The organism is Achromobacter mucicolens (genome assembly GCF_029866465.1).
Lineage (GTDB): Bacteria > Pseudomonadota > Gammaproteobacteria > Burkholderiales > Burkholderiaceae_B > Achromobacter > Achromobacter mucicolens.
This window is the reverse complement of sequence record NZ_CP123364.1, coordinates 2042185-2099855: the sequence shown is the minus strand read 5'-3', so window position 1 is coordinate 2099855 and position 57671 is coordinate 2042185. Positions and strand designations below refer to the sequence as shown.

Here is a 57671-nt window from a genome sequence, read left to right as displayed (position 1 = left end):
GACTTCTTCGCCACCAACGGCCGCATCCGCGAGGACGGCCGCATGGTCCACGACATGTACCTGTTCGAGGTGAAAAAGCCGTCGGAGTCCAAGCGGCCGTGGGACTACTACAAGCTGGTGGCCACGCTGCCCGGCGACCAGGCCTTCATGCCGCTGTCCCGGTCGACGTGCCCGCTGGTGAAGAAGTAGCGCGGCAGGCGGTCCTGCGGCGGGCGGACGCGGCTGATGGGAACCGCGGCGGGTAACCCCCGCCGCGGGATACGCCCGCCGCGGGAAACGCCCGCCGCGGGAAACGCCCGCCGCGTTATCCTTGCGGCTTTGCCTTCGCCGCTCCGACATGCCACACCGCGCAGCCCGCATCATCGAGGGAAAGATTGACCAGATCCGGCTCGCAACGCCGGTCCGGCGAAACGATGTCTTCCTGCGGGTCGGCGCGGAAATCCTCTGGGGTTCCGGGCTGGACCCATCGCACATCGCCCAGCTGCGCGCCTTCCACGACAAAGGCACGGCCGTGCGCATTGGCGTGCTGGAGGCCCAGCATGGCCTGAACCGCTTCTGTTGGGCCGTGCCGGCGCGGGGCGATCCCATTGCTCCGCTCACCTACCAGACCGCGCAACGGCGTAGCGGGCGCGAGGCCGCGATCTGCGGCGCCGTGGGCGTGATCGCGCTGGGTGCGGCGTGGCTGTCCGGGATCGCGACGCTGCCGCGCGTATTCCTGATGGTGTTCGCGCTGGTGATCGCGTTGATGGGGCTGGTACTTGCCGCGAATGCCTTGCATGTCCTCTGGCACAACCGCCGCGAGCGGCCACGCATTCTCGCCAGCGAGGCGCAGTTCGATCCCGCCCGGCGGCCAGCGGCCATGGCGGGCACTTCAGCCGCGCCAGCCGCCCCGCGCCCCCGGCACGAACCCGCTGCGCTGACGCAGGATGGCGATCCGCCCCTGCTCCTGATCCGGGGGCAGCTCGACGGGATCACGCATGAAACGCGGCATGTGCACAAAGGCCCGACCTACGGCCACTATCGCTTTTCCATCCAGGGCCGCCCGTTCCTGATGACGGTCGATGAATCGCTGGGAAGCTGGCAGCCGTTCCTGGCGCAGGACGATGCCGTTGAAATGGCCGTCAACGCCCAGCCGGTTCCGGGCGAACCGCATGCGGTGTATGCGCTGCGCAATCTGGAGGACGGGCGCGCCTATATGTGTCATCTGCGATTCCGCGCCATTCCCGGCCGCGACACGCCGGTCGGCGTCGGCATGAACCAGCGCGCGCCCCTGCTCAAGGCCATCGGCGGCCTGATGCTTGCGGTCTGGCTGTTTCTGATTGGCCTGACCTGGTTCATGGACCCCGACGCATTGCAGGGCGACTTTCCGGAACTCGCGCTCTTCATCCTGGGGATGTTCCTGCTGGTTTGGCTGTGCTTTGCGCTGCCGCTTCTGTGGCTCGACATGCGGTGGCGCATGGGCAGGCCGACACGGCGCCAGCGCATCACCGAACGCATCTACGCGCTGCTCGGTCTGGGCACGCCGTTCGCCCCCAGCCAACGCATCGAAGAGGTGTGACCGGACCGGCGTATCCTTGCCGCATGCCTGACTGCCGCTGGAGACCCGCATGACCCAACCCGCCCCGCGCCCCATCGCCGCCACCATCGCCGCCGTCGTGCGCGACGGCCACGTGCTGCTGGTGCGCCGCGCCAATCCGCCCGATCAGGACCGCTGGGCGTTTCCGGGCGGCAAGATCGATGCGGGCGAACGCCTTCCCGATGCGGCCGCGCGAGAGTTGCTGGAAGAAACGAGCGTCACCGCCGAGCCGCTGCACGTCTTCGACGCCGTCGACGTGTTCGACCGCGACGACGCAGGCGCCCTGCGCCGCCACTTCATCCTGATCGCGGTGCTGTGCCGCTGGGTGTCAGGCGAACCGGTCGCCGGCGACGATGCCCGCGACGCGCGCTGGGTGTCCCTGGCCGATCTTGATGCCCACGCGCTGGCCACCAGCTTCGGCGTCGCGGAACTGGCGCACAAGGCGGCGGATTTGATGGCAGCGCGCTGACCGCCCGATACGTTAAGGTGTAGCCCCACACCCCTTGTCTCTTCATTCCTGGAGTACCGAATGACCGGATTGTTCATCGTGGTGGCGGCGTTGGCGTTCTTGATGCTGGCGGCGTATCGAGGCTATAGCGTCATCCTTTGCGCGCCCATTGCGGCGATGGGCGCGGTGCTGCTGACGGACCCGTCGGCGCTGGCGCCCGTGTTCTCGGGCATCTTCATGGAGCGCATGGCGGGCTTTGCCAAGCTCTACTTCCCCGTGTTCCTCCTGGGCGCCGTGTTCGGCAAGCTGATCGAGCTATCGGGCTTTTCGCGCGCCATCGTGCAAGCGGTGCTGCGGCTGATCGGCGCCGAGCGCGCCATCGTGGCCATCGTGCTGGTCTGCGCGGTACTGACTTACGGCGGCGTGTCGCTGTTCGTGGTGGTGTTCGCGGTGTACCCGTTTGCCGCCGAGATGTTCCGCCAGGGCGGCATCCCCAAGCGTCTGATGCCGGGCGCGATCGCGCTGGGCGCCTTCACGTTCACCATGACGGCGCTGCCGGGCACGCCGCAGATCCAGAACATCATTCCGACGACCTTCTTCGAGACCACGACCTGGGCCGCGCCCTGGCTGGGCCTCATCGGCGCCACGTTCACGCTGACCGCGGGCATCGCCTACCTGGAATGGCGCCGCAAGCGCGCCGCCGCGGCCGGCGAGACCTACGGCACGGACCTGCGCAACGAACCCGCCACGCCCCCCGCCGAACGCAATCATCATCCGCTGATCGCGCTGCTGCCGCTGGTGGTGGTGGGGGTGATGAACTTTCTGCTGACGCGCTGGATCCCGGGCTGGTACCCGGCCGGTTCCGAAGTGGACCTGCCCGGCCTGCCCAAGCCCCTGCCCGTCAACGCGGACGAACAGGTGGCGCTGTGGGCCGTGATGGGTGCGCTGATCGCGGGCATCGTCACCATCCTGCTGTTCTCGTTTCGCGCCATCAAGTCGCATTTTGCCGAGGGCAGCAAGAGCGCCGTGTCGGGCGCGTTGCTGGCCTCGATGAACACCGCGGCCGAGTACGGGTTCGGCGGCGTCATCGCCGCGCTGCCGGGCTTTCTGCTGGTGGCGCAGGCCCTAAAGGCCATTCCCGATCCGCTGGTCGGCGAAGCCGTGGCGGTGACGACGCTGGCCGGCATCACCGGGTCGGCCTCCGGCGGCATGAGCATCGCGCTGGCCGCGATGTCGCAGACCTTTATCGACGGCGCCCTGGCGGCCGGCATTCCCATGGAAGTGCTGCACCGGGTTGCTGCGATGGCAAGCGGCGGCATGGACACGCTGCCGCACAACGGCGCGGTCATCACGCTGCTGGCGGTCACGGGGCTGACGCACCGCCAGTCCTATGGCGATATCTTCGCCATCACCCTGATATCGACGCTGTCGGTGTTCCTGGTGATCGGCGTGTTCTACCTGACCGGCATCGTCTGATCGAAGGCGGCGGCAAACACGCCCGCCAGCCACTGCGTGAACACGCGCACCCGCGCCGGCACCTGCCGGTTCTGCGGCGTCAACACCGACACCGGCATCGGCGCGGGCGGCGCGTGGGGCAGCACGATCCTCAAGTGCCCCGCCGCTAGTTCGCGTTCCACGCGATAGCGCGGCACCTGCACCATTCCCAGGCCCGCCAACGCCGCGCTGGTGTAAAGCTCGGCGCCGCTCACGCTGACCACCGCGCGCGGGCGCACCTGCACGATGCGGCCATCGACCCAAAAATCCAGCGGCGCCGCGCGGCCCGTGGCGCTGGACACGTAGTCCACGGCCAGGTGCTTTTCCAGCGCCTGCACGCTGTCCGGCATGCCATGTCGAGCCAGATACGCGGGGCTGGCCACCGTCACCTGCGGCATCTGCGCAATCGTCCGCCCCACAAGCGTCGAATCCTGCAGCACGCCCGCCCGCAGCACGCAATCCACGCCTTCGCGCACCAGGTCCACCAGCCGGTCGTCTTCGCCCAAGTGCAGGGCAATGTCGGGATAGCGCTTCAGAAAGTCCGGCAGGCCGGGCATCACGAAAAAGCGGGCAAGCGTGCCCTGCGCATTGACCCGGAGCAGCCCCTTGGGGGCCGTATCCAGGAACGCGCCATCGGCTTCCTCCAGGTCGGCCAGCAGCCGCACGCACCGCCGGTAGTGGGCCTCGCCGTCGTGCGTCAGCCGCACCTGGCGCGTGGTGCGCTCGAGCAGGCGAGCGCCCAACCGGGCCTCCATGCGCTTGATCAGGTTGGTCACCGTGGCGCGCGGAATGCGCAGGTCATCGGAGGCCTTGGTAAAGCTGCCGCGCTCCGCAATGCGCACGAACACCTGCATTTCCTGGAATCGATCCATGCCTTTGGCTGCCCGCCGCACGGGCCTATTGTTAAAGCAAATGAAATTATCTTAGCAAACGCCGCCTAATTATCTTTCGAACGGAATAGTCGATCATATGCCTCACCCTTTCACGGAGAGATCGCATGACCGACCAAGCTTCCCAGCGTGTTGCCCTCGTCACGGGCGGATCGCGCGGCATCGGCGCCGCCATCGTGCGCCGCCTGGCCAATGACGGCTTTGCCGTCGCCATCAACCATGCGTCCGGCGCGGCAGACGCCGACGCCCTGGCCGCCGACATCCGCCAGGCCGGCGGACGCGCCCTCGCGGTGCGTGCAGACGTCTCCAAGCCGGATGCGGTGCGCGCGATGTTCGATGCCGTCACGGCCGAATTCGGCCGCCTGGACGTGCTGGTCAACAGCGCGGGCGTGCTGCAGGTGCAGCCGCTGGCGGACACCAGCGACGACCTGTACGACCGGACGTTCGACATCAACACCCGCGGCACCTTCAACACTTTGCGCGAGGCGGCCGCCCGCCTTGCCGATGGCGGCAGCATCGTCAATGTGTCCAGCACCACCGTCGCGCTCAACCTGCCCGGCTACTCGGTCTACATCGCCAGCAAGGCCGCGGTCGAAAGCCTGACGCAGGTCTTTGCCAAGGAACTGCGCGGCCGCCAGATCAGGGTGAATGCCGTCGCCCCTGGCCCCGTCGCCACCGAGCTGTTCTTCAAGGGCAAGAGCCCCGAGCTGATCGAGCACTACGCCAAGATGCCGCCGCTGGAACGCCTGGGCCAACCGGATGACATCGCGGGCATCGTCTCGTTCCTGGCGGGACCGGACAGCGGGTGGGTAAATGGGCAGATCGTGCGTGCGAATGGCGGCGTGGCCTGAAAATTTTTCGTGAGCGCCGGCGCCTTCCTGCGGCGCGCTCTCATCCCAACGCACGAGCCCGGCCAGTCGGCCGGGCTTTTCTTTCACGGCGCTGAACACCGCATATTTGCTGTTGTCCTCATCCGTTCTACCCATGCGTGCCTCGGCCGATGGACCGAGGGGCTGTTGCGGGTTTTGAAATTTTCCGATCGCGCGCTCGGGACTTTGCATTACAGAAAAGTCTGGCCAGTTGGACGAGGTTTGCATGAGACGGAGTGCCTAAGCCGTGGTTTAGCCTGACCCGGCAGTACTCCGACTCACCTTGATCGATTGGACGAAAGCAATGAATCAACTCATTCATCCGGACTGCCACCCCTTTACCGCCGCAGGCAATCTGAAGCAGATCTCCGCGTATTACGAAGAAGGTCGCCGTGTCATGTGGATGATGCTGCGCGCGCAACCGCGCCCGTGCTTTAACCATGAACTCATCGACGAGATCATGACCCTGGCGCGCGCCGCCAAGGATTCCGGCCTGCCCATCGACTTCTGGGTCACCGGTTCGCTGGTGCCCCAGATCTACAACGTTGGCGGCGACCTGAACTTTTTCGCCGAGGCCATCCGCACCGGCAAGCGCGAGGCGCTTCGGGCCTATGCCCGCGCCTGCGTCGACTGCGTGCATGCCGCCACGCGCGGTTTCGATACGGGCGCCATCTCGCTGGCCATGATCGAAGGCACCGCGTTGGGCGGCGGCTTCGAGGCCGCGCTGGCCCACCACTTCGTGCTGGCGCAGAACAATGCGCGCATGGGCTTTCCCGAAATGGCGTTCAACCTGTTTCCCGGCATGGGCGGCTATTCGCTGGTCGCGCGCCGCTCGGGCATGAAGCTGGCCGAAGAGCTGATCGGCACCGGTGAATCGCACACGGCCGAGTGGTATCACGGCCGCGGCCTGGTCGACGTGCTGTTCGAGCCCGGCGAAGCCTACAAGGCCACGCGCACCTTCATTGACGTCATGCGCCCCAAGCTCAACGGCATGCGCGCGATGCTGCGCGCCCGCCAGCGTGTGCTGAGCCTGTCGCGTTCCGAACTGATGGATATCACCGAGGATTGGGTCGAGGCGGCCTTCTCCATCGATCCGAAGGACCGCGCCTACATGGAACGCCTGGTGATGGCGCAGAACCGCCGCACGGCAGGCAGCTCGGAAGCCACCGAAGTGGCCACCATGCACTGAGCCGGCGGCGGGCCGCCGGTTGCGTCACGCAATCAGATGCAGCCGGCGGCGTTGCGGGATGTGTTGGCCAGAGCGTCCGCGACCATCCAGCGGCGCCGATCCATCTGGCGAACGCGGCAGTTGCATTTGGATGGGAAGCCCGAGGGAGCCCCCAGCAGGAGCCGGGAAGTTGGCCACTGCAAGCCCGTCAACTGGCAGATTTATCAGGGTTGTCTACCGGCCAACTCGACAGAAAATCATCGAGCGCGCGGCGATCCCTTTCGGCCTGCTCCCGCGAGATCGGCGACGCCCGATCATCCCCGGCATCGGGGCGCGGCAGCGCACCGGAACGCAGCCGAATCGTGGGAAGAATGGCGTCCCATGCGCTCATGGCTTCGTAATCGGTCAAAGACGACGTAATCGGGGGAATGCGTGCCGCCGACGACTGACGCGACTTTGCGGCGAATCTAGGCAGATAGCCCTCGGTCATCAGGAAGTCGGGCGCATCGCGGCGCGCCTGTCGTTCCGCGTCGCTCAGCCACGACAGGTGACCACCAGACTTTAACTGCACGGTCAGCGTGGGCCGCGACAGCCCAGGATCGGGCCGATAGGTCTCGGCACTGAACAAAAGCCGACGCACCCTTGCGCCATCGTCCTGCATGGAATCACTACCGAGCACATCCTCCTCGCCTTCCATGCCGGCAAAAGCACGGCGGCCTGATCGCAGCGTATCGAGCTTGGCGCCACCTCGCCGAAATAAAGGCAGTGCCGCCTGGCTGCGCTGCAACAACCGACGCGATTCGTCCGGCGTCACCGCGCTGCTGTTGATTTCCAGCGTCAGATCTCGCCGATCGGGGTCATAGAACTTGACGGTGGAAACTTCATGGTCGTGTGTGCCACGGATCACGATCGGACCAAGAACGAAGCCAGGACCCGCTCGAGCGGGATCACTGATGACAAAAATCTGCTTAGCCAGCGCTTGTAGCCGTTGCTCGACTGGATTGATTACTCCCTCGTAAGACTTGGCTTTTAGCAGTACGTAGATTGATCCCAATAACAAATGGACTTCATGGGTGTGATAGTTGTCGAGCGTCGTACCCTCGTAATAGCGAAGCAGCACTGCCTGTCGGTTTGCATCACCATCAACGTTTGCGTCAATGTCCCATGCACCCACCAGCATTGGCGCGCCCGCCATCTGATTGGTAATCGAGCTTAAACGCCGCTGCTTCCAATCAATTGCAGATTTAAACTGCGTCGCGGTAACCCCATGGTTGATGATCTGGATCCGGTCTACTTTAAAGTTCGCGCCCAGCCCGTAATACAGCGTGACCTCGCCGGATCCGTAGCGCCAAGACGATGGCAGGTCAACCAGATAGCGTCCCAACCCGTGGGTCGTCATTTTCGAGGTCAGTTCACTCACGGTGTCTTTCTCCGCGCCGGTGGGCTCGTAGGTGCAGCCACCCACGAGCAAGGAAAGGATGATGATTCTTAACCAGCGTGTCATGACGGCTTCCTGGCGTTTGCGGCGATCTTGATGATCGCGTAGAGAGAAAACGATCGGACGTTTTCGTTCTTGTATGAGCCTTCATGGTCAAAGCCTGCAAGACGAACTTGTTCGAGTACCTGCCCCATCGCGTACGACGCCAACGGCGCATTTCCCGAACGAGGCGGCACTGTGCCATCGCCAATTGCGTCCTGCTTATCGGCGTGAAGCTCCCAGTGACTTGTTTCGACGAGATGAGGAACATGCATGACCGAGCCTGCAAACGCAAAGGGCTGGCTCCATTGCGTGGCGCCCCCCACATAAACTGGGTTGCGGCCTTCGTCGCGGGTATCGCCCGTGCCCAACTCCGCGACATTTGCAGCGCTGGGACGCGGACTGCCGTTTGGTGCAATTCCAGGCCTCATGCGCCACACAATGTTTGCAAAACTGCGCTTGTCCTCGTCCGCGCCATAGAAGACGTAGGTAGCAGGGTGATACTGGCGCCGGGTGGCCGCATGAAACAGGCGCGCCTTTTCGATATTATTTTTATAATCTCCCCAGGTAATGGGTTGCCCGTCTTCAGGCGCCAGCCAAGCCTCTCTCACCAGCCCCCACCACCGGTCTCGCCGCAGATATATATCCGTATACGGATCGTTGGCTTTGGGTAAAGCAAGAATGGGAGCCTTGTCTTGGCCTTCCCGCAACTGCAACCACCCGGACGGGTAGTCTTCCGTGGGTAGCAGTTCCAACGCTCCTGGCGCCTGGGCGAAAACAGCAGTGATTTCGCGACCGTTGTTTCCAATGACAAGAGACGCAATCGAGCCTTGAATGCCGCTGGCTTCGTCAGCCATTCCCAATTTGCATCGCCGATAAGCGACCGGAGCACCTAGCGCGGGCATCACGCCGTGCAAAACGCCGGCTATCTTTTCCGACATTCCAGGCAATTGCTGACAGCGACGCGCCACCAGACCACCCATGGAATGCGTGACGAGGATCACCTGATCGCAACGATCGCCGTATCGCTCCCGCACCTGCTCGATACGTTCCGCCAGCAGCTGTGCAGCGTGCTCGTTGGAGGCAAGCCAGTTGTATCCGAAGGCGTGAACCGGCATCCAAAACTGCGCACGCTTCTGCAATTCGCCGAATGTGAGCGGAGAGACTTTGCCATTCCGCTCGGCGCCTTCATCCGACATGCCGCGTACTTTCATGGCTGTGTTTGGCGGGTACGGAACGCGTGGCTGCGCAGGCCGCGATGCAGGGTCGGACATGGAGTCGGTCGGGTGGAAATCTTGCCACTTCATGGGATCCCACCCGCGTCCGTTGAGGGTTCTCTCCAGCCACAACAGAAATCCGTGATAACTACCCTCACCCACTTCGCCCCAACCACGGTCCGTATACGCGTTAACCGGCCGACCGGCCGAATCCAAGACAAACAAGGAGGAAATGGATCCCGTGGTTCTGCTAGGCACGGCTCCGCGGTCGTCCACCGTCACACGGTCAGGATGCAGTAATCGCTGCCTGATACCGGCACCCAGAACCACATTCTTGATGAGATCTATAGGAACATACCCTGCCAAGCTGATATCCAGGCGCCAGACGGGATCCGCCTCAGTGTCAAGCTCTGTGGGCGGGTCGACTTTGAGATTCGATCCCATTATTCCGGGGACAAAAATCACTGGCAGCACATATGGCGGGCCGAGATTGAGCCGGACAGTTCCGGCGAGGCCGCTACTCGTGAGATTCCATTGATGTCGCAGGCGACCACTTGCATCAAAGTTCCAAGACGCGACGCGAGAACTATCTTCGTCCGGTAAATCAAGTGAACTCGGTGGTGTGTTCACGGCTTGACTCCTCTCGGGCAGCGGTGTTGTGGGCTTTTGTTGGCGCTGCAAACTCGGCAACCCGACGAACGGCGCGACGACAAAACTGCAAAAATAATTACGATGAATTTGAAGGATTGGCAGACCCCAGCCATACAACCTCCAGCCTTTCCGGACTCAGGCCTTTTTGCATTTGCAGCCTTCCGTTGGCGTCTGTCGTACCTGGAATTCGCGTGCCATCCGCACGGACGAGTTCGTATCGCTCAAAAGCGGCTGGCGAGCCATCGGGTAGATAGGCCACGAAATCGTCATCGAATGGCGCTTTATCCCAATGATTTAGAGATGTCGACAATGAGGCCGGCCCATCCACCGCAAGCGAAGCATGTATTTGCATTTGCGCGCCGAATAGTTCAATGCGCCCGTCAGCATGGAGCACCAATGCGCTCTTGCCACATCGCAAGGCCAGCGTCTCCCCTGCGGAAGCGATGAACTGCTCATTGGCTTCGTGAAGGACGCTTTTGCTTGCATGCACACTAACCGTACCGTGCTGGGCCTCTGTGATCACGTCGCCCTGATTGGCGAGATGGCGAATGCCGCCACTGAGCGCGAACGCGCTAATGCCTTCGCCAGCAGTAACGTGGATACGGCGGGCGGCCGTGACGGTTTGATCTTGCTGCGCGATGGTCTCGATATTGTCCGTGGCCGCCGTAAGAACGCTGGCCGCCGTCACGGTCGCAACGCCGGCAGGCGCGCCCATGACCACGACAGGTTGACCACCGTTTTCGCCTTGACGGTCATTCGCCCCTGCGCCCAATTGCTCTACAGCCCGAACAAGCTGTTCGCGCGCAGTGTGTTCAGCGTCCAACCCGCGGTGTTCCTGTGCGACGCCAAGCAGACTTCTCGCTTGCTGAGCGCTGGCCTTGAGCACCCGTGACAGTTCCGACACATCGAGCTGACTGCCGGCAGCCTGCGGTTGCGCGTAGGCGGTTACCAGTACGCCCTTGGCCGCGCGCAACGCGCCGTGTTCGTCGGTACGCAACTCGAAACCCTCTCCGCGAGGCTGCCCACCAGCCGGCCGAGGATGCGTGAGATAGCCCAAATGCAATTGCGTTTCGCCATGCTCGCTCATCAAGGCCGCGCTGATTTGCCCTGACGTGTCGTCCAGGCGCAGTTCATTGGCGCGATCACCCTTGTGCTCTTTGGATTTGACAGTGTTGAGCGTGTTGAACCTGGGAAGCCCATAGGGCGGCAGATTCGTCGCCCTATATGTCCGGCCGGTAATGATTGGCTGGTCGCAATCTCCGTCCAAAAAATCGACGATTACTTCCTGTCCGATCCGCGGAATGGCCATGTGACCCCACGCGGCGCCCGCCCAATTCTGCGAGACGCGTACCCAGCAGGAACTGTGTTCGTCGCGTGTTCCCAAGCGGTCCCAGGGAAACTGGACTTTGACACGGCCAAAGTCGTCACAGTAGATCTCTTCGTTGGCGGGCCCGACAACGGTGGCCATCTGTGGACCGTCGATCCGGGGCCTGTCGGCCGGTTCCGGCTTCCAGTCCACCTTGTCCGGCACGATGTCGGCGCGGTAGCGGTATTGCGTTCCCTGCGTAGACTCAGCGCTCTCTTCCTGCTGGCTCGTGTGCTGGATGCCGTGGTGCCGCACGCGCACGGGACGCCAACCGTGGTTCCATTCTTCGCGTGGATGACCAATCAGATCGAAAGCGACGCCTGGCACGAGACGCGGGTCATCGCCTTCGACCTGCGCCATGCGAGCGTCACGACGCAAGCCCAGGAGGCGGCTTTGGGTGAAAGGTTTACCGGCTTCGTCGCGCTTGTATCGACCGGGATAGTCGTAGCGTTCGTACCGGTGGGACTGGTGACTTAGCTCGTTGGCGACGGCCGAATGCTCTTGGTCATATTGCGGATGCGTATAGGTGTAGTCCCGCTGGGTCTGGCGTGCCGAGCGCACGTGTTCGGCATAAATGAAGCGTCGCAGCGCCGGTTCAGTTTGATTGCCCCCGGGCGCAGCGTTGTAAAGAACAGGACCACCATCGACTTCTCCGTGCACGTATATGCGGTCGCCGTGGATAAGACGGTGCCCCTGATCGCTGTGTGCAAACCGATAGAAGAAGCCTTCCTCGGCTGCCAGGCGAGCGAGAAACGTCAGGTCCGTTTCTCCGGCCTGCACACAGTATTCTCGTGGCAGGTGATCGTTTGTGGTGATTTGTTCGTAGTCCGTGATGCCGTGGGACCTGATGACTTTCTCAAGTATTTCCGGCACCGATTGCTGCTGGAAGATGCGCCAGTCAGAGCATAGGGCTGCGCGGGACAAGGCAGGCTCAATTACCGCCCGGTAGCGGGTTCGACGAAATCCCGTGTCGAGCTGCTCAAAGCTCGTGACGATTCCGTGCACGTGACGCACGGCCGATTCATTGCGCCAGATCGTGAAGAGTGCGGGTTGGTCCAGCAGCGCGCCGAAATCTACGGAAGGATCAAAACAGGATAAGTCGACGCGCAGACAGTATGGTTCAGACAATGCTTCGTCGAGCGTAAATTGCACCACTTCAAATTCCAGTTCGGCGAAGGTGGGCACGAACGAGAACCGCAGATCGGAAAGATGAAGCACGTGGAAATCCAGCGCAATCAAGGGACAGCCAAATCAGTCAAACTGCCTTGGTCTGGCGGTCACCGTGGAATGTCGAATTGACGTCTGGAAGTATCAGCGAAAGGTTGATTCCAGAAACTAAGGTTTATTCGAAAGTTGAAAGTAACCTTGCTTCACTTGAACGAGGCGCCTTCGGCTCGGCCTGATGATTGCGCCACGAATGCGGCCAGGACCTACCTGGAACGGCTGGCGATGGCGCAGAACCGCCGCCCGGCAGGCAGCTCGGAGTCCACCGAAGTGGCCACCATGCACTGATCCGGCGGCGCGCCGCCGGTTGCGTCACGCAATGAGATGCAGCCGGCGGCGTTGCGCCAGCCAGGCGGTGAACTCTTGCGCCGGCATGGGCTTGGCGTACAGATAGCCCTGCTTGGCGTCCACGCCCAGAGTGTCCAGGAAGACCGTTTCTTCCTGGGTTTCCACGCCCTCGGCGATGACCTTGAGCTCCAGCGTGCGCGCCACCGCGACGATGGCGCGCGCCAGCGCCTGCGACACCGGATTCTCGTTCACGCCGCGCACGAAGCTGGCGTCGAGCTTGATCGCGTCCAGCGGAATGCGCGCCAGCTGCGACAGCGACGAATAGCCCGTGCCGAAGTCGTCCAGGTGCACGCGCGCACCAAGTTGCCGGAACTGCTTGATGAGTTCGATGGCCGCGTCCTCATCGTCGATCAGGCAGCTTTCCGTCAGTTCGATATCGAGAAGGCAGGGATTGAGGCTGGCGTCGTTGATGGCCCGCATGAATTCGCTGACCACGCCCTTGTCGTCCAGCTGGCGGGCCGACATGTTGATGGCGATGCGCAGGTTCAAGCCGTCGCGCTTCCAGGCCGCCGCCTGCCGCGCGGCTTCGCGCATCACCCAGACACCCAGCGGCGAGATGAGGCCCGACTCCTCGGCATACGGAATGAAGGTGTCGGGTCCGACCATGCCGCGCTCCGGAGAGCGCCAGCGCACCAGCGCTTCCACGCCGTCCACCTCGCCGGTGCGTCCCACCAGCTTGGGCTGGTAGTACAGCATCAGATGATTCTCGGCCAACGCCTTGCGCAGATTGGTGTCCAGCCACACGTAGTCCGCGTTGCGGCGGTCCATGTCGGGCTGGAACACCCGGTACGTATGGCGGCCCGCTTCCTTGGCCACATACATGGCGATGTCGGCGCTGCGCACCACGCTGTCCAGGTCGGCCCCGTGGTCGGGATACATGGCGATGCCGATGGAACAACTGGTGTAGACCTCGATGAGGCCCTGGCGGAAGGGCTCGCGCAGCCGGTCAATGATGCGCTGCGCGGTCGCCTCCAGCTGCCAGGCCTGCGCTTCTTCCTGCAGCACGATGAATTCGTCGCCACCCAGGCGGGCCAGCGTCTGTCCATCGGAAAGGCAGTTCGAGATGGCGACGGCCACGGCTTTCAACAGCCGGTCGCCGAAGCCGTGGCCGTAGTGGTCGTTGATGCGCTTGAAGTTATCCAGGTCCAGGAACAGCACCCCGCCCCGCCCCTCCCGGCCAGCGTCCAACGCGGCCTTCAACCGCGACGTGATCGCGTGCCGGTTGGGCAGGTTGGTCAGCATGTCGGTGTTGGCAAGCACCCGCAGGCGTTCCTGCGCCTGACGCTCTTCCGTGATGTCCGTGCCCGAACAAATCAGGTAGACGCGCTTTTCGCCGCTGCCGCTGGTGACGAACTTGTTGCGGAACAGAAAGAGGCGCGGCCCCTTGACGGTGTTGATCGTGCGCTCGACCTCATACGACTGTCCGCGCTTGTAGAACTCGGCAATATTGCGGCGCGAGGCGATGGCTTCTTCGCGCGTCATGAACATCTCGAAGACGCTGCGGCCCACGATGTCCTGTTCGCGCTTGCCGGTGTATTCCTCGCTGAGCTTGTTAAAGCGCTGCACGCGGCCGTTCTGGTCGACGATGACGATGACTGAATTGGCTTCCGACACCACCGTTTCCGCGAACGACAGGCCTTCTACGAGGTCCTTGGCGACGGATTCGGTATCGGTGTGGGCCGATGCGGTGCCGGCCCATTCGTTCGGGTTGATCTTACGGCCGACCAGGTGCAGGTGCAGCAGATCGCCATACAGCATGATGTCGATGCGCACGCTGGACGTGATGCCAGTCAGGCTGCGCACGGCCTCGGCCTGATCCGGGCGCAAGGCCATGGCGATATTGGTCGCGCCCTTGACTGCGGCGAGTTCAATCGCATCGCTATCGGCGGACAACCGCCAATATGGGCTTTGCGTACCGAAATGCGTGTGCAGGATCGACTTTTCGTCCTGGTTCTCAGTCATTGGTATCCCCCCGCCGTCCTAAGGCCCGCGAAACACATTACGGGCTACTGAATTTGGGGTCAACCACCTTTGCGGCGGTGCAAGCCTATTTATTGCGGTTTATTGCACAGCCATTCCCGCAGCTTTGCAATTGTCTGAAATACAGGTGTTTTCCCGGCGCAGCCGGCGTGCAACGGGAATCGATTATTTCGCTTCCTTTCAATACCCGCAAAAACGACAACGCCGGAAACCCTTGGCGGATTTCCGGCGTGTGGCGGAGATGGCGCGCAAGGCGCCCGCGGCAATGGGCTTATTCGCCCTTCACGCCCGCCTCATCGATGACCTTGGTCCAGCGCGCCACTTCGGCCGACACACGCTTGCCGGCGTCGGCAGGCGTGGTCCACGTGGCGATCGCGCCCTGGTTCAGCAGCGACGCCTTCACTTCGGGCTTGGCCAGGATCTTCTTGAGCTCGGCATTCAGGCGTTCGATGACCGGCGCCGGCGTGTTGGCGGGCGCCACGATGCCAAACATCGAGCTGACCTCGAAGTCCTTCAGGCCGGCCTCGGCGGCGGTGGGCACGTCGGGCAGCGCATCGACGCGCTGCGGCGAGGTCACCGCCAGGGCGCGCAGCTTGCCCGCCTTGATGTTGGCCTGCGCCGCAGGCACCGTCTCGATCATGCTCAGCACCTGTCCGCCCATCAGGTCGGTCATGGCCGGGCCGCTGCCCTTGTAAGGCACGTGCAGGATGTCGGCGCCCGCCGCGCGCTTGAACATTTCGCCGGCCAGATGCTGGGGCGAGCCATTGCCGGCAGAGGCCATGGTCAGGTAGCCGGGCTTGGACTTGGCCAGCGCGATGAATTCGGGCAGCGTCTTGGCCTGCACCGACGGATTCACCACGAACACCAGCGGCACGGTGCCGACGATGGACACCGGCGCGAAGCTCTTTTCCACGTCGTAGGTGACGCGCCCGCGGTACAGCGCGGCATTGATCGAGTGGCTGGTCAGCGCACCCATCAGCAGCGTGTAGCCGTCGGGCTGGGCCTTGGCGACCTGGTCCGCGCCGATGTTGCCGGCAGCGCCCGCGCGGTTTTCCACCACCACGGTCTGGCCCAGCGCGCCCGTCAATTCCTGCGCAAGCACGCGGCCGATCACGTCGGTGGCGCCCCCGGGCGGGTAAGGCACGATCATGCGGATGGGCTTGTCCGGATAGGCGTCGGCGGCATGCGCCGGGGCGGAAACGCCGGCGCAAAGGGCCAGCAGGGAAAACAGCACGGCGCGGCGCGGCCGCAGACGCAGGTCTGACATAGGGTCTCTCCAAGCCGGGATGGGTATAGGAATGAACGGACGCCCGGTTCGTCAACCGCGCCAGTGTAGGGGTCCGAGCTTGATTGAAGAATCGCCATTTTTCTATCGACTGATCTTCATTTCAGATCAATAGAACGCATCTGCACAAACCGCTTGCGGGCGTTGCAAGGGGCTGGATATGATGACGCCGCAGGATTATCAATAATATTATCGGGACTGAAAATGACGGACGAGACCAAGGGCGGCAAGCCCGGCAAGGGCCCCTTCGACAGCGACAGCGCCACCGCGCAAGGCGTCGCCCGCGGGCTGACCAATTACGGCGACAAGGGTTTTTCGCTGTTCCTGCGCAAGGCCTTCATCAAGGGCGCCGGCCTGTCGGACGATGCCCTGGCGCGTCCCATCATCGGTATCGTCAACACCGGCAGCAGCTACAACCCCTGCCACGGCAACGCCCCGCAGCTCATCGAGGCCGTCAAGCGCGGCGTCATGCTGGCCGGCGGCCTGCCGATGGACTTTCCCACCATTTCGGTGCACGAAAGCTTTTCCCAGCCCACCAGCATGTACCTGCGCAACCTCATGTCCATGGACACCGAGGAGATGATCCGCGCGCAGCCGATGGACGCCGTCGTGCTGATCGGCGGCTGCGACAAGACCGTGCCGGCGCAACTGATGGGCGCCGCCTCGGCAGGCGTACCCGCCATCCAGCTCGTCACCGGGTCGATGCTGACCGGCTCGCACCGCGGCGAGCGCGTGGGCGCCTGCACCGACTGCCGCCGCTACTGGGGCCGCTACCGCGCCGAGGAAATCGACGCCGTCGAGATCGCCGACGTGAACAACCAGCTCGTCGCCAGCGTGGGCACCTGTTCCGTCATGGGCACGGCCAGCACGATGGCCTGCATCACCGAAGCGCTGGGCATGATGGTGACCGGCGGCGCCTCGGCCCCGGCCGTCACCGCCGACCGCGTGCGCGTGGCCGAGCACACCGGCGCCACCGCCGTCGCCATGGCGGCTTCGCGCCTGACCCCGGACCGCATCCTGACCGGCAAGTCCATCGAAAACGCGCTGCGCGTGCTGCTCGCCATCGGCGGGTCGACCAACGGCATCGTCCATCTGACCGCCATCGCCGGCCGCCTGGGCATCGACATCGACCTGGCCGGCCTGGACCGCATCAGCCGCGAGACGCCCGTGCTGGTCGACCTGAAGCCGTCGGGCCAGCACTACATGGAAGACTTCCACGACGCGGGCGGCATGCCCGCCCTGCTGCGCGAGCTGCGTCCCTTCCTGCATCTGGACGTGCTCACCGTGTCCGGCCGCACGCTGGGCGAAGAACTGGACGACGCGCCCCCGCCCTTCAAGCAGGACGTCATCCGCACGGCCGCCGCGCCCATCTATCCGGTGGGCGGCCTGGCGGTGCTGCGCGGCAATCTGGCGCCCGGCGGCGCCATCATCAAGCAGTCGGCGGCCAATCCCCAACTGATGGAGCACGAAGGCCGCGCGGTGGTGTTCGAAGACGCCGAGGACATGGCGCGCCGCATCGACGACGACGCGCTGGACGTGACCGCCGACGACATCCTGGTGCTCAAGCGCATCGGCCCCACTGGCGCGCCGGGCATGCCCGAAGCCGGCTACATGCCCATTCCGAAAAAGCTGGCGCGAGCCGGCGTCAAGGACATGGTCCGGATCTCGGACGGCCGCATGAGCGGCACCGCGGCCGGCACCATCGTGCTGCACGTCACGCCGGAATCCGCCATCGGCGGTCCGCTGGCCTATGTGCAGAACGGCGACCGCATCCGCCTGTCGGTGGCCCGGCGCGAAATCGCGCTGCTGGTCGACGACGCCGAGCTGGCGCGCCGCGCCGCCGCCCAACCCATCACGCGGCCGGCAGCCGACCGCGGCTACCGCAAGCTCTTCCTGCAGTCCGTGACGCAGGCCGACCAGGGCGTCGACTTCGACTTCCTGCGCGCCGGCGTCACGCACGACACGGTGCCCAAGAAGTAAACCTGCCCTCGTTGCCATGAACGCCATCACGCCCGCCGCCTTGCAGGAACCCGCCCCCGACGCCGTACAGGCGGCGGTGGCCGCGCTGGAGGAAGACATCGTCTTCGGCCGGCTGCATCCGCGCGAACGCCTGACCGAGGACGAGCTGATGGCGCGTTTTGGCATGAAGCGGCACGCGGTGCGCCAGGTGCTGGTCGACCTGGAGCTTCTGGGCGTGGTCGAGAAAAAGCGCAACATCGGCGCGGTGGTGCGGGCGTTCTCGGTGCGCGAGGTCATGGAGCTGTACGCCTTGCGCGAGGTGCTGGAAGTGCATGCCGCCCGCCAGATGCCGCTGCCCGTGCCCGAAGCGCGGCTGGCCGCGCTGGTGGCAGTGCAGCGCGAGCACGACGCCGCGGTGGCCGCGGGCGACGCGCGCCGCGTGTTCCGCAGCAACCAGCACTTTCACCGTGAATTCGTCGGCCTGCTGGACAATGCCGTGCTGGGCCAGGCCATCGAGGAATACGCGCGCCGCACCCACCCGATCCGCTTCGGCTCGCTGGTGACAGCCGGCCACCGCGAACGGGCCCGGCAGGAACACTGGACGATGATCCAGGCACTGCGCGACGGCGACCGCGACGCGCTGATGGCCGTGTGCCGCGACCACCTGATCCCGTCGCGCGATGCCTATCTGGCGTCCCAACAGGCGTATGCGCAGACGCAGGGCGCGTACCCAGTCGCTGGCGCGCCGCGCTGACGCCTGCCGGCAACGCCCAGCCGCCCGCGCCCGGCAACAATTTGACAAGCCCTGCCTGGAATCGGTAATAATAACAATTACTATTTCCCGTAATTCGCATGAGCAGTTGTCCCGCCTCCGACTGCGAGGCGCCGGCGGCTTGATCAAAAGGTTGGATCTTGAGTACGCCGGGATGCGCCTTCCCCTCCTCCATCGAAACGCTTTATAGCGATCACCACTCCTGGCTGAGAGGATGGTTGCGCCGCCGCCTGGGCAACGCCGATCAGGCTGAAGACCTGGCGCACGACACCTTCATCCGCCTGCTTAGCAGCGACCGGATTCCGGCCACGCTCACCGAGCCGCGCGCGTTTCTGACCACCGTCGCCCAGCACCTGGTGTCCAACCACTGGCGCCGCGAGAAACTGGAGCGCGCCTATCTGGAAGCGCTGGCCCAGGCGCCTCAGGCGGTGCACTGGTCGCCCGAGGACCGGGCCATCGTGCTGGAAACCCTGCTGGAGCTGGACCGTCTGCTGGATGGGCTGCCCGCCATCGTTCGGCAGGCATTCCTGCTGTCGCAGCTGGACGGGCACACGCATGCCCAGGTGGCCGAGGCGCTGGGCATCTCGGTCCCCACGGTCAAGCGCTATCTCGTCAAGGCGTTGCAGCGCTGCTGCTTCGCCGATCTGTCTTTTAGCGGATGAGCCGCCGCATGTCCGCCTCGCCGTGGTACGCCGCCACCCGCGACGCGGCTGCCGTGTCGCCCGCCGTCGCGCAACGCGCGCTGGAATGGCTGGTGCAATTGCAAGACGACCCCGTTGCCCCCGAAACGGTGCGGGCATGGACCTCCTGGCGCGCCGCGCACCCCGACCACGAACGCGCGTGGCTGCGCATCGAATCCGTGCAAGGCCGACTGCAGCCGCTGGCTGCCCCGGGAAGCTCGGCCATCGCGCAGGCTGCGCTGGCGGCCCCCGCCTGCGCCAAGCGCCGGCGCGCATTGAAGGCCGTGAGCGTCCTGGGTATCACCAGCGGCGCGGCCTGGGGCGTCGGGCAGAGCGCCCCGTGGCGCACTTGGACGTCAGACCATCGCACCGCCATCGGCGAACACCGCAGCCTGACGCTGCCGGACGGAACCCGTGTGGTGCTGAACACCGACAGCGCCATCGACGTGCGCTACAGCGCGGGTTTGCGGCGCGTGGCGCTCATCACGGGCGAAATCCTGATCACCACCGCCCAAGAGACAGGCGTACCCCACCGGCCCTTTCTTGTCGAGACCGCGCACGGCACCGCGCGCGCGCTGGGCACCGAATACGCCGTGCGGCTGCTGGACACCTCGACCGAGGTCAGCGTGTTCGAAGGCGCGGTCCAGATCCGCCCGCGCGACGACGCCGCGCACGGACTGACGCTGCAGGCGGGACTGCGCGCCCATTACTCGTCACGTGGCGTCGCGCAGCCGGACGCCGCCGAGACCAACCAGATCGCCTGGAAGGACGGCTTCATCGTGGCGCGCGGCATGCGCCTGGCCGATTTCATTGCCGAACTCGGCCGCTATAGCCGCGATACGCTGAGTTGCGATCCCGCCGTGGCGGACCGGCTGCTGTCTGGTTCCTATCCCGTCAACAACGTGGACAAGGTGCTGGCCGCGCTCAGCGCCACGCTGGACATCCGCGTGGAAACCGAGACGCGGCGCTGGCGCGGCCGCCGCCTGCACCTCATCGCCGGCCCCGACACGGCGCGTCCGTCGCCGCTGTTACAAAAAAGCTGATCCGTTTTTCGATCCGAAGGGTCAAGGAGGGTGAGCACACAGCAACCTCACCTCTCTGAAAGGCCAGTTCATGAATCACGTCCGGGCGCCCAAGCGCCAGTCCTCCCGCATCCTGCGCCGCGCAGCCACGGCGCGTCTGGCGGGCCGCATCGCCACCGCCACGCTGCTCGCGGCCCCCGCACTGGCCGTCCCCACCGCCGCCCACGCGCAGGCCGCTGCCACGCGCAGCTACGACATTCCCGCGGGATCGCTTGAGGACGCGCTGGGCCGCTTCGGGCGTGAAGCCGGCATCGTGCTGTCGTTCCGGCCCGACGTGACGGCCGGCCTGCAAAGCAACGGACTGCGTGGCGCCTACGGCGTGCGCGGCGGGCTGGACGCCCTGCTGGCCGGCACCGGCATCCGCGTGCTGCCGCAGTCCAATGGCAGCTATGTGCTGGACCGCCCGGCCGGCGCGGGCATCGCCACAACGCAACTGCCCGCCGTGACGGTGACGGCCTCAGCCGCCGATCCCACCCTACCCGCGCCCTTCGCGGGCGGCCAGGTGGCGCGCGGCGGCGGCCTGGGCGTGCTGGGCACGGGCGACGTCATGGACGTGCCGTTCAGCACCACCAACTACACCGCGCAGATGATCGAGAACCAGCAGGCCCGCACGCTGGCCGACATCGTCATCAGCGAGTCCTCGGTGCGCACCACCACGTCCAGCGGCGGCTTCTCCGACGAATTCCAGATCCGCGGCTTTTCCGTCGCGGCAGGCGACGTGGGCCTGAACGGCCTGTACGGCCTGGCGTCCGCCAGCCGCATGCCCGCGGCCATGATGGAGCGCGTCGAAGTCCTGAAGGGCCCCGGCACGCTGATGAACGGCATCGGCCCCAGCGGCAGCATCGGCGGCGGCATCAACATCGTCACAAAGCGCGCGGGCGACGAACCCCTGACCCGCCTGACCACCACCTACCAGAGCAAATCGCAACTGGGCGGCCAGCTCGACATGGGCCGGCGCTTTGGCGAGAACAACGAATGGGGCATCCGCGTCAACGGCGTCTACAGCAACGGCGACACCAACATCGACGACGGCAAGCAGGAGCAAGGCGTGGGCGCGCTGGCGCTCGACTACCGCGGCACGAAGCTGCGCTGGTCGCTGGACGCCTACACCCAGCATGAAGACATCGACAATTTCCGTCCCCAGATCGGCTTCCAGTCGAACGTGACCTCGCTGCCGTCGCCGCCGTCCGGCCACCGCAACTTCTATCCCGGCACCAAGCTCAAGCTGAACGACTCGACCGTGGCCACCCGCCTCGAGTACGACATCAACGACCACCTGATGGTCTACGGCGCGACCGGCTACCGCTACGGCACCGCCGAGCAGACCTTCCCGTCCGGCCCCGCCGATGCGCTGGGCAATTTCACGGTATCCAACGCCTATTACGACTCGTATTCGCGCACCTGGACGGGCGACGTCGGCCTGCGCGCCCGCTTCGACACCTGGGGCGTCGGCCACACCGTCACCCTGTCGGCCACGCGCCTGGACCAGGAGTCCGGCAACGCCTACGTCACGTCCTCGGGCCCGGGCGTGCCGTCCAGCATCTACCGCCCCGCGCCGCTGCCCCCGGTCACGGCCTACCGTGGCGCGCCGCAAAAGGCGTCCAAGACCGAGTTGACCAGCTACACGCTGACCGACACCCTGTCCTTCGCCGACGACACCCTGCTGATCACCGGCGGCCTGCGCAACCAGCGCGTCGCGCTGGACAACTATTCCACCGCCACCGGCGCGCGCCTGAACGCCTATGACGAAAGCGCGATTTCCCCGGTCGCCGGCATCGTGTTCAAGCCGATTTCCAACGTCTCGCTGTATGGCAACTTCACCTCCGGCCTGACCCGCGGCGGCATCGCCCCCGCCACGGCCGCCAACGCCGGCCAGGTGTTTGCGCCCTACAAGTCCAAGCAATACGAAGCGGGCGTGAAGGTCGACTGGGGCAAGATCATCACCAGCGCCTCGGTGTTCCAGATCACGCGCCCCAACTCGATGACCGATCCCGACACGCGGATCTACAGCTTCGACGGCGAACAGCGCAACCGCGGCCTGGAACTGTCGGCCTTCGGCGAAGCCATGCCGGGCCTGCGCATGATGGCCAGCGCCACGTTCTACGACGCCACCCTCAAGCGCACTGCGGGCGGCGTGAACGACGGCAACGAAGCCAACGGCGTGCCCAAGAACACCTTCAACCTGGGCGTGGACTGGGACACCCCCTGGGTGCGCGGCCTGAGCCTGAACGCCCGCGTGATCCACACCTCGTCGATGTACTTCAACGCGGCCAACACCCTGACCCTGCCCTCGTGGACCCGCTACGACATCGGCGCGCGCTACAACACCGAGATCCTGGGCCGCTCCGTGGTGTTCCGCGCGAATATCGAAAACCTGTTCAACAAGGACTTCTGGCTGGCCAGCGGCTCGTACGCGACGGTGGCCGCGCCGCGCACGTTCTTGTTGTCGGCGCAGATTGATTTTTGATCCGTACGCCTGCAAGGATTCGCGGCCCCCGCGCCGCGAATCTGCTGCCTGCCGCAAAGCCGGCCTCCGCAACGAGGCCGGCTTTTTTCATCGCGGCTGCGCCGCCACGTACTCCCGCAACGTCTGCACCAGCGCCACGGCAGCCGGCGACAGGCTGCGGTTGCGCGCCGTCACCAACCCAATCGAGCGCTCGGCCACCGGCGCCGTCAGGCGGCGCTGCACGATGCCGGTCTGCGCCACCGCGCCGGCGGCGATCTCTGGCAGCGCGGCCACGCCGAAGCCGCATTCCACCATGGCCACGATGGTGGTCAGGTGCTCGGCCTCGAAGGCGGGCGCAAAGCGGATGCGGTTCTGCAGGAAGGCCCATTCCGTGTATTGGCGCACGCTGCTCGGGTGGACCATGGACACATGTTCCGCGCCGGCCGTGTCGGCCCAGCGCAGCGGACCCTTTGCGCGCGCAAGCGGATGCGCCTCGGGGATCAGCAGGATGAAGCTGTCGGACATCAGCGGCACGTAGTGCAGGTCGGCGTGCTGCGGGTCGGCGGCGGTCAGGGCAAAATCCACTTCACCCGCGCGCACCAGGTCGAAGGCCGGGCCGGACAGCGTGTCGCGCACTTTCAGCGCGACATGCGGGTGCGCCTGGCGATAGGTCATCAGCACGCGCGGCAGCAGCCGCGCCGCCAGCGACGGCAGCGCGGCGACCGACACCTGGCCCTCTTCCGCGCTGGAAATGCCGCTCACGGCAGCGATCGCGTCGCGAAACGCCGCCTGCAGGGTCGCGGCCTGCTGCAGGAAGACCTCGCCCGCGGCCGTCAGCCGCACGGTGCGCGTCGTGCGGTCGAACAGGCGCACGCCCAGCGCCTCCTCGATCCGCTGGATCTGCGTGGATAACGCCGACTGCGACAGATGCAGCTGCCCGGCGGCCTGCCGGAAATTGAGCGTGCGGCCCAGCACCAGCGTGGTGTCGATGTCGCGCATCGAGAGATTGATCTGCATGGTTTGTCCCCGGACGTTATTGATCTGATTGATCGATCATTCTATTCAAAAATTTTGATTCATCAATCAACCGCACTTCTCTACACTCGCCTCCAAACGGGTTTCCAGGAGAACAGCATGCAGAAGGACGCGAAGGCGCTGCCCAATCCGGGCGCGGCGCATGCGGTGGTGGTGGGCGGCGGCACGATGGGCGCGGATGTGGCCGTCGTGCTGACGCGCGCGGCGTGCCGCACGACGGTGATCGAATCGAATGCCGAGCGCGCGGCCGGCGTGCCGGCGCGGGTGGCGGAGAACCTGAAGGTCATCGGGCGCGAGGCGAACGCCACGCTGCTGGCCACCGCGCCGTCGCTGGACGCGGTGGATTGGTCCACCGTGGATCTGGTCATCGAGTGCATTCCCGAGCGGCTGGACATCAAGCAGGCCCTGTTTGCGGACCTGGCGCGGCGTACGCGGCCGGACGCCATCCTGGCCAGCAACAGTTCCAGCTTTCCGATCAGTGCGATCAGCCAGGGGCTGGACACGCGCGGCCGCATGCTGGGCCTGCACTTTTTCATGCCCGCGCACCTGGTGCCGCTGGTGGAAGTGGTGCTGGGCGAGGCCAGCGACGAGGCCTGCGCCGACACGCTGATTGCGTTCATGCGGCGTTGCGGCAGCGTGCCGGTCAAGGTCAAGCAGGATCTGCCCGGATTTCTGGCAAACCGCCTGCAGCACGCCCTCTCGCGCGAAGCCTTTGACCTCATCGACCGCGGCATCGCGTCGCCCGAGGACGTGGACGCCGCCGTGCGCTTCGGCTTCGGCTTCCGGTTCCTGGCGGCTGGCCCCGTCATGCAGCGCGACCACGCCGGCATCGACGTTCACGCGGCGGCTGGCGCCACGATGTATCCCACCTTCTGCAACGCCGACCACCCGGCGCGCTGCCTGACCGAACGCGCCGCCGACGGGCGCCACGGCATGAAGGCCGGCGAAGGCTTCCATGTCTGGACGCCCGAGACCATCGCCGCCGAACGCGCGCGCTACGACAGGCTGCTGCGCGCGGGCCTGGACCTGATTGCCCCCGAACTGCCGGAGATCCAGCCATGAGCGCCCCAGCCCCCCTGCCGCGCGCCGCGCTGGCCGACTCGCCCGTCATCATCACCGTCGCCCCCAATGGCGCCTACAAGAAGGCCGCCGACCACGCGGCCGTGCCGTTGACCGCGCAGGCGCTGGCCAGCGAGGCCCGGGCCTGCCTGGATGCCGGCGCCGCCATGATGCACATGCACGTGCGCAAACCCGACGGCAGCCACCTGCTGGATGCCCAGGCCTATCGCGACGCGATTGCCGCGGTGCACAAGGCAGTTGGCGACGAACTGCTGGTGCAGGTGACCAGCGAAGCGGCGGGCGTGTACCAGGCCGCGGAACAGATCGCGATGGTGCGCGAATTGCAGCCCGAGGCCGTCTCCATCGGCCTGCGCGAAATCGCCGTGCCGGGCATTTCCGAAGCGGAACTGGCGGCCTTCCTGGCGTGGCTGGCCGAGCGCCGCATCATGACGCAGATCATCCTGTACGACGAGGCCGACGTGCGCCGCTGGCTGTCGCTGCGCGCGCGCGGGCTGGTGCCGCCCGGCGCGTGGTCGGTGCTTTTTGTGCTGGGGCGCTACAGCGCCGGGCAGACGTCGTCGGCGTACGACCTGCTGCCCTTCCTGGCCGCCTACGATCATTCGCTGCCGTGGGCCATCTGCGCCTTCGGCCCCGAGGAAAACGCCTGCGTCACGACGGCTGCCGCGTTTGGCGGGCACATGCGCGTGGGGTTTGAAAACAACCTGAAGCTGCGCGACGGGACTATCGCCCCGGACAACGCGGCATTGGTGGAGCAAGCCGCGCAAGGCGCGCAGGCATTGGGCCGGCCGCTGGCGACGGCGGCAGACGCCCGGCGCATTTACGGCGCGATCGGCTGACGCCGCCGCGGGCCGCGTCGCGGTCGCCCGACGCGGCGGCGGGCGGCGCCGCGGTCGGCCGACGTGGCCGCACGCGGCATCGCGGGCATCTGCGTTGGCATCTGCACGGACTGTCTTTGCCGTCATCGCAGCGTAAACAGTCCGCGGTACCTTCTCGATTATTTCGCTGTGTTGCAACATTGACGCGGCGCAAACTCATCTGCTACAAACTTTCGCATCTGTCCGTTTAACGCAATACCCCCACAAGTTTCTGCAGCGAGGTGGTGTGTGCAAGACGAATCCAATGGCTACACAAAAGCCCAGGAATTCCGAAGTTTCCTGTTTCTGGCGGCAGTCATGGCTCCGGTGCTGGCAGTAGTCATCGTGGCCGGGTACGGTTTTGCGGTCTGGATCTACCAGATGTTTGCAGGCCCCCCGGGAAGCTGATGCAAAGCTTCCGCCCCCCTCTTCCCAATCGTCAGCCGGCCCCCGCGTCCTGTAGCGCGCCGCCCGAGCTGCATATCGCCAGCATGGTGGTGCATGCCGCCCCTCGCCGGCTCTCGGACGTGCGTGCGGCGATCCTGGATATCGCGGGCGCGGAAATCCACGGCGCTTCCGAGACCGGCAAGCTGGTGGTCACCCTGGAAGCCTCTTCCACTGACGACATGATGGCGCAGATCTCCACGATCCAGCGCCTGGATGGCGTGCTGGCGTCCGCCCTGGTCTATCAGGCCGCCGACACGCTGGACGCGATGAATCAGGAGATTGACGATGGCCATCGCCCGTAGGGAATTCATCAAGCAATCCGCTGTTGCCGCGGCCGCCACGGTGGCGGGCATTCCCATCGTCGGCTACACGCAGAACATCGTGACCGAATCGGAAGCGGCCAAGCTGAAGTGGTCCAAGGCGCCCTGTCGATTCTGCGGGACCGGCTGCGGCGTGAACGTGGCGGTCAAGGACAACCAGGTTGTCGCCACCCACGGCGACTTCAACGCCGAGGTCAACAAAGGCCTCAATTGCGTAAAGGGCTATTTCCTTTCCAAGATCATGTACGGCAACGACCGGCTGACCACGCCGCTGTTGCGCATGAAGGATGGCAAGTACGCCAAGGACGGCGAGTTTGCGCCGGTGTCCTGGGACACCGCGTTCGATGTCATGGCCGAGCAGTTCAAGCGGGTGCTCAAGGACAAGGGTCCCGAGGCGGTGGGCATGTTCGGGTCAGGCCAATGGACCGTCTGGGAAGGCTACGCCGCACTCAAGCTGATGAAGGCGGGTTTCCGAACCAACAACCTGGACCCGAACGCGCGCCACTGCATGGCGTCCGCGGCGGTGGGCTTCATGCGCACCTTCGGGGCTGACGAGCCCATGGGCTGCTATGACGATATCGAGAACGCCGACGCCTTCGTGCTGTGGGGCTCGAACATGGCGGAGATGCACCCGATCCTGTGGACGCGTGTCACCGACCGCCGGCTGTCGGCGCCCAAGACCAAGGTGGCCGTGCTGTCCACGTTCGAGCACCGCTCGTACGAGTTGGCCGACCTGACGCTCACCTTCACGCCCCAGACCGATCTGGCGATCCTGAACTACATCGCCAACTACATCATCCAGACCAAGCGGGTGAACCGCGAATTCGTGGACAAGCATACGGTGTTCCACGAAGGCAACACCGATATCGGCTACGGGTTGCGGCCCGAACATCCGCTGCAGAAGGCGGCCAAGAATGCCAACAATGCGGGCGGCTCCAAGCCCATCACCTTCGACGAGTTCGCCAAGTTCGTCTCCAAGTACGACCTGGACTACACCGCCAAGCTGACGGGCGTGCCCAAGAAACAGCTTCAGGACCTGGCCGAGCTGTATGCGGACCCCAAGATTCGCGTCACCTCGTTCTGGACGATGGGCTTTAATCAGCACACCCGGGGCGTGTGGGCCAATAACATGGTCTACAACATCCATCTGCTGACGGGCAAGATTTCCACGCCTGGCAACAGCCCCTTCTCGTTGACGGGCCAGCCGTCCGCCTGCGGCACGGCGCGAGAGGTCGGCACGTTCTCGCACCGCCTGCCCGCCGATCTGGTGGTCACCAATCCCAAGCACCGGGCGCATGCGGAAGAAATCTGGAAGCTGCCCGCGGGCACCATCCCCGACAAGGTCGGCGCGCACGCGGTGTTGCAGAATCGGATGCTCAAGGACGGCAAGATCAACGCCTACTGGGTGATGGTCAACAACAACATGCAGGCGGGCGCCAACCTGATGAACGAGGGGTTGCCCGGTTATCGCAACCCCGAAAACTTCATCGTGGTGTCGGATGCCTACCCCACGGTCACGACCATTTCCGCCGACCTGATCCTGCCGGCCGCCATGTGGGTGGAAAAGGAAGGCGCGTACGGCAACGCCGAACGCCGCACGCAATTCTGGCACCAGCTGGTCAACGCGCCAGGCGACGCCCGCTCCGATCTCTGGCAACTGATGGAGTTTTCCAAGCGCTTCAAGGTCGAGGAAGTCTGGCCCGCCGACCTGCTGGCCAAGATGCCGGAGTACCGGGGCAAGACCTTGTTCGACGTGCTGTTTGCCAACGGCAAGGTCAACAAGTTCCCCAATACCGAACTCAGCGCGGAATACGAGAACCAGGAGGCGAAGGCCTTCGGCTTTTACGTGCAAAAAGGTCTGTTTGAGGAGTACGCCGAATTCGGCCGGGGCCACGGCCACGATCTCGCGCCGTTCGACACTTACCACGAGGTCCGCGGCCTGCGCTGGCCGGTGGTCAACGGCAAGGAGACGCTGTGGCGCTACCGCGAAGGCAGCGACCCCTACGTGAAGGCGGGCGCGGGCTTCGAGTTCTATGGTCATCCGGACGGACGCGCCATCATCTACGCCCTGCCCTACGAGCCGCCTCCGGAGATGCCGGACGAGGAATATCCGTTCTGGCTGTCCACCGGACGCGTGCTTGAACACTGGCACTCGGGGTCGATGACAAGACGCGTACCCGAGCTGTACAAGGCATTTCCCAACGCGGTGTGCTTCATGCACCCGGACGACGCGCAGGCCATGGGACTGCGGCGCGGCGTGGAAGTCGAGGTCGTCTCGCGGCGCGGACGGATGCGCACGCGGGTGGAAACCCGCGGCCGCGACAAGCCGCCGCGCGGGCTGGTCTTCGTGCCGTGGTTCGATGCAGGGCAGCTCATCAACAAGGTCACGCTGGACGCCACCGATCCGATCTCGTTCCAGACCGATTTCAAGAAATGCGCCGTGAAGATCGTCAAGGTCTGAGCCCCGGGAGACAGCCATGAAGAATCGCGTCACCGCCATCGCGCTCTGTGTCCTGCTCGGGTCAGCGGCCTGGGCCGCCCCCCCTTTCGAGGTGGTGGACCCGATGCGCGGCCCCACACCGGTCGCCGACGAGACGGATCCGCCGCTCATCAGTCCCATCGAGAACAAGGACATCAAGCGGATGCGCACGTATTCGATGCAGCCGCCCACCATTCCGCACAAGATCGACGGCTACCAGATCGACAAGAATTTCAACCGCTGCCTGACGTGCCACGCACGCGTGAACACCGAAGAGACGCAGGCCCCGCCGCTAAGCGTCACGCACTACATGGACCGCGACAGCAACGTGCTGGCGGAGGTGTCGCCGCGGCGTTATTTCTGCGTGCAATGCCATGTGCCCCAGGCTGAAGCCAAGCCGCTCGTGGCCAATGACTACCAGGACATCGACGTAATTCTCAAGCGCCTGACCGCCCCGGCGTCCGACAAGAAGTAAGGGACAGGAGCCCGTCATGGTCAAGCTCATCAAGCGTTACTGGAACATCATCCGCCGGCCCAGCGTGCACTTCAGCCTGGGCTTTCTGACCGTGGGCGGATTCATCGGCGGCATCCTGTTCTGGGGCGCGTTCAACACCGCCATGGAGCTGACGAACACCGAGAAGTTCTGCACCGGCTGCCATGAAATGCGCGACAACGTGTACGCGGAACTGAAAGGCACGATCCACTTCACCAACCGCTCGGGCGTGCGGGCGCTGTGCTCGGACTGCCACGTGCCGCACAACTGGACCGACAAGATCGCCCGCAAGATGCAGGCGTCCAAGGAAGTCTGGGGCAAAATCTTCGGCACCATCGACACGCGCGAGAAGTTCGTGGACAAGCGGCTGGAGCTGGCGCAGCACGAGTGGGCGCGCTTCAAGGCCAACGATTCGCTGGAATGCCGCAACTGCCACAACTACGAGTACATGGATTTCACCCGCCAGAGCGTGCGCGCGCAGAACATGCACTCGACCTACCTGGCCGACAAGTCCAAGACCTGCATCGACTGCCACAAGGGCATCGCCCACACGCTGCCGCACATACCGCCTGGCCAGACCTCTGAAGCGACGCCGCCGGCCAGGGCGTCCAAAGAGGTCGCCAATGCGGCCCGCTGACGCGCCGCTGCCGATGCTGAGCGCGCGCGGCCTGGTCAGCCGGCGCGGCGCGCCCGAAGGGTCCGCGCCGCTGGATTTCGACTTGTATGCCGGTCAGCTTCTGCATGTGCAGGGCGCCAACGGCAGCGGCAAGACCAGTCTGCTGCGGATGCTGGCGGGCCTATTGCGGCCGCTGGACGGCGCCATCACCGGCCGGGACGGCGATATCCGCTGCGATCCGGCGGCGCACTTTGCGCGCACGGCCTATCTGGGACACGGCAATGGCCTGTCGGGCGACCTGACCGCGCTGGAAAACCTGCGCTGCGCGCTGCACGTGGCCGGCACGCCGCATGGCGACGGCGCGATCGCCGCCTGCCTGCAGACGTGGCGGCTGGGCGGCTGCCTGCACACGCCGGCTGCCCGCCTGTCGCAAGGCCAGGGCCGCCGGCTGGCGCTGGCCGGCGTGGTGCTGGGCGCCAAGCCGCTGTGGCTGCTGGACGAACCCGACGCCGGCCTGGACGCGGCCAGCCTGGACCAGTTGGGCGCGGCGCTTGCCGCCCATCTGGCGGCGGGCGGCGCGGCCGTCGTCGCCTCGCATCGCGGCCCGGCAACCCCTGCCAAACACACCCAAACCCTGAACATGGATGACTACGCGGATGCTGGCAACGTTGTCTCAGTTGGCGCTGCGTGAAGTCCGGCTGGCCTGGCGTCGACCGGCCGACACGCTGGGCGCGACGCTGTTCTTCATCGTCACGGGGTCGCTGTTCCCGCTGGCGGTGGGGCCCGATCCCGTGCTGCTCCTGGCCATCGGGCCCGGCGTGCTGTGGGTCTGCGCGCTTTTGGGCATCCTGCTCAGCCTCAATCGCCCGTTTGCGCAGGACTACGACAACGGCGCGCTGGAGCAGCTGCTGGTGTCGCCGCATCCGCTGCCCATGCTGGTGGGCGTGAAGCTGGGCGCGCATTGGTTCAGCACCTGCGTGCCGCTGATTCTTGCCAGCCCGGTGCTGGCGTTGCAATTCGGCCTGCCGCCGCACGCCATCGGCATCCTGGTGCTGTCCCTGCTGCTGGGCACGCCGACGCTGGCGCTGGTGGGCGGCCTGGGCGCGGCGCTGACGCTGGGACTGCGCGGCGGCGCGCTGCTGCCGCTCCTGGTGCTGCCGCTGTATGTGCCGGTGCTGATCTTTGGCGCGGGCGCCGTGTCGGCCACGCACGCCGGGCTGGGCGCGGGGCCGCAGCTGTCGCTGCTGGGCGCGGGCCTTTGCCTGGCTATCCTGCTCTGCCCCTGGGGCGCATCGGCGGCGCTGCGCGTGGCGCTGGACTGAGGTTATCCATGCACAATCCCTCCACCTTCGACGCTCCCCGCCCCGCCGCCGCGCGGTCTAGCTGGCTGCGCTATGCGTCACCCGCGCTGTTCTATCCGCTGGCCGGGCGGATGATTCCGTTCTTCGCGGCGGGCGCCGCCCTGCTTGCCGCGGCCGGCCTGTACACGGGCCTCGTGGTGGCGCCCATCGACAGCCAGCAGGGCGAGGTCTACCGCATTCTCTTCATCCACGTGGCCGCGGCCTGGATGTCGATGTTCCTGTATCTGGTGATGGCGGGGTATGCGGCGCTGGGCCTCGTCTTCAATACGCGTCTGTCGTTCATGATGATGCGCGCGCTGGCGCCCACGGGCGCGCTCTTTACCTTCCTGACGCTGTGGACCGGCGCGCTGTGGGGCAAGCCGACCTGGGGCACGTGGTGGGTCTGGGACGCCCGGCTCACGTCCGAGCTGATCCTGCTGTTCCTGTACCTGGGCTTCATGGCCCTGCAGGCCGCCACCGACGACACGCAGCGCGCGGACCGCGGCGGCGCCATCCTGCTGCTGGCGGGCGTGGTGAACGTGCCGATCATCTATTTCTCGGTGCAATGGTGGAGCACGCTGCACCAGGGCGCCTCGATCAACCTGACGTCGGCCCCCAGCATGGCGCGCGTCATGGTGACCGCCATGCTGCTGATGGTGGCGGCCTTCTGGCTGTACAGCGCGGCGGTCGCGCTGGCGCGGGTGCGCGGGATCATTGCAGAGCGCGAGCCGGGCGCCGTGCTATCGGGTGCCGTGCTGGCTGCCGGTTCGCCGGACGGCGCAGTGTCTTCCGGCGAGCGCCGCGGCACGCGTTCGGAGGCGCCATGAACTGGGATACGTTTTTTTCGCTGCAGGGCCACGGGCCCTATCTGATGGGCGCCTATGGCGTCACGATCGCGCTGATGGCGTGGGAAGTGCTGGCGCTGTGGCGGCGCGCACGCCGCGCGCGCCGCCCCGGGGGGCCGCGCCGATGACCCCACGCAAACGCCGCGCGCTCGCCATCGTGGGCGGCCTTGGCCTGTTGGGCCTGGCCACCGCGCTGGTGCTCAACGCGCTGCAATCGAACCTGGTGTTCTTCTTCAGCCCGACGCAGGTGGTGGCGCACGAGGCGCCCGCCAGCGGCAGCTTCCGCGTGGGCGGTCTGGTAGAACAAGGCTCGCTGCGCCGCGACGCCGACGGCCTGACGTTGCGATTTGCGGTGACGGACACCGCCCACGCCGTGCCTGTCACTTACCAGGGCCTCCTGCCCGACCTGTTCCGCGAGGGCAAGGGCGTGGTCGTGGCCGGCAAGATGGGCGCAGATGGCGTGTTCCGCGCGACCGAGGTGCTGGCCAAGCACGACGAAAACTACATGCCGCCCGAAGCCGCCGACGCGATCAAGAAGGCGGAGCAGCGCGCGCAGGGTGCGGCTGGCGTACCGGCATCGGGCTACGCCCCGGCCCTTCAGGCGGAGGCGCGATGATCCCCGAAATCGGTCTTTTCTGCCTGATCCTCGCGTTGCTGGTCGCGGTGGCGCAAGGCACCCTGCCGCTCATCGGCGCGGCCACCGGCTGGCAGGCCGGGTTGCGTGTGGCCCGGCCCGCCGCCATCGGCCAGTTCGGCCTGACGACGCTGGCCTTCGCCTGCCTGGCGTGGTCGTTCGTGAACAACGATTTTTCGGTGCTGTATGTGGCTGCGAATTCCCACGCCGACCTGCCGGCCGGCTACCGCTTCGCGGCGGTGTGGGGCGGACACGAAGGGTCGCTGCTGCTGTGGCTGTATCTGCTGACCGCGTGGACGCTGGCGGTGGCGCTATGCAGCAAGCGGCTGCCCTTGCCCTTCGTCGGCCGCGTGCTGGCGGTGATGGGCTGGATCAGCGTGGGTTTCCTGCTGTTCATGCTGTTCCTGTCCAATCCGTTCGAGCGCCTGATCCCGCCCGCCATGGCGGGCCGCGACCTGAACCCGCTGCTGCAGGATCCCGGCATGATCGTGCACCCGCCCATGCTGTACATGGGCTACGTGGGCTTCTCGGTGGCGTTCGCCTTTGCGATTGCGGCGCTTCTGTCGGGCGAGCTGGACGCGATGTGGGCGCGCTGGGTGCGGCCGTGGACGCTGGCCGCGTGGACGTTCCTGACCATCGGCATCCTGCTGGGCAGCGCGTGGGCCTACTACGTGCTCGGCTGGGGCGGCTGGTGGTTCTGGGATCCGGTCGAGAACGCGTCGTTCATGCCTTGGCTGGCGGGCACCGCACTCATCCATTCGCTGATCGTGACCGAGCGGCGCGGCGCGTTCCGAAGCTGGACCGTGCTGCTGGCCATCTGCACGTTTTCGCTCAGCATCCTGGGCACGTTCCTGGTCCGTTCGGGTGTGCTGACGTCGGTCCACGCGTTTGCGGTGGACCCGGGCCGGGGCCTGTACATCCTCGCGTTCATGACGCTGATCGTGGGCGGCTCGCTTGCCTTGTATGCCTGGCGCGCGCCCACCGTCGGGCTGGGCGGCGGCTTTTCGCTGCTGTCGCGTGAATCGCTGCTGCTGTCCAACAACGTGGTGCTGACGGTCGCGGCGGGCTCGGTGCTGCTGGGCACGCTGTACCCTGTCGTGCTGGACGTGATGGAGTGGGGCAAGATCTCCATCGGGCCGCCCTACTTCGAAGCCGTGTTCGTGCCGCTGATGACACCCGCGATCTTCCTGATGGGGGTCGGACCCGTCGCGCGCTGGAAACAGGCCGAGGTGCCCGAGCTGGGCAAACGCCTGCGCGTGGCCTTCGTGGTCAGCGTGCTGACGGCGGTGCTGGTGCCGCTGGCAATGCCCGGGCCGTCACGCTTCGGTTCGCCGATGATCGTGCTGGGCCTGTGGCTTGCCGCCTGGTCCGTCGCCAGCGCCGCGGCACACGCGCGCCAGCGCCTGATGGATGGCGACGGCGAGGTGCTGCGGCGGCTTACGCGCCAGCCGCGCGCCTGGTACGGGATGCTGCTGGCGCACGTGGGCGTGGGCATCTTCATCGCGGGCGTCACGCTTGCCAACGGCTACGAGGACAAGCGCGAACTGCGCGTGGACGTGGGCGCCACGCAGGAAGCCGGCGGCTACCAGTTCACGTTTGCCGGCATCGGCCCGGCCACCGGCCCCAACTACACCGCGCAACGCGCGGTATTCCACGTCGTGCGGGACGGCAAGCCGGTGGTGACGCTGTATCCCGAAAAGCGCCATTACACCGTGCAGGACATGGCGCTCAGCCAGGCCGACATCGACAGCGGCTTTACCCGCGACCTCTTCGTGGCGCTGGGCGAACCGGTGGCCGGCAACGCCTGGACCGTGCGCATCCAGGTCAAGCCCTTCATGACCTGGATCTGGACCGGCTGCATCCTGATGGCGCTGGGCGGCCTGCTGGCGGCGGGCGACGGCCGCTACCGGCGTGCGCAGCAAGCGCAGAGCAAGGCAGAGGCACAGCGGGCAGCGCAGGCCGGCCTGCCCGAGACCGCTCGCGCGGCGCGGGAGGGCTGAGGATGCTGCGCTATCTGCTGCCGCTTGCGATCTTTCTGACGATGGCCGTGTTCCTGGCGAAAGGGCTGTCGCGCGATCCACGCGCGGTGCCGTCCGCGATGATCGACAAACCCGCGCCCGCCATCGGCCTGCCCGACCTGCTGGAGCCCGGCAAGACGCTGGATGTGGAATCCCAGCGCGGCAAGGTGTGGCTGCTGAATGTGTGGGCGTCCTGGTGCGGCCCCTGCAAGGACGAACTGCCCGTGCTGCGCGAGGCCGCGCAGCGCCACGGCATTGCGCTTTACGGGCTGAATTACAAGGACAAGCCTGACGAGGCGCGCCAATGGCTGGCGCGCAATGGCAATCCCTACCTGGCCTCCGCCAGCGACGTCGACGGGCGCGTGGGCATCGAGTACGGTGTCTACGGCGTGCCCGAAACCTTCGTGATCGACGGCGACGGCCGCATCCGCTACAAGCACCTGGGCCTCATCACGCCGGAGCTATGGCGCACCCGCCTGCAACCTGTCATCGAGGCGCTGCAATGACCGCCGCGCCTTATCAGCCTTGCCCGCTGCTTCGTCTTTCGCTGCGTCACCTTTCGCTGCGTCACCTTTCGCTGCATCGTCTGCTTCTGCCGCTACTGCTAAGCCTTGTGCTGCTGCCCGCCGCCCTGCTTGCCGCGCCCGCGCCCAATGCCGAGCCCCCCGCCGTGCTGTCGGCCGAACAGGAGCAGCGCGCCGACAAGCTGGCGCATGGATTGCGCTGCCTGGTCTGCCAGAACCAGACCCTGGCCGAATCCAATGCGCCTCTGGCGCAGGACATGCGCAACCTCATTCGCGGCCAGCTTGCCGACGGCAAGACCGACGCGCAGATCATGCGCTTTTTCGAAGACCGTTACGGCGACTTCGTGCGCTACGACCCGCCGTTCAAGCCGGTCACCTGGCTGCTCTGGCTGGGCCCCTTCGCGCTGCTGGCGCTGGGCTTTCTGGTGTTGGTGCGCACACTCAAGCGGCGTGCCGGCGTGCGCGCGCCGCTGACCGCGGACGAACGCGCCCGCGCCGCCCGCTTCCTGGATTCCGGCTCATGACCACGCTCTGGCTCATTGTCCTGGCCCTGCTCTTGGCCACCCTGCTCTGCCTGGTGCCGCCGCTGCTGCGCCGCACGCCGGCCGCGGAGACCGCGTCGGACGCCAGCGTGCGCGCCTTCTACCTTGCGCAGCGCGAACAACTGCGCCGCGATCTCGCCAACGGGGCCCTCACCCCGCAGGCGCACGCCCGCGCCGACGAAGAGCTGCAGCGCGACCTGCTGCAGGATCTGGCGATGCGCCGCGATCCGCGCGCGCGGCTGGGCGGCCAGCGCGCCGGCCTGGCCGCGGCCTGCGTGCTGACGGTGGCCGTTCCGGTGGCCGCAGTGCTGCTGTACGGCCAGCTCGGCAATCCGCGCGCGGCCGCCACCGTCGCCTTGTCGCAGGCGCCCGAGCCGCATGCGCAGGCGGCGGACAACGACATGGCGCTGGCGGTCAACGCGCTGGCCCAGCGCCTGCGCGCCTCACCCGATGACGCCGACGGCTGGTACATGCTGGCGCGTTCCTACGAAACGCTGGGCCGCTACAACGACGCCGTCGCCGCGTATCAGGAAGTGCTGCGGTTAGTGCCCGGCCAACCGGCCGTGCTGGCCGATCTGGCCGACGCGCTGTTGTCGGCACGGCAGGGACAGCCCGACGAGGCCTCCATTGCCGCCGTCGCGCAGGCGCTGCAGGCCGATCCCGACCAGCCCAAGGCCCTGGCGCTGGCCGGCATGATGGCGCTGCGCCGCGGCGACGCCGCCGACGCGCTGACGCACTGGGAACGGCTGCGCGCGCTGCTGCCCCCGGACGCCGAGGCCGCGCGGCAGATCCAGACGAACATCGCCCAGGCTCGCGCCATGGCGGCAAGCGGCACGGCCGGGGGAGCCGCCGCGCCGCCGGCTTCCGGCAATTCCGCATCCACCGCCGCGGGCCAACCGGCGACGGCGCCGGGGCCAACGGCATCCGGCGTGGCGACGCCCTCCCCTTCCGCCGGCGCTTCGACCGCAACCGCCCGGCTCGCCGGCCAGGCGCGGATCGCCGACGCCCTGCGCGATCAGGTCCGCCCGACCGACACCGTTTTCATCCTGGCGCGCCCCATGTCGGGATCGCGCATGCCCGTCGCCATCCTTAAGATGCAGGCCGCGGACCTGCCGCGGGCCTTCGTGCTGGACGACAGCACAGCCATGTCGCCGGACGCCACGCTGTCCAAGGCCGGCAAGGTGCGTGTGGAGATTCGCGTCAGCCGCTCGGGCAACGCCGCCGCCCAGGCCGGAGACCTGAACGGCGTGCTGACGGATGTGGGGCCTCGGGCGGACGGCCTGGCACTGGTGGCCGACACCGTCGTGCCCTGACGCTTACCGCCACGCACGCGGGCCGGCCCCCCAGCCGTCAGACCCGCTCGATCCGGGCAGGCAGGCCTTGCCGCACCGCCGCGCCCGACACCCAATCGATCCAGACGTTGGCGTGCTGGCCCCGCGTCGCGTCGCCAAAACCCAGGTCGTTCAGGTTGACGCCCGCGGCCAGCGCCGGATCATGCGGCATTGGCTTGCCATCGACGACATGGACGCGCGCGCCCAGTTCGGTGTGGCCGTAGCCGTGCTCGATGCCCACCGCGCCCGGCTGCACGCCATCGCGCAGCAACGCCGGCCCTGTCACCGACCCGCCCGGCGTGACGATGCGCACTGTGTCGCCGTTGCGGATGCCCAGCCGTTCGCCGTCCTGCCGGTTGATCGACACCGGGTTGTGCGGATGCACCTGGCGCAGGCGGTTCACCCCAATCGACAACGAGCTCATCAGATTGGACTTGAACGAACTCAGCAGGAACGGCCACTCCTGCCGCGGATACGCATCGCGCATGTCGCGGCCATCCGCCAGCCTGGTCGGATACCAGGTGGGACAGCCGCTGTACCGCTCACCCGTCATCGCATGACGAAAGCCCGCCAGCTCTTCGCTCCACACATGCAGCGGCTTGGCATACGCCACGCGCGTGCGGCGTGTCTGGCCGCCTTCTTGCGTCCAGGCGTCGTCCGTCCGGTCGAATCGCCCGCCGCGGCTCATCAGCATGGCCACCTGCCGCCATTCGGCAGGCTTGAGCTTGGCTTGCAGCAGGTCGCGATAGCGGTCGACGCCGGTCAGCGCCATGTCGTCGTCGCTGGCCGGCGGCACCGGCCGTCCCGCGGCAAACGCGATGTTCGCCATGCCGCGCAGAAAGAAGTCCTCGGGCGTATCCAGCGCGTACTTGGCGCCCTCCTTGTCTGACATCGCGCCCTCGCCGAATCCCGGCATGGCCAGGCGTTTGGCGCACGCGATCAGGAAGGTCTCCAGGCAAACTGGCTCGTTCGTGGCCGTGCGCGCCACGCGCGGCTGCACGGTCGGCCACCGCACCGTCGAGGCTTTGGCCACCACGTCCGCCCACGGCGCCGACACTCCCCAGCTTTCGTACGTGACCGTGTCCGGCACGATGTAATCGGCCAGCGCGTTGGTCTCGTTGATGAAAGGGTTGATCGACACCGCCAGCGGCAGGATGCGCGGGTCCTTCAGCTTTTCCAGCGCCACGTGCTTGAACCCGGCAATCCCGTAGACCGGGTTACTCATGTGATTGAACCAGACCTTGGCACGGTACGGATAGCCCGCCAGCGCCGAAGCCAGCATCTCGGAACTGAGGCCGCCCGTCGCCGGATACCACGGCGCGGCTGCCGGATAGGCAGGCTGGCCCGCGGCCTTTTTGCGCTTGAATTCGCTGGATTTTTCGTACGGAAAGCGGTTGCGCGACAGCGGCACGCCCTTGGGCGTGGCCTTGTTCGCGAAGCCGGCAATGTTGTAGCGCGGCCCCGCGCCGTAAGGCGGAAACGGCCCGGCATCCAGCACCAGTCCGCCTTCCACGTTCAGGTTGCCCACCAGCGTGTTGAGCATGGCGATGGCGTAGGCGGTGTAGAAGCCCGCGCCGCTCATGGTGCCGCCGTGCGCATCGGCCACGGCGCGCTTGCCGTGACTGGTGAAACGCTCGGCGAGGGACGCGATTTTCGCCGCCGGCACGCCGCAGAGCGAGGCGTACTCGTCCAGCGTCTTGCGGCGCGCTTCTTCGCGCAGCAGGTCCAGCGAGGTGCGCACCCGCAGCGCCGCTTGCGGACCCGCCAAGCCCGGCGCGACGACCGGCTCGTCGACAAACAGCGCGGCCGGCGAGGCCGTCGTGTGCGGCGCCAACGTGCCGTCCGCAAGACGCACGACGTAGACGTCCTCCCATTTCTCGTCCGCGTCGGCCGGGCGCGCCCAGCCCATATCGGCGCCACGCAAAAAGGCGCCCAGGCGCGGATGGCCCGGTTCGGCCACCACCAAGTGCGTGGCGTTGGTCCACGCCGCTTCGCCCGCCGCCTTCATGGCGGCGGGGCCCGGCTGCGCCAGCATGCGCGCGTCGAACCGTTCGTTGTCCAGAATCCAGCGGATCAGCCCCATGGCCAGCGCCAGATCGCTAGCCGGATTGACGGGCACCCATTCATTGCCCGATCCCGCCGACAGGCTGGACGAGGCCGGCAGCACGGGCGACACCACCACGTAGCTGAATCCCGATTTCTGCGGGCGCACGCGCGCCTCGGCCAGCTGACGGGCCTGGCGTTGAAAGGGATTGCCCGCCTGCGCCGGCGCCGCGCCAATGAAGAGCCCGAAACGTGCGTTGTCCCAGTCCGGCTTGCCGTGCGGCATGCCCTTCAGGTCGCCCAGCGCCGCGCCCGCCCCCACCCGGAAACTCTGCCCGCAATACGAGCCGTGATTGCTGAAGTTGACGGTGCCGAAGGACTGCCCCGCAAAGCGCTGGATCAGCGGCGTGCGCCCCTCGTTGGAGGCGTCGGTGAACAGGAACTGGTTGACCTTCGCGCCGTATTCGGGATTGTCGGGGTCCAGCGGCGTCTCGCGGTCGCAGATCGCGCGCAAGCCGTCCACGTGGCCTTCGCCAAACAGATCGCCGCCTTCACAGACTTCCTCGACCAGTTGCTCGAAGCTGATCGTCTGCCACTTGCCCTCGCCGCGCTTGCCCACCCGCTTCAAGGGCTGCAGCACGCGATACGGGCTGTCCATCTGCTCCAGCATGGCCGAGCCGCGCGCGCACGAGGTGGCGCGCCCTTCCAGGCCGCTGTCGCCGCCCAGCTGCGCGTAGACCTCGCGCACCGGCGTCTCCATGGCCGCCGGCCGTGTCGTGGCCAGCGGGTGATACGGATTGCCAGCGACGCGCAGGATGCGGTTCTCGGCCGTGTCCACGCGCAACCGCACGCCGCATTGCGTCCAGCAGCCCAGGCAGCTCGACGGGCTGACCGTCTGCCCCGGCTGGGCGCTGAGCGCACCGGTCAGCGGGTCGATGCGGAACTCTGGCGGCAGCGAGTTGCCGCGCACGGCATGCGCCGTCGGCACGCCGGCCGTGCCCTGCGCCAGCCCCTTGACCGCCTTGACCACCGTGTCGCCGTAGCCCGCTGCAAACGCCGCCATGCCGCCGGCCGCGAGGCCGCCGCGCATCATCAGCTTGCGCCGGGCCTCGTCGCGAGGCAGATCCGCGCCATCGTCCGCGGCGCCGGGCTTGTCGTCTTTGTGTTGCTTGTCCATTGCGTTCTTTTCCATGTGCTTTCGTCTCGGCGCGCGCTCAGGCGGCCACGGCGCGTGCGCGCGCGGGGGAGATGTCCAGGGCCCAGGTCACGGCGGTGATCAGCGCCACGCACAGCCCCAGCACGCCCACCATGCCCAGCAGCCCATCGCTGCCCCAGGGCATGTCGTACAGGTACAGCCCCGCGCCGTACTTGGGCACACCCTGCACGCTCATGAAGACCACCCACCGGAAGATCCACGCAGCGCCCAGCATGGTCAGCGCCAGCACGGCCGACGGCAGTGGCGCGGCCAGCGTGCGCGCCGGCCGCTGCAGCAGCGCGACGATGCAGAAGGCCGTGATGACCGCGCCCGCCAGGCTCAGGCGCCAGACCGGAAAGTCCGCGAAAAGCCGCAGCGCCGCCTCGAAAGACGCATCGAGTCCCGAGAGGCCCAGCAACACCCACGCCCCCGCGCCCATCGCCATCATCACGACCGCGATCACGCTCAGCCGGCGCAGCATCGCCACCGGCTGCACGCGCAGGCCGCCGGGCAGCCAGCGGCCCACCAAGAACATCGCGCCCAGCGCGCCCAGCCAGGCGGTCAGCGCAAAGTTCACCGGCAGGAACACGGTGTGCCACAAGGGCCGCGAGCGCAGCACCATCACCTCGGCGCCGGTGTAGACCAGAATGGACAGCGCCGACAGCGCCAGCGCGGCCGCCACCACCCGAAGCCATCCCATCCGGCCGCACCACCACACCGCGCAGAACAGCAGCGCCAGCGTCACGAAGACCGGCAGCAGCAGTGCCCCCAGCCACATCCACGACCACGGCGTGATGTGCGCATAGAAGTGCCAGAAGCGGCCTGGCTGGTGCAGGTCGGCCAACAGCGACACCGGCGCGGCGATGGCGCTGACCAGCAGCACCGTCACCGCCGCCGGCAGCAGGCGGCGCGCGTCGGAGTCGGCCCGGCCGAAGGCCGCGAAGGCGGCGGTCAGCGCGGTTGTGGCGCTGATGCCGATAAGAAAGAAATACTGCACGGCCCAAGGCAGCCAGGCGGCGTCGTAGACCGGTGTGAGCAATTCAGAGATTTGCATGAGTGTCCCCTTCCTTGGCTCAGTGGCCGCCCGCCAGGCGCACGCCGGCCTGGCCGTCGACCTGGTGCACGAACGCATCGGGCAGGCCGATGTAAAAGACGTGGGGATCGGTCTTCATCTCGGGCTTGAGCACCTTGATGTCGGCCTTGTGTTCGGCCAGCAACCGCGAAATGGCGCTGTCCGGATCGTTCATGTCCCCGATCACCCGGGCGCCGCCCACGCAGCTTTCCACGCACGCGGGCAGCAACCCGGCTTCCAGCCGGTGCTCGCAGAACGTGCACTTGTCGGCCGTCTGGGTCTCGTGATTGATGAAGCGCGCATCGTAGGGACAGGCCTGCACGCAGTAACCGCACCCCACGCAGCGCGCGTTGTCGACCAGCACGATGCCGTCTTCGCGCTGGAAGGTCGCCTGCACCGGGCAGACCGGCACACAGGGCGGCTTGTCACAGTGGTTGCACAGGCGCGGCAGCATGACCATCGAACACGGCCCGCCCGCGTCGGGCGTGACCTCGTACTGCAGGACGGTGGTGCGGAACTGCCCGATGGGCGGCACGTTCTCCAGCGAACAGCTCACCGTACAGGATTGGCAGCCGATGCATTTGCGCATGTCGACAACCATGCCGTAGCGCTTGCCCGCCATGCCGGGCCGGCGCGGCGGCTGGCCATTGAGCCCGGGCGCGGCGTCGGCGTGGATGGGAATGACAGTGGCCGCGGCGCCCAGGCCGAGCAGCCCTTTCAGAAAGCCACGCTTGCCCGGCAGCGGTGTTTCCGGGGGGCTGGTGGGGGTGTGCATCGTTAAACTCCGAAACGTTTAGGTGTTACGGAAATTAACTTATCACTTGTAGTTATATAGGGTTTTGATAAGCGTCAATTGGGGGACGGAGTCAGGGTGGCGGCGGGCGTTTGGCCCGCACGACCCATCAGGGCGTTGGAAGCCTCAGCGCCGGTTCCCACGCCGCCAGCTTTTGCGCGAAGCTGGCCGAAGCATGCGCCGGACTGGTCGAAGGCAGTTCGAAAAACTGTATCGAGGCGGCTGAAGGCAGATTCGGCAACGCATGCCGCCGGAACATCGCCACGGCCTTCGCGCCGTTGAAACAGATGCGCGCGATCGAGGGATAGCGGTCCAGGAAGACGTTGAAATCGTTCGGCACCAGCGTGTCGCCCCGGATATCGGCGTCCAGGCTGCCCGGCCGTTCGCACGCCTGCAGCACATCCCACAGCGCCACGCGGTTCGCCAGCAATGCCTGCAACCGCTCGTCGTAACCCAGCCCGGCATCGAACCCGAAGATCCGCGCCGCCAGCGGCCAGAATGCGTTGCGCGGATGCGCGTAATACTGCGCCTGCCGCAGCGACGCCACGCCCGGCATGGAGCCCAGCACCAGCACGCGCGGGCCGTCCCCCACCACCGGGGCAAATCCCGTAACCACCGCCTCGCGCCGCGCCGCCGCGATGTCGTCCCTGATCTTGTCCATGCCCGGAAGGATACCCGCCGCGACGCTGGCCCGCCCGCCTGGCCCGTATTGATCGTTCGCCACATGGAACGGTGCTTATCAATCACGAGCACTACCGGGAATGCCGATCCGCCCTTATCTTCTTCCCTATGACGAACGGCCCCGAAGGGGCCGCGCAACAGGAAACCTCACCATGAAGAAGATCCTCGGCGTGCACGCCAGCCCCCGTCCCCACTGGGTGGGCGACGGATTTCCGGTGCGCTCCATGTTCTCGTACAACGACAAAGGCCGCGACACCAGCCCGTTCCTGCTGCTGGACTACGCCGGCCCCGCCGAATTCGGTCCGGCCAGCCAGCCCCGCGGCGTCGGCCAGCACCCGCACCGCGGCTTCGAGACCGTGACCATCGTCTACAGCGGCGAAGTCGAACACCGCGACTCCACCGGCAACGGCGGCGTCATCGGCCCCGGCGACGTCCAATGGATGACGGCGGCGTCCGGCATCCTGCACGAGGAATTCCATTCCCACGCCTTCACCCGCACGGGCGGCAAACTGGAAATGGTGCAGCTCTGGGTCAACCTGCCCGCCAAGGACAAGAAGGCGCCGGCCGGCTACCAGGGCATTCTGAACGCAGACATCCCGGTCGTGGACCTGCCCGACGCCGCCGGCACGCTCCGCGTGATCGCAGGCAATTACGCTGGCCAAGCGGGCCCCGCGCGGACCTTTACGCCGATGGACGTGTGGGACGTGAAGCTGGCGGCGGGCAAGACGGCGACCTTCCCCGTTGCCGCGGGCCGCAACAGCATGCTCGTCATGCTGCGCGGCACGGTGCTGGTCAACGGCGAATCCGTCGCGCGGGATGCGCAATTGGCGCTGTTCTCCAAAGAGGGCGAGGACATCACGGTCGAAGCGAATAACGACGCGGTGTTTTTGATCTTGAGCGGAGAGCCGATCGATGAACCCGTGGTCGGGTATGGGCCGTTTGTGATGAACTCGCAAGCGGAAATCGTCGAGGCGATCCAGGACTTCAATGCTGGAAGGTATGGGCAGATGGGTTAGGCGTTGCTGCACCGAGAACGGAAAAGCCGCGCACTGCGCGGCTTTTCGCGTTTTGGGCCCTTCCTGCGCGGGCTTGTTCGCTAAAGGGACCGAATCGACATTTCAAAGAAAAAAGAGAAATGCAGCGGCAATCGCCGTGGGCACCAGCGCACCAGACAACAACCCAAGCATGCCGACCGCACCATTGGCGAAACCGCCTCGAAGCAACGCCACGCCCGCCGGGTTGGGCGCGTTGGCGATGACGGTCAACCCGCCGCCAGCCACCGCGCCGGCCACCAGCATGTACTGCGCCTGGTCGGAAATTCCGTCAATGAGTGAACCCAGATAGGTCAGCGCGGCATTGTCCGTGATTGCGGTCAGCGCCAATGCGCCCACAAACAGCACGTTGGGTTCGAGCCCGCTCACGATGGGTTGCAACCACCATTGCTGCATGCCGCCCAACACGACCAGCCCTGCAAGAAAGAAGCCGACCAACAGCGCCTCTTTGATGATGAGCGGACTTTGGCTGGCCTTGTAAGCCTGCGTGTAACCGATGAAAAACAGGAACAGCGCCAGGAAGATGATCGGGTGGTGCGCGGTGAACACGACCGCGGCCAAGAAGAACAGGTGCACGGCGATAACGACCGGCGACATTGGCGCCGCGGCCTTCCTGGCCGACAACACATCCCCAGAACGCAGGTAAGGACGCAGCAACAGGGTCACGAGCGTGGCGTTGACCAGCACGGCCAGCGCCGCCTTCCAGCCAAACGTGGTGAACATGAACGCGCTATCCCACCCCCACGTCGAGGCCACCATCAGAACGGGCGGCGCCGCATAGGACGTCAGCGTCCCGCCGATCGAGATGTTCACGAACAGGACACCCAGCGCCAGATACTTCAGCCGCTCCGGCATGTCGCGATGGAAGACCTGCGGCGCCAGCATCATGGCCGCAATCGTCATGGCGGCCGGTTCGGTCACCAGGGATCCCGCCAACGGAACCAGCGCCAAGCATAACCACGCCTTGGCGGTCTGGTCCTGAACGGGCAGGACCCGAGCCACGCGTTCCACAAGCCGCATCACCACCGTCAACACCGGCAACGAGGCCGCGATGACCATCACGACAAATACGAAAGCCGGTTCCGTGTAGTTGCGCGATTCGGCATACGCCAGCGCCGTGCTGCCCGAGGCGGCCAACGCCATCAGAATGAGCAGGATCGCCGCCCAAAATCCAAAAACGACTTCGACCTCACCCAAGAGATGCAGCAGACCGCCATGACGTTTGCTGCGATGCGCCAGGCGCAGGAAGATCGGCGCGGAAAAGGTGTGCAGCAAGGCAATCGCAAAAACGATGGCGGCGAGGATTTGCAGACCGGACTCTGTCACGTTGGCGTTCCTGTGTGAAAAAGGGATGGGTGTTTGTGATCCGGCTGTCAGAACCGAGCGGACGAGACCCGCGCAACTTCCACCCAGAGGCGCGTCATGACGACATGCCTGACCAGGTCGAAAAGGTGCGCAGGCGCATTGGCGGGCACGAGAACACGCCGTATCAGTCCCTGCAAATCCACGCGCACGCACGGCTGAGATGCGGGCCGCCCGCGTTGGCGTGAAAGCGTTCGCAGGCGCACGCGGCTCTTTGAGGGCATGTCGATTTTCAGTACGGCGTCTTCCGGGGGCAGCACCGCGTGGTGCAGCGCGTCGATTGTCGTGCAGACATAGACCGAACCCGGATCGGCCGCGTCATCCTGGATTTGCCGGTTCCATTCCTGAGAACCGACCAAGGTTGCCGTGGAGCCGCGCTTTGGAAGGTCAAAGCGCAAATGGCTGAATTCAAGCAGTTCGATGAATTCCACAAAGGGAAGCTCGCGAACGACCGTCAGCGCCTGTCCGGCCTTGTTGGTGTCCTGACTCAGCCCCAGTTGCTTCATCACTCCCTCCTGTAAATAAAAAAAGGGGCCAGCCAGTGGCCCCCGAATATCGGCGCTTCGCCGCTTGGCGGTCAGGCGTTGGCCTGGACGCGCTCAAGCTCACGGACGCGCTTGCGATTGCGCACCGTCGAGAACACCAGCCAGGCGGCAAGCGCCAGGATCGCATAGACAAAGCCGGCGCTGATCGGACGATCAACGAAGACGCTCATGCTGCCGCGCGACAACAGCAACGCACGGCGGAAGTTCTCTTCGACCATCGGACCCAGCACGAAACCCAGCAACAGCGGCGCGGGGGAAAACCGCAGCTTCAGGAACAGGTAGCCGACCAGGCCAAGCACCAGCACCATGCCTACATCGAACAGGTTGTTGTTCGTGCTATAGACGCCGACACACACGAAGAACAGCGCAGACGGGAAAAGATACTTGTAGGGGACCTTCAACAGTCTTGCCCACATGCCGATCAGCGGCAGGTTCATCACGACGAGCATGATGTTGCCGATCCAGAAGCTGGCAATCAGCCCCCAGAACAGGTCGGCGTGCTCGGTCACCATCTGCGGACCAGGCTGAATGCCATGGATGATCAGCGCGCCCAGCATCAGGGCCATCACCGAGTCGCCGGGAATGCCCAGGCTCATGGTGGGAATGAAGCTGGTCTGCGCGGCCGAGTTGTTGGCCGCTTCCGGACCCGCCACGCCTTCAATGGCGCCATTGCCAAAGCGCTTGGGGGTCTTCGAAACGCGCTTTTCCACGGCATAGGACATGAACGACGCGATCGTCGCGCCCGTGCCAGGCAAGATGCCCAGGACGGCGCCGATGGCGCTGCCGCGTGCGACCGGCATGGCCGATTTCTTGATATCGCCGGGTTCCGGGCGCACCGACATCTTGGGGCCCGCGCCCACGGTGGTGGCCTTGCCAATGCGATTGACGTTGGCAAAGAAGTCCGCAAGACCGAACAGGCCCATCGCCAGCGCCACCAGCGGGATGCCGTCGCTCAGTTCAATGACGCCGAAGCCGTAGCGGATGGTTCCCGTGTTGACGTCGGTGCCCACGACACCCAGCAGCAACCCGAGAAAGACCATCGCAATGCCCTTGATCGCCGAGCCCTTGGCCAGCGTTGCGCCGGCAAACAAGCCCAGCATCATCATCGAGAAATATTCCGCCGGGCCGAACTGGAAAGCAACCTCAACCAGCAGCGGCGAAAACAGGATCATGATGACGATGCCCACGCTGGCGCCGACGAAGGACGCCATGACCAGCATGAACAGGGCCGATCCTGACTTGCCCTGCCGGGCCAGGGGATTGCCGTCCAGGCAGGTCACCGCGTGTGACGGCGTACCGGGCAAATTCAGCAGAATGCAGGTGATGCCGCCGCCATACTGCGCGCCGTAATAAATGCCGGCCAGCATCATCAGTGCGGCCACCGGGGTCATCGCGTAGGTCAGCGGCAGCAGGATCGAGATGGCCGCCAGCACACCCATGCCCGGCAGCACGCCGATCATGTTGCCCATGAAGACGCCAAACAGCGACCACAGCAGGTTCTCCCACTGCAACGCCACGGAAAAGCCATGCAATACGTTGTCGAATAGATCCATGATTCAACCCCAGCGCAGCATCGGAAACTGCAATTGCAGCGCCCAGGAAAACACCACCGCGCCAAAGACGGTCATCGCAAGCGCGAGGATGGCGGCGGACTTGACCGAGTTGGACGTATCGCCCAGCGCAGAGACAAACACCAGCGCGAAGGTGGCGGGCAGGAATCCCAGGTAACTGCCCAGGATGATGAACAGCGCGATGCCGCCCGCGATGCACGCCATGCCGCGCACGCGCTCACGCTGCGTTGGCTGGGGCAATTGCTCTTCCAACATCTCTTCCTGCACTTCATCAGGGTCGGGGCTAAGCGGGACCAGGATGCCCAGCGCCACCAGAAAGCAGCCGACCATCAGGGGAAAATAACCGGGCCCCATCCGGGCCAGTTCCCCGATGTTGTACGAGATCGCTTCAAGAATAGTCAGCGCGCCGCACAGGGCAACGAACGCCCCGCCCCATAAATCGCGCTTCCTGGAAAATATGGTGCTGCCCACGGCTTGCTCCCCTGTTTGTTGTGAAAAGATCCTGGCGCGCGGGATGTCGCGAGCCAAAGGAGGAGGCACTTTAAGAAGGACGCCTTGCAATTCGCTTTCACGGCTGGACACGCGAAATCCGGGTAAACCAGCAGCGGCGGCCAGCGACGTTCACGCTGGCGTGAATGAATGAACAGCCGTTCACTCGACATGTTCACAAAAGTGAACAACACCCGGCGATTTCTCACCGGATAGGCGGTTGGCACGGATCTTGTCGACGCGCCGCTCGCTTTCCATTGCTTGCAACTGCAATGCCCGAATCGTCCAAGGCATAATCGCCCTTTTCCGCCTGCTGGCGCCTCGCATGCTCCGATTGCCCCTTACTGCAAGAATTCCGCTTGCCGTCTCGTTGCTATTTCTCGTGATATCCGCCGCGCTGATTTCCTTGGCGCTGCATGGCGTGTCACGCCAGTTCGACAGGCAGGTCGCCAATTTGGGACAGGTGTATCTGGACGGGCTGTCCGCGGCGATTCTTCCGGCCGTGCGCGCCGGCGACACCGCGCAGATGGACGACGTGCTCAACCGGGCACTGGATACGCACTTGGGCGTCGTCGATCGAACCCTTGCCGTGGTCACCGCCGATCGCCGCATCCTGGCCCACGTGGCCCGCTATCCGGAGGTCGAGCCGATTCCCCTGGCATCATTTGCGGACACCGCCGGCACGCTTGTCAGCCCGCGATCGGAAGGCGTGTGGACATGGCGCTTGCTGGACGACACGCGGCCCGGACTGGGAACCGTGGTGGCCAACCTTGATGTCAGTGATTTTCATCGGCAACGGCAGGCGCTTGCCTGGGAACTGGGCCTGGTGGGATTGGCAATCAGCCTGATTGGCGCGGCGTTGTGCTTTGGCATGGCGCGACGGCTTCAACGCCCCATCATCTCCTTGACGGAAGCGCTGCGCGCCGGCCCGGAGAATCGCCTGCGCCCCATGCCGGTAAACACCACGGACCCCGAATTGCAGCAACTGCTGTCGGCCTACAACTGGATGATTGAAGGCGTGCTGGAACGCGAAGCGCTGACGCAACGCAGCGCCCGCATTGAACGTGAGGCCGTGCTCGGAAGGATGTCGGCGGCGCTTGCCCACGAAGTGCGCAATCCGCTGGGCGGGCTGCGCACCGCCGTGCAGACGCTAAGGCAATTCGGCGACCGCAGCGACGTCCGCAGCGAGTCGCTCGGCTTCATCGAACGCGGCGTCGAGACCCTGCAAGCCGTCGTGGACGCCAGCCTTCGCACCTTTCGGCCTGGCAATGCGCTGTTGCGTGAAGCGGATATCGCCGATATCCGCCTGATGGTGGGGGCACAAGCCAGCCGGGGCGGCGTGCGCGTGGAACTTCATTGCGAAGGCCTTCAGGAGCGGCGCCTCGCACTGCCCGCGGGCGCCGTCCGTCAGGTGTTGCTCAATCTGGTGCTCAACGCCATCCAGGCGTCGGCGCCGGGCGAACTGGTGCGCGTCTTCGCGCGTGCCCGCGGTGGCGCCCTGACGCTGCATGTGGCCGATGCCGGAAGAGGCTTGCCGCCCGCCGCACGACGCGCATTGACGGGATGCCAGACCGACGGCGATGGCATGGGGCTGGGCATTGTGGCCGATCTGATAAAGGCCATGCGTGGAGGGCTGCGCGTCACGTCCCTTGCAAGCGGCACGCGCATTTCCGTGCGTCTACCTTTTGGCATACAGGAACAAGCGCTTTGAACGATATACAGGTTTTGCTGATCGAAGACGACGAACTGCTGGGTGGCGCGTTGTTGCAGCGACTGCGGCTTGAAGGCATTTCCGCGCAGTGGGCGCAGAGCTGCGCGCAAGCGGTCGAACTGTTTCGCAGGACGCGCATGCGGCCGGCGTTCCTGTTGGCCGATATCCGGCTTCCCGACGGCTCCGGGGAAGATTTATACCGGCGCCTCATTCCCCATCTGGCCAGCACCACCGTGGTTTTTGCGACGGCGTATGGCGATATCGCGCAGGCGGTACGGCTGGTCGGGGCCGGCGCCAACGACTATCTGACCAAGCCCTACGACACCGATGCGCTGGTGGCCCGCATCCGGTCGGTCATCGCCGCGCAACCCGCCGGCCCTCACGATGACGTCCTTGAAAACCCCTTCGCAGTCCACGACGAGACCTTCGCGGTGGCACAGGAGCTTGAACGCCTTGCCGCCAGTTCGCTGCCGGTGCTCTTCGAAGGCGAGACGGGATCGGGCAAAGACCGTGCCGCCCGCTACATGCACACGCGCTCGCCTTACGCGGCGGGCCCTTTTGTCGCGGTCAATTGCGCCACATTGGCGACGGAGCTCGTGGAAAGCCTGTTGTTCGGACACGTGAAGGGCGCCTTCAGCGGCGCCAGCACCGCGCGCGAGGGCTTGATTTCACAGGCCAGCGGCGGCACGCTTTATCTGGACGAAGTCGCTGAACTGACGCCCAGAGCGCAAGCCGTCTTGTTGGGGGTACTGGAAAACGGCCAATACCGGCCGCTGGGCGACGGCGCCGCAAGGCAAACGCATTGCCGGATTGTGTCCAGCACCAGTTCGGACCTGCAAGCCGCAATGACCCAAGGCACGTTTCGTCCCGATCTTTACTATCGGCTGACCGTAGCCAGCATTGCGGTGCCACCGCTACGGCAACGGCTGGGCGCATTGCCTGACCTGGCGCGCGCCTTGCTGGCGCAGCAGTCGCCCGCCGGGGCTGCGCTGTCATCCGACGCCCTGCAAGCCATATGCGACTACGCTTGGCCGGGCAACGTACGCGAACTGAAGAATCGCATCGCCCGCGCAGCGGTCATGACGGATGACACGACGGTAAAAAGCGGCGACATCTTCCCGGAAAGCAAGCTTGTGGAAACGCCGGACCTGGCCGCCACCCGGTTTGGCGCGGAACAGCGGGCAATCCAGCAGGCCATTGCGGAGTCGGGTGGCCATATGGGCCAGGCCGCGAAACTCCTCGGCATTTCGCGCACGACGCTATGGAAGAAGCTACGCGCCGCTCGGGGCGAGGACGCCGGGAGTTGAAAGGTCCACCTCCACGCGGTTCCGCCCGCCCGCCTTCCCTCGATAGAGCGCCGCATCGGCCTCGCGCAGCGCTCCCTCCAGCGCATCCGCCCCATCAAACCGTGACGACACGCCGATCGTCACGGTGCAGCGCAGCCGCTCGTTCGCGCCGGTGACACGGATCGGCTGGCTCTCGATGCTGGCCCGCAGCCGCTCTGCCAGCACCATCACATCGGCCACGTCCGATTCGAGCAGAATGGCGACAAACTCCTCTCCCCCGATCCGGCCGGTCAGATCCCCCCGGCGCACGCCCGCACGCAGCAACCCCGCCACATGGCAAATCACCTCGTCCCCGGCCTGATGGCCGTAGGTGTCGTTGATGCGTTTGAAGTGATCGACGTCCAAAACCAGTAAATACGCCGGCTTTGCACTGCGCCCATTGAAATACTGGACGAGCGCATCCGAGAGCCCGCGCCTGTTGAGCAGATCCGTCATCGGATCCCGCGCCGCCATATTCCGCAGGCTGTCCGTCAAGCGGCGCAGCACCAGCCAGACAATCGACGGCGGCACGATCGTGGCGAGGGTGGACATATAGATGTAGAAAATCATCTGGAAGCGGCTGTCCATGTGCAGCGCATCCAGGCCGCCCTCCATGATTTTCAGGAACTTCAACGCGTTCAGCACGCAGATCCCGCCAATCAGGCACGCGAAGAAGACCATTTCCGCGCGCAAGTCCTTGGCGAAGGTTCGTGTGCCGCATAGCACCGTGACCGACATCGCAAAGAAAAGCAGCGTGGCCGACGCTGCAAGCATGGCGTAGCGGGCTTGCGGGCCCATCTGCCATTGCACCCACCATTGCGCCATGCCGTAAACGAGACAGAACGCAAGCAGCGGCTGCCACAAGCGGACCTGATGCCCGAAGAACCGCATGGCGCCCAGCAGATAGGCGATTGGAGCGGCCAGCGTGAGGCAGTGGTTGACGACGCTCATGAGGCTCCACGCGGGGCCGCCTTCGATGAGTTGAAGAATGTAGGCGGCCGCCAGCAGCAGGTTGCCGACGGCAAAGAAGTCCATCCCCATCCTGTTGCCAGGCAGACGACGGCTGATAAGCAGAAACATGCCGGAAAAGCACAGCAGGTGTGCGCACAGCATGCCGACGAGCGTGGAGGCAACCATGAGAGAGGCGTCAAGAAAGGAAGCGGATTTCCAGCACCGGCGTGAAGCCGGCGCTAATCGCGCCGCCGCCAGACGCTCGCCAGCCACGGCTGCTGCTCGCGCGGCAGCCCATCGGGCCGGTAGTAATGCTCCAGCTCCTCGAAGCCGGCGGCCTGCATCAGCGCCCGCCAGCCTTCAAGATCGTGATACGCGCCATAGCGCCCGCGATTCCAGCCTTCCTGGTTGCCGCCCCGCGGATTGGAGCTGAACAACACGCCGCGCGGCCGCAGCGTGGCGCGCAGTTCTTGCAGCACCCGAGGCAGTTCCTGCCCCGGCACATGGAACAGCACGGCGTTGGCGAAGATGCCGTCAAACCGCGCCGCGGGCAGTTGAAGCTGCAGGAAATCCTGCTCCCAGACCTCGCAACCGCTTGCCGCGCGGGCCATTTGCACAAACCGCGGCGTGCCGTCCAGGCCGACGGGCCGGTGTCCCATCGCCAGGAACGTCTTCAGGTCACGGCCCGGTCCGCACCCGAGATCCAGGATGTCAAAGGGCGGCTCGCCGTCGATATGGCGCAGCAAGGCGGCGATGTTCTGGCTGACGTCGTGATCCTGCGTGCCGGCCTGGAACGAATCGGCGTTCTCTTCGTAATGGGCGAGCGTCAGGGACGTGATCTTGGCGAGGTCTTCGGGATCCAGGTGCATGGGGCGATTGTGCATCAAACAGCGCAGGCCGGCGAGACCGAGCGCGCCATTCAGGAAATCGGCTGCGCCTTGATGAAGTCGATCAGCGCCTTGAGCGGCGAAGGCACCAGCCGGCGGCCGGAGTAATACAGAAACGGTCCCGAGAACTGCGGCCACCAGGGTTCCAGCACGGGTTCCAGCGCGCCGCTTTCGAAGTGCGGGCGCAGCCAGTCTTCGAACAGATACATGACCCCGGCGCCCGCGATGGCCGCATCCACGGCCAGGTCGACCGCGCCGCCGATCTGCACGACCAGCGGACCCGATGCGTCGATGCGCACCGATTCCCCGTCCCGCTCGAACTCCCACGGCGGCATCGACCCGCTGGGAAACCGGCCGCGCAGGCAGGCGTGCTGCATCAGGGCTTCGGGATGGGCGGGCCGTCCGTGCCGGTCCAGGTAGGCGGGCGAAGCGCCGGCCGCAAAGCGCTGCACGCGCGGGCCGATGGGCACGGCGATCATGTCCTGTTCCAGCCGGTCGTCGTAGCGGATGCCGGCGTCGCACCCAGCGGCGAGCACGTCGACGAAGCTTTCCTCGGCCACGACTTCCAGGCGGATGTCGGGATAGGCGGCCAGGAAGGCCGGCACGATGGACGGCAGCACGAGCCGCGCGGCGCTGAGCGGCACATTGAGCCTGAGCGTGCCGGCGGGCTTGTCGCGAAAGACGTTGACGGCGTCCAGCGCGGCCTCCACTTCCGTCAGCGCGGGCGCCAGCCGGGCCAGCAGTTCCTGGCCGGCCTGCGTCAGCGCGACCGAGCGCGTGGTGCGGTTAAAGAGCCGCACCCCTAGTTGCGCCTCAAGGCGGCGCACGGTGTCGCTTAACCGCGAGGCGCTGGTGCCGGCCGTGCGGGCCGCTTCGCGAAAGCCTTGCGCGCGCGCCACCGCAACGAAGGCGTTGAGGTCATCGAGGTCGGTCGCCATTGTTCTTTTTTCCGTACAAGCCGTGCGGATTGTATTGGCTTATCAGGCGGCGATGGAAGTTCTATCGTTTGACCCATGCCTCCCTTTCATCGAAAACAGGATCAGACATGACTCAACTTGCAGACAGCGGCACCTACGCGCTCGGCTCGCGCCAGGTTTATCGGCTTGGCTACGGCGCCATGCAGCTTGCCGGCCCCGGCGTCTTTGGGCCGCCCAAGGATCGGGACGCCGCGCTGGCCGTCCTGCGCGAGGCCGTGGCCGCGGGCGTCAACCACATCGACACCAGCGATTTCTACGGCCCGCACATCACCAACCAGCTGATTCGCGAGGCACTGGCCCCCTATTCCGATGACCTGGTGATCGTGACGAAGGTAGGCGCGGTGCGCGGCGACGATGCATCGTGGAATCCCGCGTTCTCGGCCGAACAGCTGACCCGCGCGGTGCACGACAACCTGCGCAACCTGGGACGGGACGTGCTGGACGTGGTCAACCTGCGCGCCATGTTCGACGTGCATGGTCCGGCGGAAGGCTCCATCGAAGAACCGCTGTCCGTGCTGGCCGGCCTGCAGCAGCAAGGGCTGATCCGGCACATCGGGCTGAGCAACGTGACGCCCGCGCAGGTGGCGCAGGGCCGCGGCATCTGCGAGATCGTGTGCGTGCAGAACCAGTACAACGTCGCGCACCGGGGCGACGACGCGCTGATCGACGACCTGGCGCGCGAAGGCATTCCCTATGTGCCGTTCTTTCCGCTGGGCGGCTTCAGCCCGTTGCAGTCGTCCATCCTGAACGACGCCGCGGCGCGGATCGGCGCGACGCCGATGCAGACGGCGCTGGCCTGGCTGCTGCGCCGATCGCCCAACATCCTGCTGATTCCCGGGACGTCGTCCCCGAAACACCTGCGCGAAAACCTGGCAGCCGCGTCGCTGCAATTGCCGGACGACGTGGCCAAGGCGCTGGACGGGATCGCGGCCAGCAAGACGGCTTAAACCCCTGGGCTGAACCCGCTGCACGCAAAAAAACCCGCCTGCGCAAAGCAGGCGGGTTTGTTCAGACCACAGGATCCAGCAGCCTCAGGCCGCCAGACGGCCTTCGATTTCGGTCTTGGTGGTGCGCAGTTCGTCGGGCAGGCCTTGCGACAACTGGCCGAAGAGCTCGTGGTGCAGCGCCAGTTCTTCGCGCCAGGCGTTCTCGTCCACCGACATGACCTGCTCGAACTTGTCCGGGCTGAATTCCAAGCCGGTCCAGTCGATGTCCTGGTAGCTGGGCGACACGCCGAACACCTGGTCCACGCCCTTGGATTGGCCGTCGATGCGGCCCAGCATCCAGCGCAGCACACGCATGTTGTCGCCAAAGCCCGGCCAGACGAACTTGCCGTCCGGACCCTTGCGGAACCAGTTCACGCAATAGATGCGCGGCAGGGTCGCGCCGGCGGCTTCGAGCTGCTTGCCCAGATTGAGCCAGTGGCCGAAGTAGTCGCTCATGTTGTAGCCGCAGAACGGCAGCATGGCGAACGGGTCGCGGCGCACCACGCCTTGCTGGCCGGCGGCCGCGGCGGTGGTCTCGGAGCCCATCGTGGCGGCCATGTAGACGCCTTCGACCCAGTTGCGCGCTTCGGTGACGAGCGGCACGGTGGTGGAGCGGCGTCCGCCGAAGATGAACGCGTCGATGACCACGCCCTTGGGGTTTTCCCACTCGGGGTCGATGGACGGGCACTGCGAGGCGGGCGCGGTGAAGCGCGCGTTCGGGTGCGCGGCCTTGCGGCCGGTTTCGCGCGCGATCTCGGGCGTCCAGTCCTTGCCCTGCCAGTCGACCAGGTGCGCCGGCGGCGTGTCGGTCATGCCTTCCCACCAGACGTCGCCGTCGTCGGTCAGCGCGACGTTGGTGAAGATGACGTTGGCCTTGAGCGTGGCCATGGCGTTGAAGTTGGTCTGCTCGCTGGTGCCCGGGGCTACGCCGAAGTAGCCGGCCTCGGGGTTGATGGCGTGCAGGCGGCCGTCCGGGCCGGGCTTGATCCAGGCGATGTCGTCGCCAATGGTGGTGACTTTCCAGCCGTCCATGCCTTGCGGCGGAATCAGCATGGCAAAGTTGGTCTTGCCGCAGGCCGACGGGAAGGCGGCAGCGACGTGGTACTTGCGGCCCTTGGGCGAGGTCACGCCCAGGATCAGCATGTGTTCGGCCAGCCAGCCCTGGTCGCGGCCCATCGTGGATGCGATGCGCAGCGCAAAGCACTTCTTGCCCAGCAGCGCGTTGCCGCCGTAACCGGAGCCGTAGCTCCAGATTTCGCGGGTCTTGGGGAAGTGCACGATGTACTTGGTGGGGTTGCACGGCCAGGCCACGTCGGCCTCGCCCTCGGCCAGCGGCTTGCCGACCGAATGCAGGCAGGGCACGAAGTCGCCATCGGTGCCCAGCACGTCATACACCTGCTTGCCCATGCGCGTCATGATGCGCATGTTCACGGCCACGTACGGGCTGTCGGACAGTTCGACACCAATGTGGGCGATGTCCGAACCCAGCGGGCCCATCGAGAACGGCACCACGTACAGCGTGCGGCCGCGCATGGCGCCGTCGAACAGGCCGTTCAGCGTATCGCGCATTTCGGCCGGGTCGGCCCAGTTGTTGGTGGGGCCGGCGTCTTCGGCGCGGTCCGAGCAGATGAAGGTGCGGTCTTCAACCCGCGCCACGTCGGACGGGTCGGACCACGCGAGATAGGAATTGGGGCGCTTGGCGGGGTTGAGCCGGCGCATGGTGCCGGACTGGACCATCTGCTCGCACAAGCGGTCGTACTCTTCCTGCGAGCCATCGCACCACACGACGCGATCGGGCTTGGCCAGCGCGACGAAACTGGCAACCCAGTCGATCAGTCCGCGGTGCTTGACGTACGCGGGCACGTTCAAGGCTGCCAGTCCCCCGTCCAAAGGCTTATTCATTGGGGTTATCTCCATACTTTGGCTAAAGGTGATACGGCCCCAATTGAGTGGGGCCGTATCCAGTTTGCGCCATCATACTTGCAGCGCCGGGCAACCCGTCAACCCATCCACATGGAGGAGATTGTCACCGGGTGAGACGGCTCAGCCCGGGTAACCGGCGCGCAACTCCCGGCGGATAATCTTGCCCGTCGCGGTCGTCGGCAAACTGGTTACAAACCGGATCGCGCGCGGATATTCATGGGCGGCCAGCCGGGTGCGGACATGCGCCTGCAGCGCCTTGACCAGCGCCTCGTCGCCTTCGACGCCCTCTTTCAGCACCACGTACGCCACCACGATTTCCGTGCGTTCAGCATCGGGCATGCCCACCACCGCCGCCATGCGCACGGCGGGATGCCCGAGCAGGCAGTCTTCGATGGGACCCGGACCAATCCGGTAGCCGGCGCTGGTAATGACGTCGTCGTTGCGGCCCACGAACCGGATGAAACCTTCCGCGTCACGCACGCCGACATCGCCGGTCAGAAGGTAATCGCCGGCAAATTTTTCCGCCGTCGCCGCCGGGTTGTTCCAGTACCCCAGGAACATGACCGGATCCGGGCGCATTACGCCGATGTTGCCCTCTTGTCCATCGGCCAACTCGGC

General features: G+C 65.9%; 52 protein-coding genes (2 of these 52 only partly in view). 32 read left to right on the top strand and 20 right to left on the bottom strand.

What is annotated here, in order from left to right:
• The 4 genes from QEP15_RS09555 to QEP15_RS09540 all read left to right on the top strand — a co-directional run.
• Positions 1–189 carry the end of an ABC transporter substrate-binding protein gene (locus QEP15_RS09555; protein WP_416372814.1) on the top strand. It extends 1041 nt beyond the left edge of the window, so 189 of the gene's 1230 nt are visible here — the last part of the coding sequence; the start codon falls outside the window, past its left edge; the stop codon is at positions 187–189.
• A 148-nt stretch (positions 190–337) separates the two neighbouring features.
• Positions 338–1558, top strand: a complete 1221-nt coding sequence (locus tag QEP15_RS09550) for a hypothetical protein (RefSeq protein WP_279990535.1) — start codon at positions 338–340, stop codon at positions 1556–1558.
• Positions 1559–1607: 49 nt separating this feature from the next.
• Positions 1608–2045 carry an NUDIX hydrolase gene (locus QEP15_RS09545; protein WP_152384054.1) on the top strand — a complete coding sequence of 146 codons (438 nt, stop codon included), beginning with the start codon at positions 1608–1610 and terminating at the stop codon, positions 2043–2045.
• Positions 2046–2105: 60 nt separating this feature from the next.
• Positions 2106–3500 (top strand): GntP family permease, encoded by a 1395-nt coding sequence (locus QEP15_RS09540; protein WP_152384053.1) that lies wholly within the window; start codon positions 2106–2108, stop codon positions 3498–3500.
• On the opposite strand, the gene QEP15_RS09535 is transcribed toward QEP15_RS09540, so the two are convergent.
• A complete protein-coding gene (locus QEP15_RS09535; protein WP_152384052.1) occupies positions 3479–4390 on the bottom strand; it encodes a LysR family transcriptional regulator in 912 nt (303 codons plus the stop codon). The genes QEP15_RS09540 and QEP15_RS09535 overlap by 22 nt on opposite strands.
• Positions 4391–4515: 125 nt before the next feature.
• Between QEP15_RS09535 and QEP15_RS09530 the strand changes: the two genes are divergently transcribed.
• Both QEP15_RS09530 and QEP15_RS09525 read left to right on the top strand, forming a co-directional pair.
• Positions 4516–5259 carry an SDR family oxidoreductase gene (locus tag QEP15_RS09530; RefSeq protein WP_062840814.1) on the top strand — a complete coding sequence of 248 codons (744 nt, stop codon included), beginning with the start codon at positions 4516–4518 and terminating at the stop codon, positions 5257–5259.
• 322 nt (positions 5260–5581) lie between these two features.
• On the top strand, positions 5582–6466 hold the full coding sequence (locus QEP15_RS09525) for a crotonase/enoyl-CoA hydratase family protein (RefSeq protein WP_175156749.1): 885 nt from the start codon (positions 5582–5584) through the stop codon (positions 6464–6466).
• Positions 6467–6653: 187 nt separating this feature from the next.
• Here the strand turns inward: QEP15_RS09525 and QEP15_RS09520 are convergent, their stop codons facing one another.
• The 3 genes from QEP15_RS09520 to QEP15_RS09510 form a co-directional block, all read right to left on the bottom strand.
• Positions 6654–7949: a T6SS immunity protein Tli4 family protein gene (locus QEP15_RS09520; RefSeq protein ID WP_280148713.1), complete on the bottom strand. Its 1296-nt coding sequence runs from the start codon at positions 7947–7949 to the stop codon at positions 6654–6656.
• A complete protein-coding gene (locus tag QEP15_RS09515; protein WP_152384050.1) occupies positions 7946–9769 on the bottom strand; it encodes an esterase/lipase family protein in 1824 nt (607 codons plus the stop codon). Before QEP15_RS09515 ends, QEP15_RS09520 begins: the two co-directional genes overlap by 4 nt.
• 97 nt (positions 9770–9866) lie before the next feature.
• Positions 9867–12374, bottom strand: a complete 2508-nt coding sequence (locus tag QEP15_RS09510) for a type VI secretion system Vgr family protein (RefSeq protein ID WP_280148712.1) — start codon at positions 12372–12374, stop codon at positions 9867–9869.
• A gap of 147 nt (positions 12375–12521) precedes the next feature.
• Between QEP15_RS09510 and QEP15_RS09505 the strand changes: the two genes are divergently transcribed.
• Positions 12522–12668, top strand: a complete 147-nt coding sequence (locus QEP15_RS09505) for a hypothetical protein (protein WP_193725275.1) — start codon at positions 12522–12524, stop codon at positions 12666–12668.
• A gap of 24 nt (positions 12669–12692) precedes the next feature.
• On the opposite strand, the gene pdeR is transcribed toward QEP15_RS09505, so the two are convergent.
• Positions 12693–14690 (bottom strand): cyclic di-GMP phosphodiesterase, encoded by a 1998-nt coding sequence (gene pdeR / locus QEP15_RS09500; RefSeq protein ID WP_175156748.1) that lies wholly within the window; start codon positions 14688–14690, stop codon positions 12693–12695.
• 289 nt (positions 14691–14979) lie between these two features.
• A complete protein-coding gene (locus QEP15_RS09495) occupies positions 14980–15975 on the bottom strand; it encodes a Bug family tripartite tricarboxylate transporter substrate binding protein (protein ID WP_142049350.1) in 996 nt (331 codons plus the stop codon).
• A 222-nt stretch (positions 15976–16197) separates the two neighbouring features.
• Between QEP15_RS09495 and QEP15_RS09490 the strand changes: the two genes are divergently transcribed.
• The 5 genes from QEP15_RS09490 to QEP15_RS09470 all read left to right on the top strand — a co-directional run bounded on the left by QEP15_RS09490 (position 16198) and on the right by QEP15_RS09470 (position 22953).
• Entirely contained in the window at positions 16198–17973 is a 1776-nt protein-coding gene (locus QEP15_RS09490; protein ID WP_062840811.1) for an IlvD/Edd family dehydratase, read from the top strand.
• A 16-nt stretch (positions 17974–17989) separates the two neighbouring features.
• Entirely contained in the window at positions 17990–18706 is a 717-nt protein-coding gene (locus QEP15_RS09485) for a GntR family transcriptional regulator (protein ID WP_062840810.1), read from the top strand.
• Positions 18707–18864: 158 nt separating this feature from the next.
• Positions 18865–19386 carry a sigma-70 family RNA polymerase sigma factor gene (locus QEP15_RS09480; protein ID WP_152384048.1) on the top strand — a complete coding sequence of 174 codons (522 nt, stop codon included), beginning with the start codon at positions 18865–18867 and terminating at the stop codon, positions 19384–19386.
• An 8-nt stretch (positions 19387–19394) separates the two neighbouring features.
• Entirely contained in the window at positions 19395–20447 is a 1053-nt protein-coding gene (locus tag QEP15_RS09475) for a FecR family protein (protein ID WP_152384047.1), read from the top strand.
• Between the two features lie 70 nt (positions 20448–20517).
• Positions 20518–22953: a TonB-dependent receptor gene (locus tag QEP15_RS09470; protein ID WP_175156746.1), complete on the top strand. Its 2436-nt coding sequence runs from the start codon at positions 20518–20520 to the stop codon at positions 22951–22953.
• A gap of 87 nt (positions 22954–23040) precedes the next feature.
• On the opposite strand, the gene QEP15_RS09465 is transcribed toward QEP15_RS09470, so the two are convergent.
• On the bottom strand, positions 23041–23949 hold the full coding sequence (locus tag QEP15_RS09465; protein WP_062840807.1) for a LysR family transcriptional regulator: 909 nt from the start codon (positions 23947–23949) through the stop codon (positions 23041–23043).
• A gap of 117 nt (positions 23950–24066) precedes the next feature.
• Here QEP15_RS09465 and QEP15_RS09460 point away from each other — a divergent pair, with 117 nt between their 5' ends.
• From QEP15_RS09460 to ccmI, 16 genes are all read left to right on the top strand, one after another.
• A complete protein-coding gene (locus QEP15_RS09460) occupies positions 24067–25029 on the top strand; it encodes a 3-hydroxyacyl-CoA dehydrogenase family protein (protein ID WP_142049371.1) in 963 nt (320 codons plus the stop codon).
• Complete coding sequence (locus QEP15_RS09455; RefSeq protein WP_280148711.1) at positions 25026–25883, top strand: beta-keto acid cleavage family enzyme; 858 nt, start codon at positions 25026–25028, stop codon at positions 25881–25883. The genes QEP15_RS09460 and QEP15_RS09455 overlap by 4 nt, the downstream gene beginning before the upstream one ends.
• Before the next feature lie 267 nt (positions 25884–26150).
• Complete coding sequence (napE, locus tag QEP15_RS09450; RefSeq protein WP_253857073.1) at positions 26151–26309, top strand: periplasmic nitrate reductase, NapE protein; 159 nt, start codon at positions 26151–26153, stop codon at positions 26307–26309.
• Complete coding sequence (locus tag QEP15_RS09445) at positions 26309–26650, top strand: chaperone NapD (RefSeq protein ID WP_180100150.1); 342 nt, start codon at positions 26309–26311, stop codon at positions 26648–26650. The genes napE and QEP15_RS09445 overlap by 1 nt, the downstream gene beginning before the upstream one ends.
• Positions 26634–29129, top strand: a complete 2496-nt coding sequence (napA, locus tag QEP15_RS09440; protein ID WP_152384044.1) for a periplasmic nitrate reductase subunit alpha — start codon at positions 26634–26636, stop codon at positions 29127–29129. The genes QEP15_RS09445 and napA overlap by 17 nt, the downstream gene beginning before the upstream one ends.
• Positions 29130–29145: 16 nt before the next feature.
• Positions 29146–29622 carry a nitrate reductase cytochrome c-type subunit gene (locus tag QEP15_RS09435; protein WP_152384043.1) on the top strand — a complete coding sequence of 159 codons (477 nt, stop codon included), beginning with the start codon at positions 29146–29148 and terminating at the stop codon, positions 29620–29622.
• A 16-nt stretch (positions 29623–29638) separates the two neighbouring features.
• The gene (locus QEP15_RS09430) at positions 29639–30277 is read left to right on the top strand and encodes a cytochrome c3 family protein (protein WP_152384042.1); all 639 of its coding nucleotides are present in this window, start codon (positions 29639–29641) and stop codon (positions 30275–30277) included.
• The gene (ccmA, locus tag QEP15_RS09425) at positions 30264–30947 is read left to right on the top strand and encodes a heme ABC exporter ATP-binding protein CcmA (RefSeq protein WP_280148710.1); all 684 of its coding nucleotides are present in this window, start codon (positions 30264–30266) and stop codon (positions 30945–30947) included. The genes QEP15_RS09430 and ccmA overlap by 14 nt, the downstream gene beginning before the upstream one ends.
• Positions 30913–31578 carry a heme exporter protein CcmB gene (ccmB, locus tag QEP15_RS09420; RefSeq protein WP_063954707.1) on the top strand — a complete coding sequence of 222 codons (666 nt, stop codon included), beginning with the start codon at positions 30913–30915 and terminating at the stop codon, positions 31576–31578. Before ccmA ends, ccmB begins: the two co-directional genes overlap by 35 nt.
• 8 nt (positions 31579–31586) lie before the next feature.
• Positions 31587–32423, top strand: coding sequence for a heme ABC transporter permease CcmC (gene ccmC / locus QEP15_RS09415; protein WP_279990527.1), 837 nt, complete (start codon positions 31587–31589; stop codon positions 32421–32423).
• Positions 32420–32569 (top strand): heme exporter protein CcmD, encoded by a 150-nt coding sequence (gene ccmD, locus QEP15_RS09410; protein WP_056316183.1) that lies wholly within the window; start codon positions 32420–32422, stop codon positions 32567–32569. The genes ccmC and ccmD overlap by 4 nt, the downstream gene beginning before the upstream one ends.
• Complete coding sequence (gene ccmE / locus QEP15_RS09405; RefSeq protein ID WP_175156742.1) at positions 32566–33057, top strand: cytochrome c maturation protein CcmE; 492 nt, start codon at positions 32566–32568, stop codon at positions 33055–33057. The genes ccmD and ccmE overlap by 4 nt, the downstream gene beginning before the upstream one ends.
• Positions 33054–35075: a heme lyase CcmF/NrfE family subunit gene (locus QEP15_RS09400; RefSeq protein ID WP_280148709.1), complete on the top strand. Its 2022-nt coding sequence runs from the start codon at positions 33054–33056 to the stop codon at positions 35073–35075. The genes ccmE and QEP15_RS09400 overlap by 4 nt, the downstream gene beginning before the upstream one ends.
• A 2-nt stretch (positions 35076–35077) precedes the next feature.
• Positions 35078–35599: a DsbE family thiol:disulfide interchange protein gene (locus tag QEP15_RS09395; RefSeq protein WP_062841797.1), complete on the top strand. Its 522-nt coding sequence runs from the start codon at positions 35078–35080 to the stop codon at positions 35597–35599.
• A complete protein-coding gene (locus QEP15_RS09390) occupies positions 35596–36141 on the top strand; it encodes a cytochrome c-type biogenesis protein (RefSeq protein ID WP_217617863.1) in 546 nt (181 codons plus the stop codon). Before QEP15_RS09395 ends, QEP15_RS09390 begins: the two co-directional genes overlap by 4 nt.
• Positions 36138–37472 carry a c-type cytochrome biogenesis protein CcmI gene (gene ccmI / locus QEP15_RS09385; RefSeq protein ID WP_175156741.1) on the top strand — a complete coding sequence of 445 codons (1335 nt, stop codon included), beginning with the start codon at positions 36138–36140 and terminating at the stop codon, positions 37470–37472. Before QEP15_RS09390 ends, ccmI begins: the two co-directional genes overlap by 4 nt.
• A 37-nt stretch (positions 37473–37509) precedes the next feature.
• On the opposite strand, the gene QEP15_RS09380 is transcribed toward ccmI, so the two are convergent.
• The 4 genes from QEP15_RS09380 to QEP15_RS09365 all read right to left on the bottom strand — a co-directional run bounded on the left by QEP15_RS09380 (position 37510) and on the right by QEP15_RS09365 (position 43254).
• The gene (locus QEP15_RS09380) at positions 37510–40710 is read right to left on the bottom strand and encodes a tetrathionate reductase subunit A (protein WP_425285986.1); all 3201 of its coding nucleotides are present in this window, start codon (positions 40708–40710) and stop codon (positions 37510–37512) included.
• Between the two features lie 37 nt (positions 40711–40747).
• On the bottom strand, positions 40748–41782 hold the full coding sequence (nrfD, locus tag QEP15_RS09375) for an NrfD/PsrC family molybdoenzyme membrane anchor subunit (RefSeq protein WP_280148708.1): 1035 nt from the start codon (positions 41780–41782) through the stop codon (positions 40748–40750).
• A 19-nt stretch (positions 41783–41801) separates the two neighbouring features.
• Positions 41802–42575: a sulfate reduction electron transfer complex DsrMKJOP subunit DsrO gene (dsrO, locus tag QEP15_RS09370; RefSeq protein ID WP_056316165.1), complete on the bottom strand. Its 774-nt coding sequence runs from the start codon at positions 42573–42575 to the stop codon at positions 41802–41804.
• 127 nt (positions 42576–42702) lie between these two features.
• On the bottom strand, positions 42703–43254 hold the full coding sequence (locus QEP15_RS09365; RefSeq protein ID WP_280148707.1) for a DNA-deoxyinosine glycosylase: 552 nt from the start codon (positions 43252–43254) through the stop codon (positions 42703–42705).
• Between the two features lie 172 nt (positions 43255–43426).
• Here QEP15_RS09365 and QEP15_RS09360 point away from each other — a divergent pair, with 172 nt between their 5' ends.
• Positions 43427–44290 (top strand): pirin family protein, encoded by an 864-nt coding sequence (locus QEP15_RS09360; RefSeq protein WP_152384033.1) that lies wholly within the window; start codon positions 43427–43429, stop codon positions 44288–44290.
• Positions 44291–44392: 102 nt separating this feature from the next.
• On the opposite strand, the gene QEP15_RS09355 is transcribed toward QEP15_RS09360, so the two are convergent.
• The 4 genes from QEP15_RS09355 to QEP15_RS09340 form a co-directional block, all read right to left on the bottom strand.
• Complete coding sequence (locus tag QEP15_RS09355) at positions 44393–45652, bottom strand: putative Na+/H+ antiporter (RefSeq protein ID WP_280148706.1); 1260 nt, start codon at positions 45650–45652, stop codon at positions 44393–44395.
• 47 nt (positions 45653–45699) lie between these two features.
• Positions 45700–46194 (bottom strand): hypothetical protein, encoded by a 495-nt coding sequence (locus tag QEP15_RS09350; RefSeq protein WP_280148705.1) that lies wholly within the window; start codon positions 46192–46194, stop codon positions 45700–45702.
• Positions 46195–46265: 71 nt separating this feature from the next.
• Complete coding sequence (locus QEP15_RS09345; RefSeq protein WP_280148704.1) at positions 46266–47786, bottom strand: tripartite tricarboxylate transporter permease; 1521 nt, start codon at positions 47784–47786, stop codon at positions 46266–46268.
• 3 nt (positions 47787–47789) lie between these two features.
• The gene (locus QEP15_RS09340) at positions 47790–48275 is read right to left on the bottom strand and encodes a tripartite tricarboxylate transporter TctB family protein (protein ID WP_280148703.1); all 486 of its coding nucleotides are present in this window, start codon (positions 48273–48275) and stop codon (positions 47790–47792) included.
• Between the two features lie 343 nt (positions 48276–48618).
• Here QEP15_RS09340 and QEP15_RS09335 point away from each other — a divergent pair, with 343 nt between their 5' ends.
• A complete protein-coding gene (locus QEP15_RS09335; RefSeq protein ID WP_280148702.1) occupies positions 48619–50004 on the top strand; it encodes a sensor histidine kinase in 1386 nt (461 codons plus the stop codon).
• Positions 50001–51311 (top strand): sigma-54-dependent transcriptional regulator, encoded by a 1311-nt coding sequence (locus tag QEP15_RS09330; RefSeq protein WP_280148701.1) that lies wholly within the window; start codon positions 50001–50003, stop codon positions 51309–51311. The genes QEP15_RS09335 and QEP15_RS09330 overlap by 4 nt, the downstream gene beginning before the upstream one ends.
• Here the strand turns inward: QEP15_RS09330 and QEP15_RS09325 are convergent.
• Genes QEP15_RS09325 through QEP15_RS09315 form a run of 3 tightly spaced genes read right to left on the bottom strand, consistent with a single transcriptional unit; the run spans position 51276 to position 54105 of the window.
• Positions 51276–52466, bottom strand: coding sequence for a GGDEF domain-containing protein (locus QEP15_RS09325; RefSeq protein WP_280148700.1), 1191 nt, complete (start codon positions 52464–52466; stop codon positions 51276–51278). The two genes, QEP15_RS09330 and QEP15_RS09325, sit on opposite strands and share 36 nt — an antisense overlap.
• 53 nt (positions 52467–52519) lie before the next feature.
• Positions 52520–53149, bottom strand: a complete 630-nt coding sequence (locus QEP15_RS09320) for a class I SAM-dependent DNA methyltransferase (protein WP_056318620.1) — start codon at positions 53147–53149, stop codon at positions 52520–52522.
• 50 nt (positions 53150–53199) lie between these two features.
• Positions 53200–54105 (bottom strand): LysR family transcriptional regulator, encoded by a 906-nt coding sequence (locus QEP15_RS09315; RefSeq protein WP_152384029.1) that lies wholly within the window; start codon positions 54103–54105, stop codon positions 53200–53202.
• Positions 54106–54212: 107 nt separating this feature from the next.
• Here QEP15_RS09315 and QEP15_RS09310 point away from each other — a divergent pair, with 107 nt between their 5' ends.
• Positions 54213–55091, top strand: a complete 879-nt coding sequence (locus tag QEP15_RS09310) for an aldo/keto reductase family oxidoreductase (protein WP_062841809.1) — start codon at positions 54213–54215, stop codon at positions 55089–55091.
• An 84-nt stretch (positions 55092–55175) separates the two neighbouring features.
• Here QEP15_RS09310 and QEP15_RS09305 read toward each other — a convergent pair whose 3' ends face one another.
• Positions 55176–57032 (bottom strand): phosphoenolpyruvate carboxykinase (GTP), encoded by a 1857-nt coding sequence (locus tag QEP15_RS09305; RefSeq protein WP_056316142.1) that lies wholly within the window; start codon positions 57030–57032, stop codon positions 55176–55178.
• A 141-nt stretch (positions 57033–57173) separates the two neighbouring features.
• On the bottom strand, positions 57174–57671 hold the 3' end of the coding sequence (locus tag QEP15_RS09300; protein WP_280148699.1) for an acyl-CoA synthetase. It continues 1149 nt past the right edge of the window; 498 of the gene's 1647 nt are visible here — the last part of the coding sequence; its start codon lies beyond the right edge, outside the window — the gene reads right to left on this strand; it ends in the stop codon at positions 57174–57176.

Coding starts and splice junctions, on each gene's coding strand:
- ccmI (WP_175156741.1), top strand. CDS start 36,138: ATGACCACGCTCTGGCTCATTGTCCTGGCCCTGCTCTTGGCCACCCTG.
- ccmA (WP_280148710.1), top strand. CDS start 30,264: ATGCGGCCCGCTGACGCGCCGCTGCCGATGCTGAGCGCGCGCGGCCTG.
- QEP15_RS09335 (WP_280148702.1), top strand. CDS start 48,619: ATGCTCCGATTGCCCCTTACTGCAAGAATTCCGCTTGCCGTCTCGTTG.
- QEP15_RS09360 (WP_152384033.1), top strand. CDS start 43,427: ATGAAGAAGATCCTCGGCGTGCACGCCAGCCCCCGTCCCCACTGGGTG.
- pdeR (WP_175156748.1), bottom strand. CDS start 14,690: ATGACTGAGAACCAGGACGAAAAGTCGATCCTGCACACGCATTTCGGT.
- QEP15_RS09540 (WP_152384053.1), top strand. CDS start 2,106: ATGACCGGATTGTTCATCGTGGTGGCGGCGTTGGCGTTCTTGATGCTG.
- nrfD (WP_280148708.1), bottom strand. CDS start 41,782: ATGCAAATCTCTGAATTGCTCACACCGGTCTACGACGCCGCCTGGCTG.
- ccmC (WP_279990527.1), top strand. CDS start 31,587: ATGCACAATCCCTCCACCTTCGACGCTCCCCGCCCCGCCGCCGCGCGG.
- QEP15_RS09350 (WP_280148705.1), bottom strand. CDS start 46,194: ATGAAGCAACTGGGGCTGAGTCAGGACACCAACAAGGCCGGACAGGCG.
- QEP15_RS09545 (WP_152384054.1), top strand. CDS start 1,608: ATGACCCAACCCGCCCCGCGCCCCATCGCCGCCACCATCGCCGCCGTC.
- QEP15_RS09530 (WP_062840814.1), top strand. CDS start 4,516: ATGACCGACCAAGCTTCCCAGCGTGTTGCCCTCGTCACGGGCGGATCG.
- QEP15_RS09485 (WP_062840810.1), top strand. CDS start 17,990: ATGAACGCCATCACGCCCGCCGCCTTGCAGGAACCCGCCCCCGACGCC.
- QEP15_RS09550 (WP_279990535.1), top strand. CDS start 338: ATGCCACACCGCGCAGCCCGCATCATCGAGGGAAAGATTGACCAGATC.
- QEP15_RS09525 (WP_175156749.1), top strand. CDS start 5,582: ATGAATCAACTCATTCATCCGGACTGCCACCCCTTTACCGCCGCAGGC.
- ccmB (WP_063954707.1), top strand. CDS start 30,913: ATGCTGGCAACGTTGTCTCAGTTGGCGCTGCGTGAAGTCCGGCTGGCC.
- QEP15_RS09465 (WP_062840807.1), bottom strand. CDS start 23,949: ATGCAGATCAATCTCTCGATGCGCGACATCGACACCACGCTGGTGCTG.
- QEP15_RS09310 (WP_062841809.1), top strand. CDS start 54,213: ATGACTCAACTTGCAGACAGCGGCACCTACGCGCTCGGCTCGCGCCAG.
- QEP15_RS09520 (WP_280148713.1), bottom strand. CDS start 7,949: ATGACACGCTGGTTAAGAATCATCATCCTTTCCTTGCTCGTGGGTGGC.
- QEP15_RS09435 (WP_152384043.1), top strand. CDS start 29,146: ATGAAGAATCGCGTCACCGCCATCGCGCTCTGTGTCCTGCTCGGGTCA.
- QEP15_RS09380 (WP_425285986.1), bottom strand. CDS start 40,710: ATGGACAAGCAACACAAAGACGACAAGCCCGGCGCCGCGGACGATGGC.
- QEP15_RS09395 (WP_062841797.1), top strand. CDS start 35,078: ATGCTGCGCTATCTGCTGCCGCTTGCGATCTTTCTGACGATGGCCGTG.
- QEP15_RS09430 (WP_152384042.1), top strand. CDS start 29,639: ATGGTCAAGCTCATCAAGCGTTACTGGAACATCATCCGCCGGCCCAGC.
- QEP15_RS09460 (WP_142049371.1), top strand. CDS start 24,067: ATGCAGAAGGACGCGAAGGCGCTGCCCAATCCGGGCGCGGCGCATGCG.
- dsrO (WP_056316165.1), bottom strand. CDS start 42,575: ATGCACACCCCCACCAGCCCCCCGGAAACACCGCTGCCGGGCAAGCGT.
- QEP15_RS09315 (WP_152384029.1), bottom strand. CDS start 54,105: ATGGCGACCGACCTCGATGACCTCAACGCCTTCGTTGCGGTGGCGCGC.
- QEP15_RS09495 (WP_142049350.1), bottom strand. CDS start 15,975: ATGTCAGACCTGCGTCTGCGGCCGCGCCGCGCCGTGCTGTTTTCCCTG.
- napA (WP_152384044.1), top strand. CDS start 26,634: ATGGCCATCGCCCGTAGGGAATTCATCAAGCAATCCGCTGTTGCCGCG.
- QEP15_RS09475 (WP_152384047.1), top strand. CDS start 19,395: ATGTCCGCCTCGCCGTGGTACGCCGCCACCCGCGACGCGGCTGCCGTG.
- QEP15_RS09320 (WP_056318620.1), bottom strand. CDS start 53,149: ATGCACCTGGATCCCGAAGACCTCGCCAAGATCACGTCCCTGACGCTC.
- ccmE (WP_175156742.1), top strand. CDS start 32,566: ATGACCCCACGCAAACGCCGCGCGCTCGCCATCGTGGGCGGCCTTGGC.
- QEP15_RS09325 (WP_280148700.1), bottom strand. CDS start 52,466: ATGGTTGCCTCCACGCTCGTCGGCATGCTGTGCGCACACCTGCTGTGC.
- QEP15_RS09455 (WP_280148711.1), top strand. CDS start 25,026: ATGAGCGCCCCAGCCCCCCTGCCGCGCGCCGCGCTGGCCGACTCGCCC.
- ccmD (WP_056316183.1), top strand. CDS start 32,420: ATGAACTGGGATACGTTTTTTTCGCTGCAGGGCCACGGGCCCTATCTG.
- QEP15_RS09345 (WP_280148704.1), bottom strand. CDS start 47,786: ATGGATCTATTCGACAACGTATTGCATGGCTTTTCCGTGGCGTTGCAG.
- QEP15_RS09305 (WP_056316142.1), bottom strand. CDS start 57,032: ATGAATAAGCCTTTGGACGGGGGACTGGCAGCCTTGAACGTGCCCGCG.
- QEP15_RS09490 (WP_062840811.1), top strand. CDS start 16,198: ATGACGGACGAGACCAAGGGCGGCAAGCCCGGCAAGGGCCCCTTCGAC.
- QEP15_RS09390 (WP_217617863.1), top strand. CDS start 35,596: ATGACCGCCGCGCCTTATCAGCCTTGCCCGCTGCTTCGTCTTTCGCTG.
- QEP15_RS09535 (WP_152384052.1), bottom strand. CDS start 4,390: ATGGATCGATTCCAGGAAATGCAGGTGTTCGTGCGCATTGCGGAGCGC.
- QEP15_RS09445 (WP_180100150.1), top strand. CDS start 26,309: ATGCAAAGCTTCCGCCCCCCTCTTCCCAATCGTCAGCCGGCCCCCGCG.
- QEP15_RS09400 (WP_280148709.1), top strand. CDS start 33,054: ATGATCCCCGAAATCGGTCTTTTCTGCCTGATCCTCGCGTTGCTGGTC.
- QEP15_RS09470 (WP_175156746.1), top strand. CDS start 20,518: ATGAATCACGTCCGGGCGCCCAAGCGCCAGTCCTCCCGCATCCTGCGC.
- QEP15_RS09365 (WP_280148707.1), bottom strand. CDS start 43,254: ATGGACAAGATCAGGGACGACATCGCGGCGGCGCGGCGCGAGGCGGTG.